Origin of the sequence: Amycolatopsis acididurans (assembly GCF_012328925.1) — a bacterium.
Lineage (GTDB): Bacteria > Actinomycetota > Actinomycetes > Mycobacteriales > Pseudonocardiaceae > Amycolatopsis_E > Amycolatopsis_E acididurans.
Genome location: NZ_JAAXLS010000009.1, coordinates 1 through 57671 on the forward strand (window position 1 = coordinate 1; position 57671 = coordinate 57671).

Below are 57671 nucleotides of genomic sequence, written 5' to 3' on the forward strand. Positions count from 1 at the left end.
GGAAACGCTGGACGATGCGGTGGAAACCCGCGCTGAACGCGTTCGAGATCGCCTTCGACGGCCGTCTGGCCGCCGGACGCAAGTAGTTCCCCTTCAACCCGAGTTACACCGCTCGTTTGACAGACCCCGAGCGTGAGCCCGAACTGGGCTTTCAGGGCGTCTGTCGCCTACCTCCGGGTGGGGGCGATCCGCAACTGCTCGTGGACCGGACGATGTTCACCGCCCCCCAACGGGCTTTGCTTTTCCCCGGACGAGGACCGGCCCTACGTCAACGACACCGACCAGGCGAATATCCGGGTCTTCGACGTTCGTCTGGGTGACGGGCCCCGGCGGTGTGTGGGTTTTCGCGCAGCACGGACTGCTCATCGGAAAAGTCCGGATACCGTGTTCGGCGGCATTCGGGCTGAGGATGTCGGGGCAGTGCTGCGGCGTTGAGGGTGAGCACGTGTTCGTGTTCGGCGGGGTGGGGTTGCCGGTGATCGTGTTCGGCGGCACCGTGAGCAGGTCGGAAACAGGCCACGGCCCTCCCGTCGTCTCTTGCCGGAGCGCCGCGGGAGGGCCGTGAAGGTGGTGCGGAGGCACCGGTTGATCACGGTAGAGGCGAACGCGGCCGCCGTCGAGCGGAAGCTCGTGTTGGGCCGGTTGCGCTGCCCGGGCTGCGCTGCGGTGCTGTCGGGCTGGGGACATGGCCGGGACCGGCTGGTGCGGGGACCGGCTGGGCTGGTGCGGTTTCGGCCGCGCCGGTCCCGATGCGCTGGTTGCGGCGTGACACACGTGTTGCTGCCGGTGGCGGCGTTGGCGCGGCGGGCGGATCTGGCCGCGGTGATCGGGGCGGCGCTGGCGGCGAAGGCCGCGGGCGCGGGGCATCGGCGGATCGCGCTGGCGTTGGGGCGGCCGGCGGAGACAGTGCGGGGCTGGCTGCGCCGGTTCGCCGGCCGGTTGGAGGCGGTCCGGGGCGTGTTCACGGTGTGGTTGCGGGCGCTGGACCCGGATCCGGTGATGCCCGACCCCGGCGCTGATGCGTGGGCCGACGCAGTGATCGCGATCACGGCCGCGACCGCGGCGGCAGCACGCCGGTTCGTGCTCGAGGTGTCGCCCTGGGAGGTGGCCGCTGCGGTCTCGGGTGGACGGTTGCTGGCTCCGGGCTGGCCTGGCTAGTGGATCAACACGAGCTCACCCTGCCCAGATGGTGATCATGCGGTGAGTCTTGCTCGGTCCATTGTGGATCCGAGCAGGAGGAGGTTCGCGGCGTGAGCGCCGAGGACGAGCAGAAAACGAGGGCCGAACGCGCCCGGGCGATCGGGTTGTTCCGCTACCAGCTGATCCGCGAGGCCGCGGATCAGCGGCATTCGACGAAGGAACGCGGCCGGATGATCCGCGCGATCGCCGACGCTGAGCACACCGATCCGTTTGGGCGGCGGGTGCGGGTTTCGCGCCAGACTCTGGACCGCTGGATCCGGGACTGGCGGGCCGGCGGGTTCGACGCGCTGGTGCCCAGCCCGCGGCAGCCGAGCATGCGGACGCCGGTGGAGGTGATGGAGCTGGCGGTGGCGTTGCGGCGGGAGAACCCGGACCGGACCGCGGCCGGGATCCGGCGGATCCTGCGCGCGCAGCTGGGCTGGTCCCCGGACGAGCGGACCCTGCAGCGGCACTTCACCCGACTCGGTTTGACCCGCGCGGACACGACCACGGCCACGGTGTTCGGCCGGTTCGAGGCCGACCGGCCGAACGAGCTCTGGACCGGCGACGCCCTGCACGGACCGCACGTCGGCGGCCGCAAAACTTACTTGTTCGCGTTCATTGACGACCACAGCCGGGCGCTGGTCGGCTACCGGTTCGGCTATGCGGAGGACACCGTCCGGCTTGCCGCCGCGCTGCGCCCGGCGCTGGCCTCGCGCGGGGTCCCGGCCGGAATCTATGTCGACAACGGGTCGGCGTTCGTGGATGCCTGGCTGCTGCGGGCCTGCGCGAAACTGGGGATCAAGCTCACTCACTCTACCCCGGGCCGCCCGCAAGGCAGAGGCAAAATCGAGAGAGTATTCCGCACGGTCCGGGACCAGTTCCTCGTCGAGATCACCGGCGAACCCGGCCACCCCGGCCGGCATCAGGTGAGCGATCTGCTGGAGCTGAACCGGTTGTTCGCCGCCTGGGCCGAAACCTCCTATCACCGGACGGTGCACTCCGAGACCGGGCAGCCACCGTTAGCGCGCTGGTCGGCGGGCGGGCCGTTCCCGCTGCCGGCTCCGGCCGCGCTGACCGAGGCGTTTCTCTGGGAGGAACGCCGGACCGTCACCAAGACGGCCACGGTTTCCTTGCACAGCAACACTTATCAGGTCGATCCGGGGCTGGTCGGGCGCAAGGTCGAGCTGCTGTTCGACCCGTTCGACCTCACCACCGTCGAAGTCCGTCTCGACGGTGTTCCCCACGGGACCGCGGTCCCGCACCACCTCGGCCGGCACGCTCACCCCAAGGCCCGTCCGGAAACCCCGCCGGCACCGCCGGTCTCGACCGGGATCAACTACGCCCGCCTCCTCGACACCGCCCACCAGGCCGAGCTCGCCCAGCGCGTCAACTACGCCGCCCTCGCCGGCAACAACGGCAGAAACGGCGGCGACGGCGAGATTCCCGGGCAACTCGACCTGCTCACCGGCGAAGAGACCACGCAGGAGACCGCGCGATGATCGAGAAAATGCAGCACTTCTACGGCTTCACCAGCACCCCCTTCGGCCGCAACCTCGCCCCCGGGATGCTGCACCGCCACACCTCCCACGGCGAAGCCGTCGCCCGGATCGGCTGGTGCGTCGCCGAACGCCGCATCGGCGTGATCACCGGCGAAGTCGGCGCCGGCAAAACCGTCGCGGTCCGCGCCGCCCTGTCCACCTTGGACAACTCCCGATACACAATCATCTATCTGCCCAACCCGACCGTTGGGGTCCGCGGCATCCACCACCAGATCGTCGCCGCCCTCGGCGGGCAACCCCTGGTCCACCACGCCACCCTCGTCCCCCAGACCGCCGACGCGCTGGCCACCGAACAGGACGAACGCGGCCGCACCCCCGTCCTCGTCCTGGACGAGGCCCACCTGCTCGATCAGGCCCAGCTGGAGTCGATCCGCATGCTCACCAACCACGACATGGACTCCACCAGCCCGTTCGCCTGCCTGCTCGTCGGCCAGCCCACCCTGCGGCGACGGATGAAAATGGGCGCGCTGGCCGCGCTCGACCAGCGCATCGGGCTGCGCTACGCCATGCCACCCATGACATCCGAGGAAACCGGCAGCTACCTGCGTCACCACCTCGGCCTCGCCGGACGATCAGACACCCTGTTCTCCGACGACGCCGCCGCGCTGATCCACCAGACCAGCCGCGGCTATCCCCGCGCGGTCAACAACCTCGCACTCCAAGCGCTCGTCGCCGCCTTCGCTGACGACAAGACCATCGTCGACGAATCCTCCGCCCGCATCGCCGTCACCGAAGTCACGGCAGAGTGAGCACCACACCGACACCCTGAACACCACGACCCCGCCCAGCACCAGCCAGGCGGGGTCGATTCATCCCCGGACATGCTCACCGCGAACGCCGCCAACATGCTCATCCCCAATGCCGGACAACAATACCGGAGAAAGTCGCCAACCTGCATTGGGGAGGCCCGGACTGGCGGACTCTCTTCCTGACCGCCTCCACCTCGCTCTACGCCATCGACACCAGAACCGGTCCGCGGACGGAGCCTTTCATGCGGAGGGGCGGCGGATGAGAACGAACCGTCCCGTGACTCCTGGTAGGAGTCCGGGGCGGTTCGGCCGTTCAGGATCTCGGCGATGTCCGGTTGCGCAGGTACACCGCCACCGCCGCCATGTCGTGGTCGCCGAGGCCGTCGTCGATCGCACGCACCGCGGTGTCGAGATTGACCATGGCCTGCGGCATCGGCGCACCGACCTCGTCGGCCAGCGCGGTGATCAGCTTCAGGTCCTTGGCCGCGAGGGTCAGGGCGAGTTGCGTGATCGAGGTGCCGGGGTTGGTGTAGTTGTCCTGGCGGTACTTGACCATCGGCGCGGCGATCGCACTGTCGCAGAACACCTCGTAGGCCTCCGCCCGATCGATGCCGGAGCATTCGGCCAGCACCAGCGATTCGGACACCGCCTGCCCGAGCGCGTAGATCACATTGTTCACAGCGAGTTTCATGATCGCACCGGCACCGGACTCCCCGAGGTGGTAGATGGTGGCGCTCATCGATTCCAGCAGCGGGCGCAGGTCCTCGACGACGTCGGCCGCGCCCCCGACCATGAGGGTGAGCCCGGCTGTCTCCGCGGCTTTCACCGCTCCTGACACCGGGGAGTCGATGGCGGTTCCTCCGGCATTCCCGACGGCCCGGGCCAGCCAGGCGGTGCCCGCGGGCCCTGTGGTGCCCATGTCGAGCGCCACCTTGTGCGGCGACCAGCCGGCCAGCGCACCTTGTGGACCTTCGTAGACGGCGCGCAGGGCCGGCTCGTCGGCGAGCATGGTGACGACGACGTCGGCGCCCGCGGCCGCTTCACGCGGGCTGTCGGCGACCTTGACTCCATCGGTCGCGGCGGCGAAGTCCTCGGCGGTGCTACGGGTGCGGTTGTAGACGACGACGGGGAACCCGGCGTTGGCGATGTTCGCCGCCATCGGGCGGCCCATGCGGCCCAGGCCCAGGAACGCGACCGTCTTCGGGTTGCTCATGATGCCACCGTCTTCCGGGACTCGGCCGCCCACGGATCGACCAGTGTCTTGATCCGGGTGCTGCGCCGCTCGGCCAGCGGCCGGAGGCCCTCCTCGACCAATTTGTCGAGCGAGAGCGCCACCGGTGCGACATCGGTCCATCCGCCCTCGCGAGAGGCCAGCAGTCGCAACGCTTCGGGCAGATCGAGTCCGCAGACGTGGGCGTTGGTGCCGATCAACTCGACCTCGCGAAGCGAAACATCGCGGACATCGATGTCCCGGGAGCCGTGCTGCAAGCCGACCATGACCAGCCGCGCGCCGCGCGGAGCCAGGCTCAACGCCTGTTCGAATCCCGTCGCGCTGCCGGAGACTTCGTAGATGACCGACGGGATGATGTCGTTGGCTGCCAGCACATCCTCGACGCTCCTCCCGCTCCCGGCGTGCACGGTGTGGGCGGCGCCCAGAGCACTTGCGATCCGCAGTCGCCCGGCGTCGAGGTCGGAGACCACGACACTGTCGCAACGGTCGGCAGCCGCATAGGTCAGGAACGCACCGATACCACCGGCGCCGAGGATGACCGCCGATTCGCCGGGCCCCAGGCGACCACGCCGCATGGCGTGCACGGCGATCGACATCGGCTGTGCCAGCGCGGCGGTGTCGGCGGTGATGCCGAGACCGGACGCGTCGACGCACGTCGACGCGGGCACCGCGACGTACTGGGCCAGCGCCCCGTTCCGGTTCAGGCCCAGCGTCGAGTACTGCCGGCACAGATTGGTCATCGCACGTTCACACCAGAAGCATTTGCCGCAGGAGACGCCGGCACCGGACACCACGAGGGCCCCCGGTTCGAATCCTCCGACGCCTGCGCCCCTGTCCTCGACGACGCCGGCCAGTTCGTGACCGGGGATCATCGGGCCGATGTGCCCGGTGACCGCATGGGCTTGCTCGATCGGGAACATGTGCGGGCCCGAGTCGAACTCGTGGGCGTCGGTTCCGCAGATGCCGACCCCGGCCACCTTCAACAGCAGCTCCCCGGGGCCTGCTTTGGCATCCGGTACCTCCTCCACACGGACGTCTCCGCGACCGTAGAACACCGCTGCACGCACGATTGCCTACCTCTCACCACTCGACTGCGATGTACTTGGTTTCCAGGAATTCGTGGATACCCTCGCTGCCGCCCTCGCGGCCGAGCCCACTGTGCTTGACACCGCCGAACGGTGCGGCCGGGTCGGAGATCAGGCCACGGTTGACGCCGACCATGCCGGTGTCCAGCGCTTCGGAGACGCGGAGGGCGCGGGCCAGATCGGCGGTGAACACGTAGGAGGCCAGCCCGAACGGGGTCGCGTTGGCCAGCGCGATGGCTTGCTGTTCGGTCTCGAACTCGACCAACGGTGCGATGGGTCCGAAGATCTCGTGTTCGAGGATCGGGTTGTCCTCGACGATGCCGGTCAGCACGGTCGGCGGGTAAAAGGCGCCCACCCCGCCGCTCGCCTTGCCGCCGGTCATCACGCGAGCGCCCGCTTCCACGCTGCGTGCCACCAGGTCTTCCATCTCGCCGACGGCGCCGTCGTTGATCATCGCGCCGACCTGCACCGACCGGTCCAGACCACAGCCCATGGACAGGCCCGCCATCGCCGAGGACAGCCGCTCGGCGAACTCGTCGTAGACGCCGGCCTGGACGAACAGACGGTTGGCGGCGATACAGGACTGTCCGCCGTTACGCATCTTGGCCACCAACGTGCCCTCGATGGCGGTGTCCAGGTCGGCGTCGTCGAAGACCAGCAGAGGTGCGTTGCCCCCCAGTTCCATCGAGACACTGAGCACGTTCTCCGCCGCGCCGCGCAACAACGTCCGGCCCACCTCGGTGGATCCGGTGAACGACAGCTTGCGGGTGGCGGGATGGTTGAGCATGGCGGCCACCACGGCGCCGGACCGTCGTGCCGGCACGACGTTGACCACGCCGTCGGGCACCCCCGCCTCGGCGAGCAGTCCGGCTATCGCCAGCGCGGTCAGCGGAGTGTCGGATGCGGGTTTGAGCACCACCGGGCAGCCCGCGGCCAGGGCGGGCGCGATCTTGCGCGTGGCCATGGCCGCAGGGAAATTCCACGGCGTGACCAGCACGGCCGTGCCGATCGGCTGATGGACCACCAGAATCCGCTTGTCGCCGTTGGGTGCGGTCCGCACGTGCCCGTCGACGCGCGGAGTTTCCTCGGCATACCAACGGAAGAACTCCGCGGCATAGGCCACCTCGCTCACGGCATCCGCCCAGGACTTGCCGTTCTCCCGGACGATCAGCCCAGCCAGCTCGTCACTACGTTCCATCATCGCCTCGAACGCACGCAACAGGACGGACGCGCGGAGGCGGGGGGGCAGTGGCCGCCCAGGCCGGGCCTGCGGCCGCCGCCGCATCGACAGCGGCGGCGGCGTCGTCCGGCGATCCGCTGGCCACAGTGGCGATCACCGCACCGTCGGAGGGATCGAGGACCTCGAACACGCTGCCGTCGCTGGCGTCACGCCAGGCGCCGGCGATGAACAGCTGATCGGCAAGGTCGGTGCGGACAGAGGGATGGGGCATGCGGATTCCGTTCGGTCGAACTGGAGGCACCCACGGCCTCCCTGCGCTGTCGGGGACCGGGGATCGGAAAATTGCAATCGATTGCTCCCAGCTTATGGCGATCTCCGGAACCCCGTCAAGGAGCATCCGGGGCGCAGCCACACCGGATGCCCTACCTTCTGCGCAAACAGTTGCAGGCCGCGTAGAGTGGCCGGAGGCCACGCGACAAGGTGGCCCACCGTGCCGAGGGGAGGCGCATGTCGGACGTCACACTCAAGGACGTCGCCGTTCGGGCCGGCGTTCACGTCGCCACCGCGTCGAGGGCCCTCGACCCCCAACGCCGCCATCTGGTGAATAGCGAGACCCGCCAACGGGTGGAGACCGCGGCCGGCGAACTGGGCTACCGGATCAACGTTCTCGCGCGCAGCTTGCGCAAGGGAAGCACAGGCATGATCGGGGCGGTCGTGGCCGATCTCGGCAACCCGTTCCTGCCGCCGATGCTGCGCGGCCTGGAGGAAGTACTCGGCCCGCGCGGCTACATGACGGCCGTATCCGAGACACACGAGGATCCCGAGACGTTCCGCCGGGTCTGTGAGCAACTCATCGCACGCCGAGTCGACGGCATCGTCGTCAGCGCCGCTCATGTCGGCGACAGCGATTTCATATCCACTTTGGAAAAGTCATTGCCGGTGGTCCTGGCCGTGCGGAGGGTCAGCGGCGGCGGCCATCACACGGTCACTCACGACGACGTCCTTGGTGCGCGGCTGGTCACGGAATATCTCGCAGGCCTGGGCCATCGGCGGCTGGCACAGCTCCGCGGCCCCGAGGACGTGTCGTCGTTCGCGGGACGCGCACGCGGTTTCCAGGAAGTGGTCGCGGAACACGACTGCACCGAGATCGTCGCCCACGACCGGGCAGGCGCACCGACCACCGATGAGGGCAAGCGACTGGCAGCGGCACTGCTGACAGCCGACGTGGGCCGGCCGACCGCGATCTTCGCGCACAACGACCTCATGGCCATCGGGGCGCTGGAAGCACTCGGCGAAGCCGGCCTGCGCTGCCCCGAGGACGTGTCAATCGTCGGCTACAACGACGCACCCCTGACCGCGCATGTGACGCCACCGCTGACCACTGTGCGCCTTCCCAGCAACGCGCTGGGAAGGCGGGTCGCGGCAATGATGCTCGGTCAGCTCGACCAGCACAAGGAACCGCCCACCACCGTTGCGCTGGAACCGGAACTGGTGATCCGCGCATCGGCCGCCGCCCCCGCCCGCGACAGGGCCGCCGGATAAGCACCCGAGCCGTCCTCCCACGAACCCGAGGCGTCACGCACGTTCGAGTCTCATTGCAATCGTTTGCATGCTTTTGCTAGCGTCTACTCGTCCCGCTCTGACGTCACTGGAGAGACAGCTGCCCATGGTCCAACAACTTCCCGCTCCCGGCCGGATGGGCGTCGATTACGAGACGCGCGTCGACTTCGCGCGATTGCGCGACTACCGGCTCAAGCGTGCGCGGGCCGCACTGGAATCGAGCGAGTGCGGCGCGTTCCTGCTCTTCGACTTCTACAACATCCGTTACACGACTCAGTCCTGGGTCGGCGGCGCGCTCGGCGACAAGATGATCCGCTATGCGTTGCTCACCCGCGATGGAGAGCCACATTTATGGGACTTCGGCTCGGCGGTGAAGCACCATCAGCTGTACGCGCCCTGGCTGCGGCAGGAGAACAACCATCCCGGCTTCCTTGGCTTCCGCGGCGCCGTCTCCCCTCGTGCCGGTCTCATGGCCGACGCCGTGAGGCAGATCAAGGGCATTCTCGTGGACCTCGGCCTGCAGAACTCACCTGTCGGCGTCGACATCGTCGAACCGCCGTTCCTGTTCGAGATGCGCCGGCAAGGTCTCGATGTCGTCGACGCACAGCAACACATGCTCGACGCGCGCGAGATCAAGAGCATCGACGAGATCATGCTGCTCAACCAGGCAGCGGCCATGGTGGACGGTGTCTATCAGGACATCGTGGAAGCGTTGAAGCCCGGGGTCCGGGAGAACGAGATCGTCGCACTGGCGGCCAAGAAGCTCTACGGCTACGGATCCGATCAGGTCGAAGCGGTCAATGCGATCTCGGGTGAGCGCTGCAATCCTCATCCGCACAACTTCACCGACCGCATCATCCGGCCGGGCGATCAGGCATTCTTCGACATCATCCATTCCTTCAACGGATATCGCACCTGCTACTACCGCACCTTCAGCGTCGGCCAGGCCACCGATCCGCAGCGTACCGCCTATGGGCGGGCGCGCGAGTGGATGGACAACGCGATCGCCGCGATCCGGCCGGGGGTGGGCTCCGACGAGATCGCCTCGCTGTTCCCGACCGCCGAGTCGCTAGGTTTCGACGACGAGCTCTCCGCCTTCGGACTGCAATTCTGTCACGGCCTCGGCCTCGGCCTGCATGAACGGCCGATCATCTCGCGCCTCAACAGCTATCGCGATCCCGTCGAGATCAAGACCGGCATGGTCTTCGCAGTCGAGACGTACTGCCCCGCGACCGACGGGTACTCCGCCGCGCGCATCGAAGAAGAGGTGGTCGTCACCGACGAGGGCCCGGTGGTGATCACCAAGTATCCCGCCGAGGATCTCGTTGTCGCCAATCCCTACTGACGCCACCACCCGTCCGGCGCGGCGTCACCGCGTCGGACGGGTGGGCGTGGCCCGGGAAGGGCGTCACTTCGGGAGTTCCGCTCCGGCGGTCTCGCGCATGCCGAGCAACAGCGTCGCGGCGCCGACCACGCCACAGATGGCCGGCCACAGGGCGATCGGGGTGATGCTCCCGAGGTGGCTCACCAGGTCGGCGGCGACGGTGGGTCCGAAACCAACGGCGATCAGGCCGAGGTTGATGCCCAGCGCCGCGCCAGTGTAACGGACGGCTCGGGGCATCAGTTCGACCGTCACGAGGAAGGCAGCGGCGATGGTGGTGCCGTTGACGAGGTAGTACACGAGGAAGACGAGGCCGATCACGACCAGGCTCCGCGCGTTCTCGAACGACCAGAACAAGGGATACGCCAGCACCACCAGACCGCAGTACCCGGCCAGCATCACTCGTTTGCGGCCGAACCGGTCGGAGAGCGAGCCGATGAAGGGAAACAGCAACAACGCCAGAAAAATCACCACGGCCATCATCCAGTAGAACGAGTTCGCGTTGATGCCACGAGTTTTGATGAAGAAGGTCGGGAAATAGGTGAGCACCAGGGTCGAGGTGCCGAACGTCGCGAAGGTCAGCAACGCCGCCTGCAGGACCCGCACCGGATGCTGGGACACGACCTGCTTGAGCGGGCTCTTCGCGACCTGCCGCGACGCCATTTCGAGGAATTCGGGGGAATCTTCGAGCTTCAACCGGAAGAAGGCGCACACGAGCGTGATCGGCGCCACCACCAGGAATGGAATCCGCCAACCCCACGACTGCATCTGCGCCGACGACAGGGTCATCGTGACGACGCCGACGACGATCGCGGCAACCGCGTAACCACCCGTCGTTCCCATGGGAGTGAGGGACGTATAGAGGCCTCGCCTGCCCGGCGGCGCGGACTCCGCAGCGTACGACGCGGCACCGGCCGCCTCACCACCGGCACAAAACCCCTGTACGATACGCAACGCGAGTAACGCGATCGGTGCAAGGATTCCGATAGTGGCATAGCTGGGCAAAAGCCCGATGGCGGTGGTGCAGACCCCCATGGCGACAACCGTCACGACGAGCGCCTTGCTCCGTCCGCGCCGGTCTCCCATCCGTCCGAAGAACCAGCCCCCGATCGGGCGGACGACGTAGCCGATCGTGAACGCACCCATCGTGGCCAGCACCCCGACCGCCGGCCGGTCATTGGGGAAGAAATGCCCAGCGATGTAGACCGCCACGAAGCCGTAGATGGCGAAGTCGAAGTACTCGATGAGCGAACCGAGCCCACCGGCGACCGCTGCGCGCAGAGGATTGACCGACGGTGTGCGCGCGGTCGTGGGGGTGACCGCTTCGCTGCGGCCGGTTCTGAGGTTCATCGTCGGGTCCTTTCGGCGATGCTTGTCGTTGTCGGAAACCGGGTGATGGTGTCGACGAGCAGGCGTCATTCGCATCGGCGGCGCACGGTCGGCGCCGATGCCCGTGGATTTCGCAGCTGGACGTCGTTGTGGTGCAGATCGCTGTCTAGCACTGTAGCTAGTGAAACAATCGTTTGCAATGATGGATGAGCAGCTAATTTTCGCGATAAGCAGGGCGTTCGCGGGCGACCCTGCCGGACTCTATTTGCAGTGGTTTGCAGTCGAACGCGCTCGCAGCGCGGATCCACTCGCGGACCGGCTCAGAGGTTGATCATGTGGCCGGACAAGCCCTGAATTGCCTCCTGCAGCGCCTCCGACAGTGTCGGATGGGTGTGCACGTTGCCGGCGAGTTCGTGCACGGTGAGGTCCCATTTGTGAGCCAGCGTCAGCTCGGGCAGCAATTCGGCGGCGTCGGGGCCGATGAGGTGCCCGCCGAGCAGTTCCCCATACGTGGTGTCACAGAGGAGCTTGACGAAGCCGGTGGGCTCCCCCAGTCCGTGTGCCTTGCCGTTGGCTGTGAAGGGGAAAGTCGCGACCTTCACCGCGTAGCCCTCGTCGCGGGCCTGCTGCTCGGTCAGGCCGAAGCTGGCGACCTGCGGCTGGCAGAAGGTGGCGCGCGGCATGAACCGGTAGTCCCGGATGGGGGTGGGGCCGGCTCCGGCGATGGCTTCAGCGGCCACGAGACCTTGAGCCTCGGCGACGTGGGCCAGTTGAAGTTTTGCGGTAACGTCGCCGATGGCATAGATGTGGTCCACAGTGGTCTGCATGGTGGCCGAGATCGCGATGGCGCCTCGGTCGGTGAGCGCGACGCCGGTGTTCTCCAGGCCGTAACCGCGCACGCGCGGGGCGAATCCGACGGCCTGCAGCACCCTGTCGACGGTGACCGTCGCGGTCGCGCCGGTGGTGGTGTCCTCAATCGACACCGCGACCTCGGCACCGTTGTCGTCGATGGACCGCACGAGGGTGGAGGGCCGGATGGTGACACCGAGCTTGTTGTAGGCCCTGGTGATTTCCTTGGAGACCTCGAAGTCCTCGTTGGGTAACACGCGGTCGAGAGCCTCCACGATGTGCACGTCGACGCCATAGTTGGCCATGACGTAGCCGAACTCCACGCCGATAGGGCCGGCACCGACGATGAGCACCGATCCCGGCAGGTCGCGGCTCATGATCTGTTCCTCGTAAGTGACGACGTTGGCCGAACGCGAGGTCCCGGACAGCAGTTTGGTCTCGGCGCCGGTGGCGATGATCGCGTGGTCGAAGGTGACGGTCCGCGTGCCGCCGCCGGGGCCTGCCACCGACAGGGTGTGCGCATCGATGAACGTGCCCCGGCCGTCGATTTCGGTGACCGCGTTCTTCCTCATCAGGTAGTGCACGCCTTTGACGCGTCCGTCGGCGACGTCGCGGCTGCGGTCGAATGCCGCGCCGTAATCGAAGCCGGGTTGGCCGGTGATACCGAACAGCTGGGCCTTCGTGGTCACGGTGTGGGCGAGTTCGGCGTTGCGCAGCAACGCTTTCGAAGGGATGCATCCGACATTGAGGCACACGCCGCCCCAGTACTTCTGCTCGGTGATCGCCGTGCGGAGTCCGAGCTGGGCGCAGCGGATCGCAGCCACGTAGCCGCCGGGCCCGGCACCGAGAACGACGACATCGAAGTTGTCAGCCATGACCTGGTTACGACCTCACATCAGGATCTGCAGCGGGGCGTGCAGAACGTCGAGGAATGCCTTCATCCATTCGGCGGCGACGGCTCCGTCGATGGGGCGGTGATCCACCGACAGGGTCACCCGAAGCATCGAGCCCACCGCCAGCTCCCCGTCGATCACCACCGGTTCGGACCGGGCCGCACCGACAGCCAGGATCGCCGACTGCGGTGGGTTGATGATCGCGGAGAATTCCTCGGTGTCGTACATGCCGAGATTGGAGATGCTCAGCGAGCCGCCCTCGAGCTCCTCCTGGTTGAGCTTGCCGTGGCGGGCACGTTCGGCCAGATCCCGCGTGTCGGCGGCGATCGCGGCTATTCCGCGACGGTCGACGTCACGCACCACCGGGGTCATCAGACCGCGACTGGACGCGACCGCGACCGCGATGTCGACGTCGTCGAAGGAGCGGACCGCGTCGTCGAGCCAGATCACGTTCATCGCGGGCACCAGCGTGTGCGCTCGCGCAGCGGCCTTGACGATCAGATCGTTGACCGAGATCTTGACCTCGCCCGCTTCGTTCAGTTGCGTGCGCAGCGCCAGCAGTGCGTCGACGCGGGCGCTGCCTCGCACGTAGAAGTGAGGAGCGGTCTGCTTGCTGGAGGTCAGCCGGGAGGCGATGGCCCTGCGCATCCGCGAGTGCGGGGTGTCGGTGGCCCCGGCCGGCGGGGTCAACATCGGAGCCGTGGCGGGTGGGGGTGCGGCCGGCGCCGCGTCCGGCGGTGTTCCGGCGGCCAGTCTCTCGGCGATGTCGCGTCTGACGATGCGGCCGTTGGGTCCGGTTCCGGCGATCCCGTTCAGATCGAGATCGGCCTCCCGGGCGAGGCGGCGCACCAGCGGAGTGGCGAACAGACGCCGGCCGTCGGCGCCGCGATCGTGTTGTTTCCCGGCTGGTTCCGCGGCACCGACACCGAGATCGCGCAGTGCCTGGTCGAGGTTGGCCACCGTTTCGCCGGGACGACCGGTCAGTGCAATCGGTGCGCCCACCTCCACGGTGGTGCCCGGGGCGACGAGGTACTTGAGGATGACGCCGGCGGCTTCGGCTTCGATGTCGACGTTCGCCTTGTCGGTCTCGACGGTGGCGATGGCCTCGGCCGCGGCGAACTCGGCGTTCTCCGCGACCTGCCAGCCGGCCAGGATCGCGTCGGTGCTGTCGGCCGCGACACCGGGCATTCTCAGTAGTGCGGGCATCGGTCAGGCCTCCGTGACTTCGGCGAGTTTGGCGGCGATCTCGTCGGTCTGCGCGATGGCGGCGCGTTCGAGGACCTTGCTGATGCTGGGTGCGGCTTCCCCACCCGTGACCCTCTCGACGGGGTGATCGAGCCAGTCGAACAGGCGACGCTGGATTTCGTCGGCCAGCCAGCCGCCGTAGGAGGTGCCCGCGGCGCCTTGTTCGGCGATGACGACGCGGTTGGTTTTGCGCACACTGGTCTCGATGGTGTCCCAGTCCAGCGACGCGCGGTCCAGCCAGCGCAGGTCGATCAGGTCGGCATCGTAGCCACCCTCGGTGATCGCCTCCAGACAGAAGCCCGTCATCGCCAGATACGAGATCACCGTGACCGCCGCGCCGCTGTGCCGCAGCGCGGCCTTGCCGACCGGCAGGTGATAGTCGAAATCCTCGGCGGGGGCTTCGCTCTTGCGGTTGTACAGATCGACGTGCTCGAGGACCACGACGGGGTCTTTACAGGTCAGTGCCGTGTTCATCAGGCCGACGTAGTCGAAGGACGTCGACGGTGCCACGATGCGCCAGCCCGGTTGGGTGGCGAACACCCCGGCAGGATCCATCGAGTGCTGGGAGCCGTACCCGGTGCCCATGGCGACCTTGGTGCGCAGCACCAACGGCACGTCGTTGTCGCCGCCGAACATGTGCCGGGCCTTGCCGACCTGATTGAAGAGCTGGTCGGCGGCCACCCACATGAAGTCGGCGTACATGAACTCGACGATCGGCTTGTAGCGGCCGTCCAGAGCCATCCCGCCGCCCAGACCGGTGAAGGCGTTCTCACTGATCGGTGTGCCCAGAGTACGGCCGGGAAAGCGTTCGGACAGTCCACGGGTGGCGCCATTGGTGCCGCCGTTGAGCCGGTGGATGTCCTCGCCCATGACGACGACCGACGGGTCGGTCTCCATGCGCCGGTTCAGCACGGCCGCGATCGATTCGACGAACTTGGACTCCGTCGTCGCGCCGGTGAAGGTGTCCCGGTCGACGAAGGCGAGGTCGCCGAACTCCGAGAGGTCTCCGCGCACGCCGACGTCGGCGAAGTCCGGGTCGGGCCATTCCCCGGGTTTGATCCGCCGCTTGCCTGGTTTGCCACCGGGTACCGGTTCGAGGAGCATGTCCCCCAGCTCGGCCATCGTCGTCTTGACCCGGCCGATGGCCTTCTCGACGACGCCTGCGTCGAGGATCTTGCGGCGTTCCAGATGGCCGGACAGCTGCCCGATCGGATCGCGGTCGCGGTAGGCCTTTTCCTCGTCTTTGCCGCGGTAGCCGAAGGCGCTCCCGGGAAACGCACCGTTCTGGTGGAAGTAGCGGTAGACGTCGGCTTCGACGATGGCCGGGCCGTTACCCGCGCGCATGTACGCACAGGCTTCCCGCATCGCCAGATGGGTGGCCAGCACGTCCATCCCGTCGACCTTCCAGCTGGCGATGTTGAAACCGAGGCCCCGCGCGGACAGCCGTGGTTCGCCGGTGGACTCCTCGACATTGGTCGACACCGCGTACCGGTTGTTCTCGATGAAGAAGCACAGCGGCAGCTTCCACGCCGACGCCAGGTTCATCGTCTCCAGCGTGGAGCCGATGTTGATCGCCCCGTCCCCGAAGTAGGTGACCGCCACCGCGTCGCTGCCGCTGTGGCGGTTCGCCCACGCATACCCCGCGGCCAACGGCACTCCACCGCCGACGATCGCGTTGGTGCCGATCGCACCGGCCTCACGCCACTGCAGGTGCATCGATCCGCCGCGGCCGCGGCAGAACCCGCGGGACAGCCCGCAGATCTCGGCCAGGCTGCGCAGAAGGACCGTGCGGATCTCGCCGGAGAACTCCTCGCCGGGGTCGATACCCGTGGGCGCGACGTGGTGCAGCGCCTTGGCCAGGAACTGGTGGTGGCCACGATGGGATCCATTGACCGAGTCGGCGCTGCGCAGCGCGAGCACCGAACCGACCGCGCCGCCCTCCTGGCCGATCGACGAGTGCGCCGGCCCGTGAATGAGTCCCTGCCCGGCCAACTCGAGGACGTATTCCTCGAACCCCCGGATCAGGATCAACTGGCTGAGCATGTTCTTCAGCAGCTCGGGATCGGCGGCGTCCCAGTCCTCAGGCGTCGAGGCGACCTCCACCCATGGGGAGGCCGGCTGCAGCGGTCTGTGCGTACTCACGTGTGTTTCTCCCAAGCTTCCGGCTGAGGCAGCGGTGGCACCATAACCCGCTTAATGGATCCATTTCAAGACTGTTTCCGGTCACTTACAGGAACTATCGTCTCTTTTGAGACATAAATGGCGCCATTTTGCTAGGAGCAACCATGGTTAGTCCGACATCCCCGACGACGCGTGGCCTGCCGGGACTCCGCCGTTTCGACCACGTCGGCATCACTGTGCCCGACCTCGCCGAAGCGACCACGTTCCTCGTCGACGTGCTGGGCTGCGAGTACCTGTACGCGCTGGGCCCGCTGCAGGACGACGAAGGCACCTGGATGAGCGAGCACCTCAACGTCCACCCTCGCGCCGTCGTCCCTGCACTGCACTTCTTCCGCTGCGGTGACGCCGCCGTGCTCGAGGTCTTCGAGTACCAATCGCCCGACCAGAACAGCACTCCGCCCCGCAACAGCGACATCGGTGGCCACCACATCGCGCTGTATGTCGACGACCTCGACGCGGCCGTCGAGCATCTGCGCGCCCACCAGGTCACCGTCCTGGGCGAGCCCACGGCGAGCACAGGCCCGCACGAGGGCCAGCGGTGGGTGTACTTCCTTGCGCCCTGGGGTATGCAGTTCGAGTTGGTGTCGTACCCCCAGGGCAGGGCCTTCTTTCGGCCATACTGAGGGCCATGAGCTCAGCCTCCGCCAACTCGCACGCAGCCCCGGCCGGCGCGGCAAGTGAGCGTGTCGCCGACTACCTGCGCGGCGCCATCCTCTCCGGCGCGATCGGTCCTGGGGAGCGGATCCGTCAGGAAGAGATCGCTGATCGATTCGGGATCAGCAGGCTGCCGGTACGCGAGGCGCTGCGGATGCTCGACGCCGAAGGCCTGACCGAAACCGAAACCAACAAAGGCTCCAGGGTGCCGTTTCTCGACGCCCGCGAAGTCGACGTGGTCTACCGGATGCGCGAATCGCTGGAAGCCCTGGCGCTGGCCGAGAGCGTCCCCGCGCTCGACGCCGACGCGGTGGCGCGGCTCGCGGGCATCCAGGCGCAGATCGAGGACAACGCCGGCGCCGACGGAGATATCCAACGCTTCCTCGAACTCGACCGCGATTTCCACCTCGGCAGCTACACCGCATGCACCGTCGAACCGCTGGCATCGATGGTGGTGCGGCTGTGGAACACCTCGCAGCACTATCGGCGCGCCTTCGTCGAACTGTCCGGGGCCGAACGCATGTGGATCGTCAACGCCGAACACCGCCTGATCCTGGACGCCATCGAACGCCGCGACACCGACGGCGCGGTCAACACGTTGCGCGGCCACATCCGCCGTACACGCATCGACCTGGCCACCCACCCCGACATCTTCCGGCCCGCGCGCTGAGCACGCTATGACGCGCAGCCGGGTTCGCCGCCGGCCCGGCCTGCCGCGCCGGAAACGCCGATCTTGGACGATTTCTGCTCAGTAACGGAATACCGCGGCAACGGGCCCGCGGCCCGGGACATCGGCGGAGGGGACCGCGTAGACGGTTCCGTCGGCGCGGAGCGTGTGGATCGCGGCCGATTCGAGTCCTTCGAAGTCGTGTGCGGGTGGCTTGTCCGGCAGGAACAGGGCTTCGACGCGGCCGGTTTCGGCTGCCGCGATGACGTCGGGGACGTCCGCGGATGCCACGCCGGTACCGGCCAGCTGCCTGTACCGGGCGGCGGCGTCGGTCCTGCCGCCGACCGCTGCCGGCTCGGCCAGTGTCCAGGCGCGCGCGTGCAACTGTGCCGGCGACACCCGGTCCGGGCTACCGGTGATCCCCGTGTCCAGGACGTGCGGGTACCGGGTGATCTCGCGGAAGGCCGCACGGATCTGGTCGACCCCGGCCAGCACAAGCGGGCAACCCTGCTGTGCCAGGATCCGGTCGACGGCGTGACTGACCGCGTGCAGATACCGCTCGAGGCGCTCCTTCTGCAGTTCGCGGCCGATTCCTTGCCCGTGCACGACCGCGCCTGTCCTGGCCCCGACCTTGGTGCCGAGGTGCTGGCCTCGCGGCTCGAGCGTTTCGTCGTATCGGAGCGCGTCCGCGACCCCGTGCGGCAGGTCGGGCACGGGCACCGCATGCATGCCGGACCGGCTGCCCCGGTAGAGCTGTGCTTCGTTCTCGCTGAGCGCGAGCACGAAGAAGCTGGCGTCCCCACTCAGCAGCGGCAGCAGCGGATACACGTGGAAACGGTCGGAGACCGTGATCAGTTCGTCGAAGGACAACGGCAGCCGGAACGCACGCCACCAGCCGGCACGGAGAAACAGTGCCAGGCCCTCACCGCGATCCCGCCAGAAGCGCTCGTCCTGGACGAGAGCATGCGCCGGCCGCAGGATGTCTCGTGCCGCCGGCCGCCGCAGCCCGTCGCGCATCAGGTCGGCCTCAGCGCGGTGGATCGCGTTGGTCAGCTCGAGAGAGTCCTGCTGCGTCTCCGGATCCGCCGGATGCGTCGGCAGGTACAGCGACACAGACGGTGAGCGCGGCTGCCGGAGCAGCCCGTCGAGGTCCTGGTGGGAGAACGAGTCCACGACGGCTCCCTTCGCGGGCGTGGTAATGCGGACTCCTGAACCGTCCGCGCGATCCCGATGGTGCGAACAGAGGCGAAAGTCCCGCTTCACACACCGGAGTAGGCGGCTGGGATCACCTTGCGCCAAGGACCTTCTCCTCTCGGACGGACCGCGTGAGGAGGTGAAACTGGGACAGGTCCTGACAAGGAGGCGAATCATGCAGGTGGCCGACATCATGAGCACCCCAGTCATCGCGTTGCCCGCGACGGCGACCATCGCCGCCGCGGCCACCGTCATGGTGTCGCGCGGCTACACGACACTGCCGGTCGTGGCCGACGACGGCAGGCTGGTCGGCATCGTGACCGAAGCGCACCTCGGACGCGCGCGGTTCGGGCAACACACCCGGCCCGAGGACGCCAACATCGTCACGGTCATGAGTGATCCGCACACCACGATTCCGGTGGACGGCGATGTCACCGCGGTGGCCACGGCACTGGCCGAAACGGGCGAACGATGCCTGCCGGTCACCCGGAACGCTCATGTCGTGGGAATGATCAGCTGGCGGGATCTGTTCCGCGCCGACCTCCACGGCGAGCAGGCGGGCTGGTCGCGATGAGCCGACAGTCATGGTGAAATCGGGGACTTTCGACTCGTGACAGTGTGGACGGTGAGGCGCCATCCTGAAACAGCCGGGGAAACCCGGTGACCCGTCCGGGGTGCTGGACTCATGATCGAGGCTTGCGAGCCTGGATTGACCCACCGTCACAAGACGGGGTATCCGCCCTCGGACGGGTCTTTTCGTGTCAGCCCGCGGCACAAGACAGGAGAGAACACATGGCGCTCGCACGAGACATCATGCACACCGGCGCAACCTGCATCGCCGAGCACGACACGCTGTACGCCGCCGCGCAGCGGATGCGCGAACTCGGCGTCGGCGCACTCCCGATCTGCGGCGACGACGACCGCCTGCACGGCATCATCACCGACCGCGACATCGTGATCAAATGCATCGCGGCCGACGGTGACCCGCACACGATGACCGCGGGCCAGCTGGCCCAGGGCGTTCCGTACCTCGTGCACACCGACGCGCCGATCGAGGACGTCCTCGACGTCATGGAGCGGCACCAGGTCCGGCGCGTGCCGGTGCTCGAGGGCCACCGCCTTGTCGGCATGATCAGCGAGGCCGACCTCGCCCGCCACCTGCCCGAAAACACCGTGGGCCGGTTCGTCGAAGCCATCTGCGCCGGGACAGCCCGGAAGTAGCCGGCGGGAACACGGCCCCCATCGACGGTGAGATCACACCGCCCCTGGAAAGCGCCGCGTCAGCGAGCTGAGATGCCGGACGAACCAGTCGCGGGCAAGTGCGGCGACCTCGTCCAGCGCTCCCGGTTCCGGAAACAGATGGGTAGCGCCAGGCACGACCGCCAGCTCGCAGTCGCAATGCATCGCGGCTTGGGCGCGCTGGTTGAGGTCGAGCACGATCTCGTCCTGACCACCCACGATCAGCAGGGTCGGTGCGGTCACGTACGGAAGGCGTCGCGCCGCCAGATCGGGCCTGCCGCCGCGTGACACGACGGCGTGGATGTCGACCGCGGGATCGGCCGCGGCCCACAGCGCCGCCCCGGCTCCGGTGCTGGCCCCGAAGTATCCGACCGTGAGCGACGCCGCGTCCGGCTGGGTTTTCAGCCACCGCGTGACCTCGACGAGCCGGTCGGCGAGCAACTCGATGTCGAAGACACGGGCGCGGACGAGTTCTTCGCGCGGGGTGAGCAGATCGAACAGCAACGTGCCGAGCCGGGCCTTGTTGAGGGCCGCGGCGACATGCCGGTTGCGGGGGCTGTGCCGGCTGCTGCCGCTGCCGTGGGCGAACACGACCATGCCGAGCGGGTTTTCGGGAATGGTGAGGTGCCCCGCCAGCCGTACCCGTCCGGCCATCACCGCGACCTCGCCGTCCCGGATCGGCGGATCCGCGGCCGCCGCGACCGCCGCCGCCGGGATCCGCCGCGCCGCGCGGCGAAGCAGGTCGGCGACCTCGGTGTCGGAAGTCTGCCGGAAATCGCGATACCACTGGCCGACGGCCATGAACCAGGCCGGCGTTTCCAGGCAGACCACCTCGTCGGCGTCATGGCGCAGCGACCTGATCGCGTCGAGGGCGCCCACGGGCACGGCCAGGATCACGCGCTTCGCGCCCTGCGCTCGCGCGACCTGGCAGGCGGCGCGCGCGGTGGATCCGGTGGCCACCCCGTCGTCGACGATGAGCACCGTCCGGCCGCTCAGCGAAACCCTCTCCCGGCCGGCGCGAAATTTCTCCACCCGCCGGCGTAACTCACCGCGCTCGGCGCTTTCGACGGCGGCCAGTTCCCCGTCACTCACGTGCGCCCGCCGCATCACTTCCTCGTTGACGACGCGGACGTGGCCTTCGCCGATGGCGCCCAGCGCCAGCTCTGGCTGGTGGGGCACGCCGAGCTTGCGCACGACGATCACGTCGAGCCGGGCGTCCAGCGCCCGCGCCACCTGGAACGCCACCGGAACACCACCCCGGGGCAGCCCCAGCACCACCACGTCCTCGTCCCGGAATGCCCGGAGCCGCTCCCCCAGCTGACGTCCCGCATCGGTGCGATCGGCGAACGGCATCGTCAGCCTCCCATCCACGCCCGGCCCCTCGGCGGGAGCCGGCAGTGCCGAGCCTGCGGTTCCAGCACGACCGTTTCACAGAGGCGACCGTCGTGGTTTCGAGGACTTTGGTCGCTAGTTCCGGGGCGGCTGGGGCGGCGAGAGTGAATGAGGAGCTTCACCAGCGCAAGCGCCGCAGGGTGGTGGTGCGTTGTTCACCGTGGAGCCGGGTGGTGCGCGAACAGTCCGATGTCGACTGTCCATTGCGGACCTCACGCCTCCCGCGGGATCGAACCCGACATCAAGGGAAGGAGCCGAGGATGAAGGCCAAGGTTGGTGACTGGCTGGTGATCAAGGGGGCGACGGTCGAGCAGCCGGATCAGCGCGGGCTGATCACCGAGGTGCACTCGGTTGATGGTTCGCCACCGTATGTGGTGCGATGGCTGACCAGCGGGCACGTGGCGACGGTGTTCCCCGGCGCGGACGCGGTCGTGGTCACTCCCGCGGAGCAGAAAGCGGCCGACGAGCGAGATCGTGCCCGGTTCGCGTCGGTGCAGACAGCGATCACGCACCACATGAAAAGCGAGTGAATGCCGCGTCTGGTGCTGCTCGGTGCCGGGGCGATGAATTCGCCGCGCTACCGTCCCGCCGGCCTGCTGGTCTCGTGGAACGGGCACCGGGTGGCGCTGGACGGCGGGGGCGCCGCGATCCGGGCCCGCCGCTGGATGCGTGGCTGGTCAGCGACGGCCGTGCGGAACTCATGCCGGAGATCCGCAGGCGAGCCGGCGGCCTCGGCGTCGAGCCCACCGTCGGCTCCTTCGAGGCGGACGGAGTCGAAGTGCGGTCACGGCCCGTCCGCCACACCTCACACCCGACAGTGGGCTACCTGATCGACACCGGCCGTCAGCGCGCCGCCTGGGCGCCGGAGTTCTGGGTGTTTCCGGAGTGGGTGCGTGGTGTGGATCTGATGTTCGCCGACGCCGCGGGGTGGCGCCGGCCGATCGGTTTCGCCGGCGGGGTCGGTGGGCACGCCTGCGTGCGGGACGTTTCCGCCGCCGCATGCCGCGTGGGCGTGCGGCGGCTGGTCTTCGCGCACATCGGCAGGCCCAGTATCCGCGCGATCGATCGCGGCGAGCGCCCAGCGTTCGGCGAGTGGGGCGAAGACGGCGCGGTGTTCCGGCTGCGCTGCAAACAGCTCATGCGATACGCACGCTGAGCGTGCCGTCCGGCTCCCGGCCGACCCGGGTTCCGAACCGCAGGCTGATGTGTTCCAGCGACGACCGCAGCCATTCCGCGTCGTCGCACGATACGTGCCGCAGCCGCAGCTTCTTCGTTTCCATCGCCACCATGCGCAGGGCGGCGAGAGTGCCCTCGCCCCGGTCGAATGTGGCGAAGTACAGCAGCCGCAACTCACCGCGATAGGCCTGAAAACCTCTGATGCCTTCGTAGTCGTTGATCAGGTCTCCGCAGCCGTAGAGGATCAGTTTCCCGCGGTATACCTCGATCGGGCGTGGATGGTGAGAAGAGTGGCCGTGCACCAGGTCGACGCCGGCGTCGACCAGCCGGCGCGCGAACCGCACCTGATCGGAGGCGACGGTGTAACCCCAGTTGGAGCCCCAATGCAGGGACACCACCGCGAGATCACCCTTTCGTTTCCGCACCAACGCCCGTTCCGCCAGGGCATCGGCACTGCGGTGCGAGAGGTCGGGGACCAAGGCCACACCCGGCCGGTTCGCCGTCGCGGCCCAGTCACGCGGAATTCCGCTGGAGGCCATCCCGCCCGCGGCGATCAGCACGCGCCCGCCGGACGGGAGGGGCAGGACCACCGGGCGATGAGCCTGTTCGACATCCCGTCCCACACCCACAGCGGCGATCCCGGCCGCGGCCACCGTGTCGAGCGTGTCGGCAAGGCCCCGCGGACCGAAGTCCAGGACGTGGTTGTTGGCAAGAACGCACACGTCCGGCCGCACCAGGGTGAGGCACGGCAGGTTGCCGGGGTGCATCCGGTAGTGCACGGCCTTGCCGTGTGCGAACCGGCCGCCGGCGGTGATCGCGGTCTCGAGGTTGAACAACCGGATGTCGGGCGCGTAGTCGTCCAGCACCGCCAGCGCGTCACCCCACGGCCAGCCGAAGCCGACCGGTCGCCGGAAGGAACCACCGGCCAGATCGGCGAGGTTCACATAGGTACGCGCGTCGGTCACGCTCGGTTCGCGCAGGGCCGGGTCACCGGGATGCGGGAGTATCTGATCGATCCCGCGACCGGTCATGACGTCCCCACCCAGAAAGACGGTCTGCGTACTCACGTGGCTCCCGATCCGCACGGTGATGCCGAGTGCAGATTACCGGGAACGTGGGTATGTCCAACCCAGCAGGAAGCGATTCCCGGGAGGTAACGGTGGCCGTGTCAACGAGCAGCAGCGGGATCGAGGTCCGCCTCGGCGAGCCGGGCAAGGTGCTGGCCGTGGAGGTGGGCAGGCTGAAGATCGACGTGCCCCGCTCCGTGGGGTACTTCGGTGGCCTGGCTGTCGCGGTCGGGGTCGGCTTGATCGAGCCACCGCTGGCCGCTTTCATCGCCGCCGTCCCGGCGTTCAAGGCGCTCACCGACACCGCGCTACCCAAGGCGGCGCGGGCGCTGGGCGAGATACTGGAAGGCGCGGCCAAACCGGTGGGCAGCGACGCCGAGGGCGTGATCTCCCTGGAGGACCAGCAGCGCACCGCCACCGTCGTGGACCTCGACCACCAGCGGCGAGCCGACTGACAGCTCAGCCGAGGACAAGTAGTCCGGCGAGCGTGGCGGAACCGAATACGAGCCAGGCGGTGTAGTCGCCCAGATGCCCGGAGTGCAGCCGGTGCAGCGCGGCGACGACGGCCGAGGTCGGGCGAGGTGCGCGCCGCGACTGCGACGGGAGCCCGTAGATCGCGAGCAGCGCCGCGCCGACAGCCAGTCCGGTGGAGACGAGATCGAGGACGACGCCGGACAGCGTCCAGCCTGCGTCCGGAATCTCGCCTGTGCCCGCGACCGCAGTGCCGAATGCTTGCGCCACATACGCGTGCCCGTCGGCGAAGGTGACGGCGGCCCGTGCCGCCGCTCGCGCGAGCGCGGGCATGCTTCCGAGCACGAGACCGCCGAGGAGAAGCAGAACGATCGCGGCGATGACGGGGATCGGAGTGTGCTTGGTCGGCGGTCGTTCGTCAGGCTCCTCGCGGCGCCCGCTGACCGTCTCGCCGGATGCCGCCGGCTCGGGCGCGGGTCCGAGGCCGAAGTACACCCGCAGCGCGACGCGCAGCACCGCGCCGCCGGTCGCGGCGGACACCGCCACCACCACCGCGGTGAGCCACTCGTGACCACCGGCCTCCTCGACCAGCGCCTTGCCCAGACCGGTACCGAACGGCGGCAGCCCGGCCAGCGCGAGCGCGCCGACGACGAACAGCGAGCCGTTGAGCCGCCGGTCGCCGCCCCGGCCGTGCAGGCTCACCTCGTCGATACTGCGGAACCGGTTGAGCAGCGTGCCCGCGAGCAGGAACAGAGCGCCCTTCACCGCGGCGTGCCCGCCGAGGTAGAGCCCGGCACCGGCCAGCCCGATCGGGCTCAGCGCGGCAAGCCCGAGGAGGAACAGTCCACTGTGGGCAATCGTCGAATACGCGAGCAACCGCTTGACGTGCCGCTGCGTCAGACACATCACCGCGCCGACGACGGCGGTCGCCACCCCCAGCACCAACAGCATCCGGTGCATCGCGGCCGCCGGCAGCAGGTCGTGAAACACCGTCCAGTACAGCCGGGCCAGCCCGTACACCCCGAGTGGCGCCATCACCCCGGAGAACAGCACGCACACCGGTGACGGTGCGACCGCGTGCGCGTCGGCGAGCCAGAAATGAAACGGTACGGCCGCGGCCTTGACCAGCCAGCCGGTCGCGATCAGGACGAACGCGGCGAGCACGAGTGCATCGCTGCGGTGACCGGTCAGCGCCACCGCGAGTTGCGGGAGTCCCAGTTGGCCGGTCCTGGAATAGAGCAACCCGATGCCGGTCAAGCCGAGATAGCCGCCGAGCGAGTTGATGACGGCGAAGTTCAGCCCGCCCTGCACCGACTCCGGCTCCTCGATCTTGAACGCCGCGAGCGCGTAGGCACTCGCGCCCATGAGCTCGAAGAACACGAACATGTCGAACAGGTCGCCGGTGAGCGCGAACCCCGTCATCCCGGAGACGAACAGCAGCAACAGGGCGTGATAGTGGGCGTGGACGTCGTCGAAGTAGCGCCAGCCGAACAGCAGTGCGGCGGCGGCGAGTGCCCCGATCAACACGGCGAGGGAGGCTGACGCGCGGTCCGCCTCGAGCACGATCCCCACGGTCAGGCCCGGCCGCGGCCGCCAGCCCCCCGACCAGGTCACCACCCGGCCGTCGCCGGTCGCGCGAACCAGCATCACCCCCGAAGCGACGTTGCCCAGCGCGAACAGCAAGGCGATCGTGTCGATCGCGACGCGCGGCAGCCACCGGTTGCCGGCGAGCAGGAGGCAGGCGCCGCCGACCGGCGCGGCGATGAGCACCGGCGACAGCGCCGCGGCCGGGATCATCGGTCAGCCCCGCAACTGGTGGAGCTCGTCGGGCACGACCGTGCCGTGCCGTTTGGCGACCTGCACCACCAAGGCCAGCAGCAGTGCCGTCACGGTGGCCGACACCACGATGTCGGTGAGCGTCATCGCCTGCACCACCGGGTCGACGACCGGGGAGCCCGCAGGTGTGCTCTGCCCGAACACCGGGGCCGAGGCACCGTTCTGGTAGCCGATCGCCAGCAGCAGCACGTAGGTGCCCGACTGCGCCACCGCGACGCACACGACCGTGTGCACCAGGTTCCGGCTGCGCACCACGCCGACGATGCCGATGAGAACGAGCCACACGGCGACCACGTACGGGTAGTAGCTCACGATGCGCGCTCCCGCCGGCTCCGCGTGGCCAGGTCCTGCTCGAGGAACTGTGCGAGCAACACGACCACGCCGGAAGCGACCGTCACCCCGATCGCGACGCTGAAGATCGGCACCGTGCCGGCCGACAGCAGCTCCCCGAACCGGCCGGTCGGTAGCACGTTGCCCAGGAAACCGGCGCCCAGCGCCAGCCCGGCCAGGCCGAGCACGGTCACCGTGCTCATGCCCAGTGCCTCCCCCGACTCGTACCACCGCACCGGCCGCACCCGGCGCAACGCCGGGTAGCTGCCCGCCACGTAGACCAGGTGCAGTCCGGTGGCCAGTACGACGCCGCCCTGGAAGCCGCCGCCCGGGGTGAGGTGCCCATGAACGACGACGTCCGCGCCGACCAGCAGCGTGACGGGCAGGAGAACGTAACCGGCGGCCCTGGTGGCCTGCAGGGTCCGGCCCGCGCCCGGTGGACGCCGCCGGCGTTCGTCCTCGGCCGGACGGAGCAAGGCGGCCGCGCCGAGCACGGAGGCCAGCAGAATCGCCTCCTCGCCGAAGGTGTCGAGCCCCCGCAGGTCGAAGTTCACCGAGGACACGACGTTGGGCGTGTTGCGGGCCAGCGCCGCATTCACCACCGCGTCCCGGTACAGGTGCGTCATGCCGCCGAAGGCGGGCATCCGCGCCAGCGCGCATCCGGTCAGCAGGACCAGCGCGACGGCGCCGATACCGAAGATCAACCAGCGTGCCCGGCCGCTCATCGCCGACGGCCCGCCACGACACGCAGCGAGAGCAACACCATCAACGGCACGACCGCACTCCCCACCGCCAGCTGCGACAACGCCACGTCCGGGGCCTGCAGCACGAAGAAGAGCACCGTCAGCAGCAAGCCGTACACGGACAAGGTGACCGCTTGGCGCCGGGGATCGCCGGTCAGCGCCACGACCGTGCCGCCGACCGCGACCAGCGTCAGCACGACCAGCAGCAGCGCCGTCATTCCGGCGACGCCCCCGTCGCGATGCCGTCGTGCTGGGCGTTCACCCGCGCCACGGCCATCCCCAGCACCGGCCCGGTCCCTGCCAGCAGCAGCACGATGACCAGCACCAGCGCAGTGGTCAGCCCGGGGCCCTCGGCCACGGCCGCGCCGATGCCGATCAGCGGGGCCGCGGCGGAGGTCACCACGACCTGGTAGTGCAGCCGCCGGTAGACCGAACCGGGCAGCGCGGCCGCGATCGCCGCCAGCACCGCGAGGAGGGTGCCGGCGGCGACGAGGACGGCGGCGATCGTGCCGCCCACACCCTCACCCATCCTGGTCCCGCACACCCGAGGCGAAGAGCCGCGTGAACACCAGCGTCCCGGCGAAGGACAGCAACACCGCGACCAGCGGCACGATCAAATAGGACGACTGGCCCTCCCCCAGGCTCACCAGCACCAGCAGCAACACCGTGACCGCCCCGGCGAGCTGGAGCCCGACCAGACGCCGCACCGCATTGCCGCGAAAAGCGAGAAACATCGCCGGTATCAGACCGCCGGCCGCCAAGGCGATCGCGCACGCCAGCCACAGGTTCACCGCCGGACGCTCCGTTCCAGGCGCTTGCCCCCGTCCAGCCGGTGCATCAGGAGCGTGTCGTGGTCCTGGTTCGCGTCGAGCACCACGACGCCCGGCGTCGCCGACAGCACGGCCGAGGCGAAGGCTTCACGTGTCGCCTGGCCGTGCTTGCTGTGCTCGGCGGGAAGCCGGACGTGGTCCAGTCGACCGTCCTCGCCGTGCGCGAGGGCCACGAAGACCTTCACCGTGTCGTGTGCGATCGCCCCCGGCAGTGCGCGAAGGGCGCCGACCCACCCCAGTCGTGGCCGCCATCGGTCACCGGCGATCCGCCTCGCCCCACCGGCGGCGACCGCACACGGCAGCGCGAGCACCACGGCCGCGACGACCTCCTGCCAGTTCGGCGTGCTCACCGTGACCAGCCACACCAGGACGAGCGCGACCCACCAGAACACCGTCTCCAGCCAGCCGCGCACGACACCCTCCCTCCGCGATACCGGCAGGCGTACCCGATCGCCGACAAGGTAAACAAGCGGAGACGAGTTCACGCTTCGCCGGGCCGGGCTGGTTACCGGCGAGACGGCCGGAACCGTCCGGCCTGTGGCGGGAGAGCCGCGATACCGGCCCAAGTGGCCGCTATCGCGGCGTCGCTCAGCGCCACCCGCCGCCAGCGACTGCTCAGCGATCCGGCCAGCAGCGCCGTCCCCGCATGGCCGGCGTCGGCCAGCCATCCCCAGCGGGCCGCCGCCGACTGCGGATACCCCAGGGTGAGCATGGACTGGACGACATGCCGGGCCGCAAGCACGGCGGCTACGGTCCGCGTCGTGGGAGTTGCCCTGGCCGCGGACACGCCGGCACCCAGCGCCACCCCCCACGCGAGTCTCGCGAAGGCAACGTTTCGCTGTGTCAGCGCACGGTGTTTCATCAGTGTCCTTTCCGGCCATACGAAACCAAGCCCTGGGCAATCATTGCTCGAGGCAAGAAGCGCGGGCAGCAGTCCAGACGGGGTTCAGCTCCGGGGCGAGCGGGGGCACCTGCCAGGCGGCACCGGCACGCTCGATGAGCCCATAATCCAGCCCGGGCTGCTTGCCCGCGGGGCGGCCTTGCAGGAACGCGACGATCCGCTGCTGGACATCGTCGTCGCCGAGCAGGGCCGCGTGGACCGCGGGGAGTTTGACCACCGGGATGCCGCCGCGAAAGTCCGGCGAGACCACGGCCGCGCCCGCGAAGGGCAGGAACGCGATCTCGCGTACACCCGGTACCGGCTCCAGCATCTGACCCCGGTAGCAGGGAGCCTTGTCGAGCATGGAGCGAACGAACGGCTCGTCGGGTCGGACGGTCGAACCGCTCGTCGCGCGGATCGTGGCGAACATGCCGCGCAGCAGCCAGCCGGTGGCGACGCCGAACCCGGAGCGGTCCGGGGGCGGGAAGTAGACACGCCCCGGCTGGACAAGCGGGCTCAACAGCACGGCCGCGTCGACGGCCGGATGCGCGAACCTCGTCAGATACGCGTGGACCACCAACGTACCCTCGCTCTGCGCCACCAGCGCGACGCTTCGCCCGGTGCGCTGGTGTACGGCGTCGACCTGCCTGCCCAGCCGGCTGGCACTGTCCATAAGGGACTGGTGAGTCGCGTTCTTGTCGTAGGGAAGCGGTTTTCCATCCGGTGCCGTTCCACGGTAGGAGAACCGGTAGACGGGCGAGGCGGCAGGGGTGCTCGCGACCGAGTCGTACCCGGCGACGAACACGATCTGCTGCGCCACTCCCCTGCTGGTCAGCCGGTCCACGCGTGGCGGCGGGCGCCGGGCCACCGCGCCACCGATGGTGGAGAACTGCCCCATGCCCAGCAGCGCGCCCGCACTGAGCAGGATCGCGATCGGCGCCGCGGGGACGAACCGCAGCCCGCGCCGGACGCGAGAAGCCGCGACGACCAGCCGGCGCCACAGCCACGCGTTGACCGCCGCCACCACGGCGGCCGCCACCACTCGCCACCATCCGGGCACCGTGGTCACCACGACGCAACCCAGCGTCAGCACGACGAAGGTGACGAACGCCCATCCGGCCTCCGGCAACGACGGCATGCGCCGCCACCAGTCGCCGACGATCCCGCCGCGCTGCAACACCAGCGAGAGGAACACCAGCGGGACGACCTCGCCGAGCACGAACCAGAACAGCGACGTCCCCGAAGCCGTCACCCCGATCGCGGCCCACGGTGCGAGCACGACGAAGACCAGCAGGTTGAACAGCAGGTTCAAGCGAAGCACCGGCCACCAGCCGCCGGGCAGACCATCGGCGCGAGCCAGCGCCAGGATTCCGGTGTTGAGCAGGCTGCGGGCGACGATCGCGAGCGCGGATTGCCAGCCGAAGGACCACCAGGAATCGTGATAGACCAGCACCCACCGCAGATCATGGAAGACCCCGAACGGGGAGGGAGCGCTCAGCTGCGGTGCCAGTCCCACGGACCCGCCGAGCCCGGCTCCTTCGAGGACGGCCGCTTCCACGGTCGCGGGCAACGCCACCAAGAGGACGAGCGCGAACACGCGGGACTTGGGCACATTCCGAGGCTTCCCGAGATTGCCCTGATCACACCCGTGTCGGTCGCCGAGTTCGGGGTAGCCCGAAGTGTCTTCGCGGCTGTTGTGGACGGAGGTGCGGCATGGCGCTGGCGGTAATGTTCGCGGTGCTGGCCGCGGCGGCGAACGCGACGGCATCGGTCCTGCAACGCAAGGCAGCCCGGCGCGAACCGGATCGGGGCGGGCTGTCCCTGCGCATGCTGCTCGATCTCGCCCGCCAGCCCGCCTGGATCGGCGGAATCATCACCATCCTGCTCGGATTCGCGTTACAAGCCGCGGCACTCGCGGCCGGGCCGATCCTGCTGGTCCAGCCGATCCTCATCCTGGAGGTCGGGTTCACACTGCTGTTGTCCACGCTCGTGTTCCGGTCGCGACTGCACGTTCGTGAATGGGTCGCCGTGCTGGGGATGAGCGCGGGTGTCGCGCTGCTGCTGGTGGCGTTCGCGCCCCGCGGCGGTGACACCCGCAACGCCCCGACCGCGGCGTGGATACTCGGCAGTGTCGTCACGGTTATGGTGGCCGGGCTGCTGACCCTGTTCGGCCACCGCAGCCGCGACGCTCGCCGCGCCGCATTCCTCGGCGTGGCCGCGGGAATCTGGTTCGGCTTCACCGCCGCACTCGTCGCCGGAGTGATGGCGGCCCTGGCAGGCGGCATCGGCGCGCTCGCCGGAACCTGGCAGCTCTACGCGCTCGTCGTCGCCGGTCCACTGGGCTTCTTCCAGCTGCAGAACGCGCTGCGCGCCGGCCGCCTCGTCGCCTCACAGCCCGGACTGACACTGGCCAACCCGGTCGCGTCGGTCGGCTGGGGCATCGCCGTGTTCGGCGACCAGGTGCGCGGCGGCGCGTGGATCATCGCCGAGGTCGCCGGCGCCGCGGCAGTCGCCGTCTGCACCGTGCTGCTGGCGCGATCCCCACTGTTGCAGGGTGAACAAGGACGCAGCGAACAGGACGCCTCCCCCGGTCAAGAACGGGCGGCGCGGTGAGCGCACTGCTGAAGCCGGCCGAACGGCTGGCGGGGGGACGGGACAATCTGCGCCGCATCACGGTGCTGGCGGCGGCGCTGGGCCTGGCCGGCGCCGACACCGCGACGGTGTCGGCGGTGGCCTCCGATCTCAAGCACGTGCTCGGCATCACCAACACCGGCATCGGGCTGCTGGTGTCGACGGCCTCGGTCGCGGCCGCGGTGGCGACGCTGCCGGTCGGGGTGCTGACCGACCGGGTGCGGCGCACCCGCCTGCTCGCCGGCAGCGTCGGCCTGTGGGGCGGCGCGATGGTGATGGCCGGGGCGGCGCAGACGTTCTGGCAGATGCTCATCGCGCGGATGCTGCTGGGCGCGGTGACCGCGACCACCGGCCCGACCGTCGCGTCGCTGATCGGCGACTACTTCCCGGCCGCGACCCGCGCCCGCGTCTACGGCCTGGTCCTGGGCGGCGAACTGGTCGGCACCGGCATCGGGTTCGTCGTGTCCGGCCAGATCACGGCGTTCCTGTCCTGGCGGTTCGCGTTCTGGTGGCTCGTGCCGCCCATCATCCCGCTGATCATCGCCTCCTGGAGGCTGCCCGAACCGCGGCGCGGCGGCCAGAGCGGGCTGGACACCGAGAGCCGGGACCGGGCTGAGAAGATGGTCACCCGACGCGACATCGAACCCGATCCGCGTGCCGTCCTGCGGGAGGATCCGGCGCGGAAAAGGCTGTGGTGGGTCGTGCGCTACGTGCTCCGCGTGCGCAGCAACGTCGTGATCATGGTGGCCTCCGCGCTCGGCTACTTCTACTTCACCGGGTTTCGTTCCTTCATCGTCGTCTTCGCCGGACAGCACTACGGCATCTCCGAGTCGGTGACCAGCGCGCTGACGCTGGTGGTCGGCGTCGGCGCGCTGGCGGGGGTGTTCGCCGGTGGCCGCATCGCCGATCGCTTACTCGGCCGGGGACGCTTGACCGCCCGCCTGCTGGTGCCGGCGGTGTGTCTGGCGCTCGTGCCCGCGGCACTCGGGCCGGGAATCGCCGTGGCATCCGCCTGGGTGGCGGTCCCGCTGCTGACCGCCGGTGCGGGTCTGCTGGGCGCGGCGAATCCACCGATGGACGCCGCGCGGCTGGACGTGCTGCACCCCGCGGTGTGGGGTCGCGGCGAGGCGGTGCGCACCACGGTCCGTACGCTGGCCGAGGCGGCCGCGCCGACGCTGTTCGGATTCCTCGCCGACAGCGTGTTCGGGCCCGACGGTCTCATGTGGACATTCCTGGTCTGCCTGGTCGCGGTCCTCGCCGCAGCACTCGGCGCGCGGCTCGCGGCACGCTCCTACCCACGCGATGTCGCCGCCGTCGCCGCGTCGAAGTGAGGGTCGCGCGTAGCTCCCGGAACCGGTGCGCTACTTCAGACTTGCGAGCCAGGCATCCACACCGGGCCCGAGTACCTCGGCCTCCGGCGGGGCGACCAGTGCGCCTTTCGACAGCGCTTCGAGCGGCGGGGCGATGGTCTGGACCGTCCTGCCGTCGCCGAGTGCCGCCTGCCTCCGGGCGGTCAGCTCGGGAAGGCGGATCCGCTCGGGTCCGGTGATCACCACGGTGCTTCCGCCCGACGGTTGCATCGCCTCATGGACGAGCACGTCGGCCACGGTGTCGGCGGCGATGGGCTGCACCAGCCAGTCCTGCACCTCGATCCGGTCGTCGTGGAAGGTCACGGCCGCGGGGTTGGCCGAGAACTCGAACCACTGTGTGCTCTTGACGATCGTCGCGTCGAGACCACTGTCCCGGACGATCTTCTCCTGCTCGCGTTTGGCCACGTAGTAAGGGAAATCGTCGAAAGCAGGATTCTCCACCCCACTGATCGAGAGGAACACGAGCCGGTTCACGTGCTGCACGGCACACGCCTTCGTCACGTTGCGGGTCGCCGCCGTCAGTGCCTCGCCCCAGTCCATCGAATCGCCGGACGGGAACGCGTTCGACGCGTCGATCACCGCATCGGCGCCCTTCACTGCGGCCGCGAGGCCGTCGCCGCTGACCAGGTCGACGCCGTTCGACCGGGACACCTCGACGATGTCGGCGCCCTTCGCCTTGAGACGCCGCACGACTTTCGAGCCGGCGGTGCCGGTGGCACCCATGACTGCGACTTTCATTGGTGGCTCCCTTCGGGACGGCCGCCGACAGCAGACGCCGAATTCGGTGGGCCCGCGAACTCTTCCACGCAACCTCGACCGTACCCATCCTGAATCGCCCGGGCCGGCCGCGGCGCCCGGCGAGCTGGGAGCCGGCACCGTTCGCTTTGGGTTCTTTCGTCCGGAATCCACCGGGTTGACTTCGTGTTTCCTCGCGATTTCTTATTGTGTTCACGTTGGAGAGCTGTGTGAGGCCTTGGCTTCACGGTAGGAAGGCCGTCATGTCAACTTCTCGCAGGACGTTTCTCGCCGGTGCCGCGAGCGTGACGGTGGCGCCGTCACTGGCCGGCCGGGCGTGGGGCGCACCGGCGTCGGCGTTGCCCTCACCCGCGCAGTCCGGCATCGATCACGTCGTGGTCGTGATGATGGAGAACCGGTCGTTCGACCATTTCCTGGGTTGGCTGCCCGGCGCCGACGGCCGCCAGGCGGGGCTGGTGTACCAGGATCGCTATGGCGTGTCGCACCCGACGTATCACCTCACCGACTACCAGGGCTGCGCGCATCCGGACCCCGATCACTCCTTCGACGGGGCGCGGATCGAGTACAACGACGGCGCCTGCGACGGCTGGCTGCGGGCCGGCTCGAACGACGAGTTCGCGATCGGTTACTACACCGCGGACGATCTCGCGTTCTACGGGCACGCGGCGCCTTACTGGACTACCTGCGACCGCTACTTCTCGGCGTTTCTGGGCCCGACCTACCCCAACCGCTTCTACCAGCACTGCGCGCAAACCGACCGGATCGACGACACCACGACGATCTCGACGCTGCCGACGATCTGGGACCGGCTCGCCGACGCCGGCCTGCGCGGCCGGTACTACTACAACGACACGCCCTTCACCGCGCTGTGGGGCAGCAAGTACCTGTCCATCAGCGCACCCTTCAGCGCGTTCCTGACCGACTGCGCCACCGGCAACCTGCCCGAACTCTCCTTTGTGGACCCGAAGTTCCTCGACGAGGACACCGGCACCTCCGCCGATGACCATCCGCACGCCGATATCCGCGCCGGGCAGTCGTTTCTGAACCAGGTCTACGAAGCCGTCACCTCCGGTCCCGCCTGGGGCCGCACGCTGCTGGTGATCAACTATGACGAGTGGGGCGGCTTCTTCGACCACGTCGCCCCGCAGACCGCGCCCGATGTGAACCCGGACTGGACGTTGCGCGGGTTCCGCACTCCGTGCCTGGTCGTCTCGCCACGCGCACGACGCGGGAAGGTGGCCCACGGCGTCTACGACCACACCTCGATCCTCAAGGCGGTGGAGTGGCGCTGGAACCTGCCACCGCTGACTCCCCGCGACAGCGCGGCGAACAACATCGCCGAAGTCCTGGACTTCAGCAGCCCCGCCGACCTCACGGCCCCACGCTGGAACGTGCCGCAGATCGTAGGATCCCCGTGCGCGGCCGGCGCCACCGCCGACTACGAAAAGTGGTACGCCCTTCGCGACCTCGCCCTGCAGGAAGGATGGACGCTCCCATGACCCGCACCTCCTATCGCCGGCTCGGCGCCGCCGTCGCGGCCGCGACCACGGCGGCGCTCGTCCCTCTCGTCACCTCAGCCACGCCCGAACGCGCCGAGGCAGCGTCGAACTACCTGCCGCCGGTCGGTCATGTCTTCGTGATCAACCTGGAGAACAAGGGCTACGACGAGACGTGGGGTGCGGCCTCGCAGGCCCCCTACCTGAGCCAGACCCTGCGGTCGGAGGGTGCCCTGCTCACCCAGTACTACGGCACCGCGCACAACAGCCTGGGCAACTACATCGCGCAGATCTCGGGTCAGGGCCCCAACGTCACGACCCAGGGTGACTGCCAGACCTACAGCGACTTCCAGCAGGCCGGCACCGCCGCGCCCGGGCAGGCCGTCGGCCAGGGCTGTGTGTACCCCGCCGCCCTGCCCACGCTGCCCGGGCAGCTGGCGGGATCCGGGCACACCTGGCGCGGATACATGGAGGACATGGGAAACGATCCGGCACGCGAGGCGGCCGTGTGCGGCCATCCGCCCGTCGGCGCGGTGGACAACACGCAGAAAGCCGAAGTGGGCGACCAGTACGCCACCCGGCACGATCCCTTCGTCTACTTCCACTCCGTCATCGACGGTCCCGCCTGTGACAACGTGGGCGCCCTGCCACGATTGCAGCAGGACCTCACCTCGGCGGCCACCACACCGGCGCTGTCCTACATCACGCCCGACCTCTGCCACGACGGCCACGACGCGCCCTGCGTCGACGGCCAACCGGGCGGACTGACCTCCGCCGACGCCTGGCTGCGGCAGTGGGTTCCGATCATCACGTCCTCACCGGCGTTCACCAAGGACGGAATGCTGGTGATCACATTCGACGAATCCGACGGCCCGCAACAGGACTCCAGCGCCTGCTGCGGCGAAGGCCCGGGACCGAACACACCGGCACCCGGAATCACCGGCCTCGGTGGCGGTCGGGTCGGCGCCCTCGTGCTGTCCCCCTTCACCAAGCCCGGCACCGTCAGCACCACGCCCTACAACCACTACTCGCTGCTCGCCAGCGTCGAAGACCTCTTCCGGCTGCCCTACCTCGGCTACGCCGGGCAACCGGGACTCACCCGCTTCGGCACCGACATCTACACCGCCAGGACGTAGCACCGGCCGGCAGACGGCAAAACCTCGAGAAACAGGCCGAGCAGAGCCGGAATGATCAGCCGAAGCGGCCGGAGATGTAGTCCTCGGTGGCCTTCTCGCCGGGGTTGGAGAAGATCTTCTCCGTGTCGTTGAGTTCGACGAGGCGGCCGGGCTGGCCGACTCCGGCGAGGTTGAAGAACGCCGTCTGGTCCGAGACCCGCGCCGCCTGCTGCATGTTGTGGGTCACGATGACGATCGTGTAGTCCTTCTTCAGCTCACCGATCAGGTCCTCGATGGCCAGGGTCGAGATCGGGTCCAGCGCCGAGCACGGCTCGTCCATCAGCAGCACGTCCGGCCGCACCGCGATCGCCCGCGCGATGCACAGCCGCTGCTGCTGACCACCGGAGAGGCCACCGCCGGGCTTGCCGAGCCGGTCCTTGACCTCGTTCCACAGGTTCGCGCCCCGCAGCGCGCGCTCGGCGATGTCGTCGAGCTCCCGCTTGCTGCCGCCGCCCGCCAGCTTCAGCCCGGCCACCACGTTGTCGCGGATGGACATCGTGGGAAACGGGTTGGGCCGCTGGAACACCATGCCGATGGTCCGCCGCACCTGCACCGGGTCCACATTGGACCCGTAAATGTTCTCGCCGTCCAGCAGCACTTCGCCGTCCACCCGCGCGCCGGGGATGACCTCGTGCATCCGGTTCAGGGTGCGCAGCACGGTGGACTTGCCGCATCCGGAGGGGCCGATGAACGCGGTGACGTTGCGCGGCGGCACCGACAAGGTCACGCTGTCGACAGCGTGGAACTTGCCGTAGTAGATGTCCAGATCCTTGACGTCGATTCGCTTAGCCATGACGCAGAGTGCTCACTTCTTCATTCGGGGTGCCGGGCGGCGACTGCTACCAAGTAAGAGTAGCGACTCATCGTGAGCGCCGGACTCCCCCTTGAATCTGAACAAAATGTGAACAACCAAAAAAGGCAGCCCGGGAGATAATGGACACCATTTCTCCGCGCTGTGATGAATCGTGAATCGGTAAAGGTAGCTGCTGTTACATAGCCAACACGGGCTACATTACCGTCTTTTTAACCATTAAGGAGACCATATTTACCCCTTTTCCTGTTTCACCTTTTGTTCACCTTCACTACGTCTTCCGTGCACTATTGTTGCTTAGCTTTTGGACGCGCGGCGGATCTGTCGCGAAGATTCAATCGTCCAGTTGGAGGATTTCCCCGTGAAGATCAAGCGGCACGGTGCCGCATTCGGCGTCGTGGCTGTAGGCGCACTGCTGCTCGCCGCGTGTGGTACCGACAACAACTCGGGTTCGTCCGGATCCGCGAACTCGAGCCAGCCGGCCAGCAGCATCAACTGCGCCGGCGGCACGCTGACCGCGGCGGGATCGACCGCGCAGTCGAACGCGATGTCCCAGTGGGTCAAGACTTACGAGAACAAGTGCAACGGCGCGACGGTCAACTACCAGGGCGGCGGCTCCGGTAAGGGTGTCCAGCAGTTCCAGCAGGGCACGATCGACTTCGCGGGCTCGGACTTCCCGCTGTCGTCTTCCGACCAGCCTGCCGCCGACTCCCGGTGCAAGACCGGTCCCGCCATCGACCTGCCGATGGTGCCCGGCCCGATCGCCGTGGGTTACAACGTCCCGAACGTGACGCAGCCGCTGAACCTTTCGGCGAGCACCCTGGCCAAGATCTTCAGCGGCAAGATCACCAACTGGAACGACCCGGCGATCGCCAAGGACAACCCGGGCGTCACGCTGCCCAACCTCGGCATCCAGACCTTCCACCGGTCCGACGGTTCGGGCACCAGCTACAACTTCAGCAACTACCTCGCCAACGAGGCCAAGGCCGACTTCCCCTTCCCCGCCAACAAGAACTGGCCGGCGCCGGGTGGTCAGGGCTCGAACGGCACCCAGGGCATCGCCCAGGGCGTGAAGAGCACCCCGGGCGGTATCGGCTACATGGAGCTGTCGTTCGCGACGCAGAGCCAGATCCCGTACGCCAAGGTGGGCAACGCGGCGGGCAAGTTCGTCGAACTCACCACCGACAACGTGAAGAACTTCCTTGCCAAGGCCAAGGTGACCGGGTCCGGGCACGACCTGAAGCTCGACTTCGACTACACCAACGGTGACGCCGACGCCTACCCCAACCTGCTCGTGACCTACGAGATCGTGTGTGCCTCCGGCAACGACAGCGCGAAGCTGCCGCTGCTGAAGAGCTTCCTGTCCTACCTGGCCAGCCCGGACGGGCAGAGTCCGCTGGCCGGTCAGGGCTACGTCCCGCTGCCGACCGAGCTCGCGACCAAGATCACCGACTCGGTCAACTCGCTGAGCTGACCGGCGCCTGTTGCGGGCCCGGCGCGCCAGGCACGGGCCCGCAACAGATTCCTCCCTTTCCGCGACCGAGGAGTTCATCATCACCACCGCGCGCGCCGGAGCAGGCGTCACGAAATCGCTCACCCATGGGCCGTCGCACCGGGGCGACCAGATCTTCCGCTGGGTGGTCCGCGCCGCGGGCCTGGTCATTCTGGTGCTCCTCGCCGCGATCGCGGTGTTCCTCTTCGTCGAGGCGATCCCCGCACTGACCTCGGACAAGGCGAACTTCTTCACGACGAAAGCCTGGGATCCCGATCAGAGCCAGGTATTCGGTATCGCGGCGCTGGCCTTCGGCAGCGTCGTCAGCTCCATCATCGCGCTCGTCATCGGCGTTCCGATCGCGGTGGCGGTCGCCCTCTACATCGCCCAGTACGCCTCCAAAGCCATCGCCCGGCCGCTCGGGTACGTCATCGACCTGCTCGCCGCGGTGCCCAGTGTGGTCTTCGGCCTGTGGGGCCTGCTCTGGCTCGTGCCGGACCTGATCCCGGTCGGCCAGTTCCTCAACACCTACCTCGGCTGGATCCCGATCTTCGCCTCGACCAACCAGACCTACGGCAAGTCGATGTTCGCGGCCGGGGTCGTGCTCGCGGTCATGATCCTGCCGATCGTGGCCGCCATTTCGCGTGAGGTGTTCGTCCAGACGCCCACCGAACACATCGAGGCCGCCTACGCGCTCGGAGCCACCCGGTGGGAGATGGTGCGGATGGCCGTGCTGCCCCACGGCCGCTCCGGCGTCATCAGCGCCATCGTGCTCGGCTTCGGGCGCGCCGTCGGCGAGACCATCGCCATCGCGCTCGTGCTCTCCGCCAGCAACGTGATCAGCATCCACATCCTCGACCCCGCCGGCGCGACGATCGCCGCCAACATCGCCAACAAGTTCGGCGACGCGGGAGGAATCGGCCGCAGCGCGCTGATCGCCTCCGGTCTCGTGCTCTTCGCGATCACGCTGATCGTCAACTTCGGCGCCCGCGCCGTCGTTCGCCGTTCCAGCAGGGAGAAGAAAGCGTGACCTCGGCATTGAACACTCCGCTGACCACGCCGGCACTGCAGCGGCCGCGGCTGCCCCGGTACGCCCCCGGGCTCACCGCCGTCGGCGCCATCGGGCTGACGAGCCTGCTGTTCTCGCTGACCGCGCTCCACGGCTACGCCGGGTTCGTCATCGTCGCCGCCGTCGTGTACGTCGCCGCCCTCACCGCGCTGTCCGCCGCGGTGGAAGGCAAGCGGCGCGCCAAAGACCGGCTGATGACCAACATCCTGCTCGGCGCCGTCCTGTTCGCCCTCCTCGCGCTCGTCGGTGTCCTCGGCTACACCATCTACCGGGGCCTGCACCGGTTCGACCCGGTCTTCTTCGGCCATTCCATGCGTGCGGTGGCCGAACAGGATCCCGACGGCGGCGCCTATCACGCGATCATCGGCACGCTGGAGCAGGTCGGGATCGCCGCCGTCATCGCCACCCCGCTGGGCATCCTGGTCGCGATCTACCTCGTCGAGTACAGCACCGGCCGACTCGGCCGCGTCGTCAGCTTCCTGGTCGATGTGATGACCGGTCTGCCCTCCATCGTGGCCGGCCTGTTCATCCTGGCGCTCTGGGTGCTTCTGCTCGGCCAGGGATATTCCGGCTTCGCCGGCTCACTCGCCCTCGTCGTGCTCATGCTGCCCACCGTGATCCGCTCCACGGAGGAAATGCTCAAGCTGGTACCGGACAGCCTGCGTGAATCGTCCTACGCCCTCGGGGTGACGAAATGGATCACCGTGGTACGGATCGTGCTGCCGACGGCCACCGCGGGCATCGTGACCGGTGTGATGCTGGCGATTTCGCGTGTCGTCGGCGAAACGGCACCGGTGCTGCTCACGGTATTCGGGAGCCAGTCCATCAACTTCAACCCGTTCAACGGCGCCCAGGCGTCGCTGCCGCTGTTCGTGTTCACCGAAGCGGGACTGCCCAACGACACCGCGATCGACCGCGCCTGGACCGGTGCGCTCACCCTGATTCTTGTCGTCCTGGTGCTCAACCTCGTCGCCCGTACGGTTGCCCGATTCGCCAGAGTTCGCAACTGATCGTCGCGAAAATCAATTTGTGCCAATATCGGACCAACGGTATCAAGCACATTTTCTCGGGTTGACCTGATAGCTGCGCTGAGCTGTACTCGGGACAGTTCACATGCTGATTCCGTGCAACTCAGAGGAATTCGCTCCGATGACCCGAATCCTTTTTGGACACAGCCGGAGGCTGCTGTGATCCCGGCCGGACGAGCAGTGCTCTCACTGGCGGAGCTCACGGCGGTCACCGGGCGTCTGCGCAGTCTGAACGCGCCGAACGAAGGTGGCCCCGGTAGTCCGCTCTACGATGTCGAGCAGGTGATCGCCACGCTTGAGGACCGGCACGTGTACAGCCTCCGCCGAATACGCAAAAGCGCATTCGATCTGTATGCCCGGCGGCGCGCGATCGAATACCTGGCACTCGACGCGGGCCCGAACGCCTTCGAATACGCGGTACGGAAGATCGGCAAGGCCAGTGGAGACACGCGACTGGAAGGGCTCACCCTCTGGTACCGGTCCACTCTCGATTCGCTCGCACGAAAACTCCGTGACCGCAGGGCCCCCGCACCACGCTACGGGCGCCGCAGGACCGTCTACCCCACGATCCGCGCCGGCCGCACGGTCATCAGCCGCGCGGGCATACTCGCCATCGGCAAAACCCTGACTCCGCTGAACGACCCGTGCGAGGGCCGGCCCCCGCTCTTCGACCGTCAACAGGTCGTCGCGGCACTGCGTGGCGAACCGTTGCCGCCCTCGGATACCGGCGGCCCGCAGCCCGGCGATCTCCTGACCGTCGACGAGATCGCGGCCGAAGCCGGCGTCACGCCCGAGGCGGTGCGCCGCCGGCTTCGCCGGCTCTCCGATCCACGCGCCGAGCCGGTCGTCGTCACCGGCATCGAACACCTGCGGCGCAGTGTGCTGGACCTGGTCACGCCGCAGGCGATCGGCTAGCCGCACGAAGGACCAACGCCCCTAGGGCCGCTGCCCTGCCTGGCCGACGATCAGGCCGTGACCGTTGGGGCAGGCATGGGATTGTCGTCGGCTCGGGCCGGCGCCTTGCTGGCCGAGCTGGGGCCGAACACGGTGCCGCAGGAGCGGCAGAACCTGGTGGCACGCCTGGCCGGCACGGTGTGGGCGCCGGTGCCCTGGATGCTGGAAGGCACGATCGTGCTCGAGCTGGTGCTCGGCAAGTGGCTGGACGCGGCGATCGTGGCGGCTGTCCTGATCTTCAACGCCGCACTCGGGTTCGTGCAGCAGGGCCGGGCCGCGGCGGCGCTGGAGTTGCTGCGCGCCCGGCTGGCCGTCTTCGCCCGCGTCTGCCGCGACGGGGTCTGGCAGCAGCTGCCCGCCGCCGAACTGGTGGACGGCGATCTGGTGCATGTCCGGGTCGGCGACCTCGCGCCCGCCGACCTGCGCATCGACTCGGGCACCGTCCTGGTCGACCAGTCGAGCCTGACCGGGGAATCCGTGCCCGTCGAGTGCGGGACCGGCGAGCGCGTCTACGCCGGGGCGACGATCACCCGCGGCGAGGCGACGGGGTCGGTCACCGCGACCGGAACCCGCACCTATTTCGGCCGGACGGCGGAGCTGGTCCGCACCGCCGGTACCAGCGACCATGCCAGCCATGTCGTGCTGCGCATGGTCCGCGTGTTCATCGTCATCGACCTCCTGCTGGCCGGGGCGGCCACGACCTACCTCGCACTGGGCGGTGCCGCGGCCGAGGAGATCGTGTCGTTCGCCGTGGTGCTGCTACTGGCGTCGGTGCCGGTCGCGCTGCCGGCGGCGTTCGCGCTGGCAGGAGCACTCGGTGCGCAGCATCTGGCCCGGCGAGGCATTCTCACCGCACGCCTGCCCAGCGTGACCGACGCCGCGGAGATGGATGTGTTGTGCGTGGACAAGACCGGCACGATCACCCGCAACCGGCTCACCGTCTCGGCGATCGCGGCAGCGGGCGGCACTGGCGAGGACGACGTGCTGCGCCTCGCGGCCGCAGCCTGCGACGAGGCGACGCAGGACCCGATCGACCTCGCCATCCTTCATGCCGGCGCCGACCGAGGCGTCCACATCGGACAACGGGAGACGTTCGTTCCGTTCGACCCCACCACGAAACGCTCCGAGGCAACCCTGGTCACGGGAACTCGCGTAGCCAAAGGCGCGCCCCAGGTCATCGCGGCGCTCGCCGGTCAAGTCCCCGGCGCCGAGGTCGACCGGCTGGCCGCAGGTGGAGCCCGTGTCCTGGCCGTGGCCGTCGCCGAGCCCGGTGGTGACTGGCGGCAGGCCGGACTGATCGCGCTCGCCGATCCGCCGCGCCCCGAGGCCGCCGGACTGATCGACGAGCTCGGCCGGCTCGGTGTGCGCGTCGTGATGATCACCGGGGACAACGCCGCCACCGCGGCCGCCGTCGCGACCGAGGTCGGCATCACCGGTCCGGTCGTGCGTGCCGGCGCACTCGCCGGCACCGGCGGCACACCGGCCGGCGCAGGGGTCGTCGCCGAGGTCCTGCCTGCCGACAAGCACCGTGTGGTCCGGCGGCTCCAGGAAGCCGGCCACACCGTCGGGATGACGGGAGACGGGGTCAACGACGCCCCTGCCCTGCGTCAGGCCGATGTCGGCATCGCCGTCGCCGGCGCCGGCGACGTCGCCAAGTCCGCGGCGGGAATCGTGCTCACCCGCGAGGGGCTCGGCGACATCGTCGAGCTGGTCCGGGAAAGCCGCCGCATCCACCAGCGTTCGCTGACCTACGCGCTCAACGTCAGCGTGAAGAAGCTCGAGGTGCCGATCCTGCTCACGCTCGGTGTGTTCGCCTGGCGGCAGTTCGTGTTCACCCCGCTGCTGATGGCGCTGCTGTTGCTGGGCAACGACGTCGTCAGCATGGCCATCACCACCGACCGCACCGACTACGCCCGCCGTCCCGACCGGTGGGCGGTGCGCAACGTCATCGCCGGCGCCGGCGTCGTCGCCGCCCCCTTGCTCGCGGCCTCGGCCGGTCTGCTGTGGTTCACCCGCGACGTGTGGCCCCATCTCGATCCCGGACAGCTGCGCACGCTCGCCTACCTCACACTGCTGACGAGCAGCCAGATCACCATCTACCTCGTCCGCACCCGGCGGCATGCCTGGACCAGCAGACCGAGTACCCCGCTGTGGCTGGCCACCGCGGCCAACCTCACCGTCGCACTCGTCCTCGCGCTCACCGGAACCCTCATGGCTCCCCTCCCGCCCGGCATCGCGCTGCTCGTGCTCGCGATCCTGCTCGCCGGCGCGAGCGTGGCCGACCTCGTCAAGATCCCCGCGTTCCAGGCACTGGCCCTGCACCGCTTATGGCGCACACCACCGCCCCGCTAACGACGCCGTGTCAGTAGGTGTGGCTGGAGCCGTTGGGTTGTTCCGGCCCAGGACCAGGTGACTGCCAGCCCCATTCCGTTTCGTGTCCTTCGATCACGTGCGGAGCGGTGCCGTCGGTATAGGGCTGGATCTGCATCAGCTGGCCCCACGACTGGCCCGGGTCGCCCTGCAGGTAGCTCGGCACCTCGGGTTCGGCGGCCACTTCGGGCAGCCAGCCGTTGGGCCCGCCGCCGATGTCGTCGGCCACGTCGGCCTCGTCGGCCAGGTGCCCCGCGGTGATGCGATAGGCCGGTACCTGGGCGATGCCGTCGTGCGAGACCATCGGCTGCAGGCAGGGGTAGGCGAACGCGGCCGGCCAGTCCATGTACACCGGCGCGGCGCCGACCCGCTGGGTGAGGGTGGTGAACGTCGGCACCCGTGGCGCGCTGACCGCGACCCAGCCGTCGTCGGTGACGTCGTCGTCCGTGGCCACCACGCGCACCACGGTCGCCTCCGCGGGCAGATCGTCGATCGGGAGGCGTTCGTCGGTCCAGGCACCGTTCTTCGGGTCGGCCGCCGACCCGCTGTTCGTGCCGACACCGCTGGCCAGCACGGTGGAACTCTTCACCACGCGCACCCCCTGCGGGGTCTGCGTACCGAATTCCAGTGCCACGCTGGTCGCCTTACCCGGGGGCGCGGCGACGGCCACCGCCACCTGGGCGCCGGAACGCTGCGTGGGCAGGGCGAACCAGTCGGTGCGCAGCCGGCCGGTGGACACACCGGAACTCGCGTAGCTGCTCCACATCGGCACGGCCGGCGAGGTGAACCCGTGCGGCGGATCGCTCAGCGGGTCCCGGCTGCCGTCCGGACTGGCGTGGAAACCGGTCTGCGTCTTCCCGTTGTCCTCGGGCGGCGGGGGTAACACGCTGTTCGCCGGCAGTGGTCGTGCCACGGGCACGGTCGGCGCGTCGACCGGTTTGAGCACGCTGGCCACCGGGTCCTGCTCCACCATGACGTGATCGGCGAGGTTGCAGGTGTCGTGGCCGAACAGGGTCGCGACGTTCGCGGCGCCCAGGCTGTAGCTGCCCCGTTGCTTCTGGATCGCCTTGACCATGCTGCCCATCTCGCTGAGCACGACCGCACCGCACACCACGACCAGCGACACCGCCCCCAGCTTGAGCGCACGCCCGCGCCGCTCGTCGACCAGCGGCGGCGGCCCGGGTCGCCCGGCACGCACGTTCTCCACGAACGCGAACACCGCCGCGATCGCCGCCGCGGCCAGCAACACGGTGGACAGCTGGAATCCGTGGAACGAGGGCGCCTTGTCGAACCAGGGCACGCCGAGGCCGGAGACGAACCAGTAGGCGTTCGGGCCGGTCGCGGCCAGCGCGGCGACCACGAGCAGGCCCGCGGTGAACGTGGCCCGGTTTCGTTTCGACCGCAGGACCGTGGAACTGACCGCCAGTGCGGTGAGCGCGGCCATCGCCGACCCCACCGCGGCGAAGGCACCGAAGTGGTGCGTCCACTTGGTCGGGGTCAGCGCGAGCAGCAGGAAGAACAGGGCGGTGGTGCCGATCAGCCGGCGTGCGGGGCCGAGTGCGGCACCCGGGATCCGGCTCCGGCGCAGCAGCACCACGAGGCAGGTGCCGGTGCACAGGATGAGCAGCAGCACCGGGAACCGGCGCGCCAGCGACCCGTCCGCGCTGTCGGTGAACAACGCCTGGTAGCGCGTGAGTTCGTCGTACCAGGGTTTGTTGGGCCCGACCGCGGTGCGCAGGCGAGTCGCTTCGAGGATCGAGGCCATCGTCTGGTCGGCGAAGACGACCACCAGGATGAGGAAGCCGGCCGCCGCGATCGGCGCGAGGACCGGCAACCATCCGCCGTCGCGGGCACGGTCACGCAGCAGACGGAACAGGGGCCGGGCGGCGACCAGGAACGGCGCGACCGCGATGAGCCCGGTCGGTGTCGCGCCCAGCGCGAACGCGGCCGCGAGCAGGCCGAGGCACAGCGGCAGCAGCCGGCGGGTGACCAGCGCCCGTTCCACCGCGCACAACGCCAGCAGCGAGCCCAGCGCCGCCCACGGCTCCGGCCGGACACCGTTGTTGTAAGGCAGCCACCACACCAGGAACACCAACGCCGCCACCCAGCTCGCCGCCGGGCTCGCGCGGACCTGCGTACCCAGCCGCGGCATCACCTCCCGGCTGATCAGCAGCCAGCTGATCGCGCCGAGCAGGAACGCGGGCAGCCGGATCCACGGCGGCACGGTGCTGACGTGGCTCATCAGCGCGTAGATGTAGTCGTTCCAGCCGAACGGCGCCTCCGCGACGCCGAACCAGCGGTGATAATTGGTCAGGTAACCGACTTTCCCGGCAACTCTGGCCATGGTCAGGATGTAGCCGTCGTCGGAGGTCACCGGGCCGATGAACACCCAGGCACCGAGCACCCCGAACACGGTGAGATCGCGCCCGGTGAGCTTCCACCACCCGACCGGCGCCCACCGCGGGGCCCGTCGCGCGCGGCTGGCGTCGAGCCGGTTCACCGCGACCAGGCAGCCGATCAAGGCCAGCACCCCGGCCACACCGATCCCGGCCTTCCAGCCGGTCGGCGACGACTGATAACGGGTGTCCGGGGTGATCCGCACACTCAACCCGGCGGTGGGGTCCTTCGCCGCGGCGATGTCGGTGTAGATGCCCAGAACCCGGGGGCGGACGTCTCCGCCGGCGTTGTAGACGGCGGTGCCGGCGACCGTGATCGTGGTGCGCGCCGGGTCGGAGGCCACCTGGACGTCACAGCCTGCCGCGGGAAGTTGCTGGCGAGCCACCTGCTGGCCCCGGCTCAGCGCCGTCAGCATCCCGTTCTGGACCCGAAGCTGCATCCCGACCCCGTCGGCACCGCGAGCTTGCGGGACCGTCGAGAACAGCAGCGCACCGCCCGGCTCCCGCGCCTCGGCCGACCGGATCGTGGCGCACGGCAGGTTGACCCGCATGTCCTGCGCCCAGTAGCCGACCAGCGGGGCGTTGACCGGCCTGGTGTCACCGCCGGACGGCCAGACGATCGTCGCGGTGTCCTGCACCACCGGCAGGAACGGGTACGCCAGCGCGCACGCCGTCGCGAACAGCCCGAGCACGATCGCGAGCCACCGCCACCGCGAAGTCCACCGTCTCGTGGCTGTCGTGGTCTCCGGGCCCGACACGTCCGGATTGGTCACCTCGCCCGAAGTGACCGTAGTTGTGCCACCGACCATCCACATTGCACGAACGCTAGCGCCTTGCCGTGTCACGGTTTTCCCGGGTTCCACCCCGGCGAACTATGTACCGTTGCTCCCGCGATGACGCATCGGCGCCTCGCCGAGCTGAAGGCCATGCCGGCCGACGGCCGCGAGGCCCGATCCCGGTGGCCATCGAGACCCCGCGCGGGCTGCTGGTCGCCGCGCTGCGGGAGATCCCGCAAGAAGTCCGACCACGCCGACGCGATCGTCCCGGCCAGCATCCTGCGGACCGACGTCCACACCGATCGGCCTCTGCCCGCCGACAGCGAACTCGCTCGTGCGGTCGCGGGCCGGTGACCAGGGCCTCCGGGCGCAGCATCCCATCACCCGCAGCCTGGTCAAGAACGACCGTCTCAACGCGGTCGGCTTTCTCCGGGCCTTCGCCGCCATCCCTCGTCCGGGCCCGGCCAGGGACCACTACGACCGGCGCCGCGCACGCGGCAACCGCCACGCCGCCGCGTTGCGGCACCTGTTCAACCGCATGCTCGGCATCGGGGCACGCGCCCGGGACCGCTTGACAAGTTCCATCGGAACGCCCCGGTTCGGTGCAGGCCCTGCGGCCGTTTCGTGCCCCGGGGAGCTCACCCGCCGCTCTCGACACCTTCGGATATGACCTGTGCTACCAGGACTCCCTCGAGGAATTCCGCTAGCTCGCCGGGCGCGTCCAGCGGCAGCACGTGTGCCACGTACTGGTCCGGCCGCACCACGACGACGCAGCCCTGAGCCCGGTCGACGCCACGCAGGTCGAAGACGTCCGCGGCCGGGTCGGGGCAGAACACCTTCTCGTAGTCGGTCAGCCCGAACGTGCCCTTGTGCGGGAGCAGCGCGGGCGGCAGGTCGGCGACGGTCACCGAGCGGTGGCCTTGCTGGAGGATCGCGCGGAAGTCGAGCACGGAATCGGGGTCCGCGCCCGCCGGGGTGAACCGTGCGGCGAGCACGTCCACGCTCCTGGCAAAGGCCCGCAGCCGCGAGTTCGCCGCGGCGGGGTGGGCAGGGTCGGCGAAGGCGTAGAGCCGCCAGGCGCCGTCGGCGCGAGCCGCGTGGCCCAGGTGCATCGGCTTGGCGTCGGCGAGCCGGACGACCGGCGCCGAGTGGAACCGCATCCCGAGCGGGAACCCTGTGGCGAGTTCCTGGCGCGACGACGAAGCCGTGAGCGAGGAAGGTCCATACTGGACGGACACGCCTGCCGTGAACCGGCCCTGCTCACGGAAGTACTGCGGGAACCGTTCGGATTCCTCGTCGCGGCCGCTGAACAGCGTGGTGAACTCGCGGTCGAAGTCGATCAGGCGCTGGGCGACGGCCTGGCGTTCGGTGGAATAGGTGCGCAGGATCTCGGGGCGAGACGTGCCGCGCAGCACGGTGGCGAGCTTCCAGCCGAGGTTCCAGGCGTCGGCGATCGAGACGTTCATGCCTTGGCCCGCCTTGGCGCTGTGGGTGTGGCAGGCGTCGCCCGCGATGAACACCCGCGGGTTGTCGGGGTTGTCGTCGAAGCGGTCGCACAGGCGCTGCCCGATCTCGTACACGGTCCACCAGCCGACGTGCTTCACGTCGATCGTGTACGGGTGCAGGATCCGGTTGGCGACGGCCGTGAGCTTCTCCGGTGTGACCGTGCGGTCGCGCAGCATTTCGCCGTCGCGGTCGTTGTCCAGCTCGATGTAGAGGCGAACCAGGTAGCCGCCCTCACGCGGGATGATCAGGATGCTGCCGTGCTCGGAGTGGATGGCCGACTTCAGGCGGATGTCGGGGAAATCGGTCGTCGCGAGCACGTCGAGCACGCCCCACGACTGGTCGGCGGCCTCGCCGCGCAGTTCCAGACCCATGGACTGGCGCGTGGCGCTGCGCGAGCCGTCGCAGCCGACGACGTAGCGGGCGCGGATCGTCGAGGTCTCCCCCGTCGGTTCGAAGTCCTTCATGTGCTGCAACGTCACGGTCACCGGGTATTCGGCGGCCGGGTCGGGGTCCACCTCGACGTCGGTGACATGTTTGCCGTAGCACGGTTCGGCGCGGGTGGCCGACCGTCGCATGTGGTCGCGCAGGTAGCTGAGCATGCGGGCCTGGTTCACGATCACGTGGGGCATCTCGGACAGCCCCTCCTCGACGTCGTCGATGCGCCCGGTCCGCACGATGCCGTCGTCGCCGGAGCGCCAGAACGTGACCTCGTTGACGCGGTATCCCTCGTGCACGAGGCGGTTGGCGAGCCCGAGCGTCTCGAACACCTCGACCGTGCGGCACGCGACGCCGTCGGCCTGCCCGACCGCGAGCGGCCCGTCGCGGCGATCGACGACAACCGTACGCAGCTCCGGGAACTGCGCGAGCTGCGCGGCCAGCAGGAGACCGGCGGGACCGGAGCCGACGACGAGCACGTCGGTCGTCTCGGGCAGCTCCGCCGTGCGGCCGGCGACGGACGGGTGCGGCTGCTGCACGAACGGGTCTCCGGGCCGGTAGCCGTCGAGGTAGAACTGCACTGGGGGCTCCTCTGCGTGGGGGACTCCACCATCTTCGGCACACCAGACTCGAGCAGAACAGGAAGTTCTGTGTTCCAGAACGGGCATGGCCCGAGGTCGAGGCTGTGAGACGCTGGTCTGTGACGGAAACATCGGTCTGTTGGGTCAGGAGGAGATTCCGCTGTGAAGAACTCACCGAGCTACTCCGTGACGAGCGTGGACCACGCGCTCCAGCTCGCCGTGATCCTGCAGGTGGAAGGGCCGCTGCGGGTGAGCGAGGCGGCCGCGCGGCTCGGCGTCGCGCGCTCGACGGCGCACCGGCTGCTATCGATGCTGGTGTTCCGAGATTTCGCCGTGCAGGACGCGAACCGGTGTTACGCCGCCGGGCCGGTGCTGTCGCTGGCCGCCCGGTCGCATTCGCGGATCTCCTCGCTGCGGCTGGTCGCGATGCCGTTCCTCGACGCCCTCGCGGCGCGGCTGGACGAGAGCGCGAACCTGATGGTGCTCTTTGGCGACCACATGCGGTTCATCGGCACGGTGGAGGGCAAACGGGTGCTGCGCGTCGGCAGCCGGGAGGGTTCCGTGATGCCTGCGCACCTCGTCTCCGGCGGCAAGGCGATCCTGGCCGAACTGCCGGCCGGCGAACTCGAAGCCCTGTACGCCCCGGAAGCGTGGGCGGGGCGGGAGCAGGAACGCCCTTCTCTCGATACCTTGCGCGACCAACTCCACGGCATTCCGGCCGCCGGCGTTGCTCTCAACGTCGAGGGCACCGAAGCCGGCGTGACGGCAGTGGGCCGCGTCGTCCGCACGAACGACGACGGCCTCCGCGCGGCCGTCAGCGTATCGATGCCGTCGACGCGCTTCACGACCGAAGGACTCGGCTCGATCGTACGCGCGCTGACCGTCGCGACGGCCGGCATCGAGCGGGAGTTCGCGCGGAAGGTCACCACCGGCGAGAACTAGGGCCGCACAAGGATCCGGCCTCGCACGGAGCCTGATTCCATTGCGGCGTGGGCCTTCGCGGCATCGGCCAGCGCATAGGTCGCGCCAACGCGACCGCGCAGCCGCCCGGAGGCGAGGCCGGCGTTGATGACCTTCGCGGCGGCCGCGAGGTCGGAGACCGACGCGTTGCTGATGGCGAAACCCAGCAGGCTCAGGTCCCGCATGTACAGCGCGCCGACCGGCAGCACCGGCGCGGCGCCCAGCCCGGCCATCACGACGACCCGGCCGCCCGCTCGCATCAGCGGCAGGGTCGCCTCGAAGTCGTGGCGGCCGCTGTTGTCCCACCACACGTCGTAGCCGTCGGGGGCGGCCGCGCGCACCTGCTCATCGAAGCCTTCGGCGTCGTACGGGATCACGGCGGCGGCACCGGATTCGGTACACCACGCGACGTCGTGGCGCGACGAGGTCGCCACGACCCGCGCGCCCCCGGCCGCGGCAAGCTGCACCACGGCGCTGCCCACCGCGCCGCCGGCTCCGCCGACCAAGACCGTCTCGCCGGGCGCGAGGCGCGCTTCGCGGAACAGTCCGATGTGGGCAGTCGCGGCAGCGTGCAACACGGGCGCGGCCGCGTCGGCGGACACGCCCGCGGGCAGGGGGTACACGCGGTCGGCGGCCGCGACGGCGTACTCGGCGAACGCGCCCTGGCGGCCGCCGTGCCCCAGGCTGTTGCACCACACGCGATCCCCCGGCGCGAACTCCGTCACGCCCGGGCCGGTGGCGGCCACCGTGCCGACGAGGTCGCGGCCGAGGACGAACGGGAACGGCGTGTGCGTGCGGTACGCGCCGGACCGGACGAACAGGTCCACGTGGTTGACGTCGCTCAACCCCATCCGCACCAGCACGTCGGTGGGGCCGGGCACCGGCGTCGGCAAGCGCCCGACCTCGATCTGCTCGACGCCACCGGTGGCGCGGATGTAGGCCGCCAGCATGGTTTGCGGAACAGTCACGCCGGGTCCCCGAGTTTGCGCGCGGCGATCGTGGTCCGGTAGCGCTGCTCCCACGATTCGGTCAGTGCGTCCTGCTCGGCGCCGCCCCAGGTGTAGGCGGGTGAGAGGACCGGCAGCACGCGTTCCACCTCGACGACAACGACCTCGTTCGCCGGGTAGCCCGGGCCGTTGACCTCCAGTAGCCACGAGTTGAGCCATTCGTACTCGGGCGTGCCGGGCGGGGCGAAACGCGTGTGGCCCTTGAAGCGGTAACCACGGCGGCTGAAGAAATCCACGGCTGTGATTTCGATACGCGGGTCGCGCCGCAGGTTCGCGATCGTGGTGGGCGAGGCGATGTCCATGAACGCGAGGTGTTCGTCGTCGTACACGCGCACCGAGCCTTTTGGCGAGAGGTTCGGCGAACCGTCCTCGCAGACGGTTGCGGCGAACGCGAGCATCGCCCGCTCGATGATGTCGCGCATGTCCTGGTCGATGACCGTCACGGCGTGTCTCCTTTCTTCTGCTGCACTTCGAGTGTCTCGCCTGTGGGTTCCGCGCCGAGGTCGACATGTCTGGTCTCCGGGCCGGCCGCCGCTCCGGCCACGATGAGGATGCCGCCGATGCAGAGCAGGACGAGCGGGGTCAGGTCGTAGGGCAGCACCCGGGCGAGCCCTGCCTGGTAGAAGGCGTAGAACGAGGGAATGATCACCGCGCTCGTGTAGCCCAGACCGTACGCGCTGGATCGGACGCCGACGTGGAAGCGCTCGGCGATATAGGTGCTCACCACCGAGTAGGTCGTGACCACGACCAGAACGAGCAGCACCACGGCCACGCCCACCGGCACCACGCCGTGCAGGTGCCCGCTCGCGATCAGCAGGAACAGCGGCGGCGCCGCGACGGCCGTCAGCACGCCTTGCGCGATGAGGAACGGCTTGCGGCCGATGCACTGGCTGAGCGCGCCGGCGCCGACGTAGGCCACGGCGAGGACGGCGTAGGCGACCACGAGCACGAGCGTGGACTGCACACTGCTCAGCCCGGCGTCCGTGCGCAGCACGCCGGGCAGCACCGCGCCGACCATGTTGAACGCGAGCCAGATCCCGGACATGAGGACGAACACCTGCAGGAACCCGCGCAGATTCCGGCCACGCAGCAGCTCCGCGAGAGGCGAGCGGCTCGATTCGGTCTTGCGTTCGCGCCAGGCGTCGGATTCCTGGACGTTGCGCGCGTACCACCACGCCCACAAGAGGGCGAGCACCGAACCGACGACGAACGGGATGCGCCAGCCCCACTGCACATAAGGCGACGCGGTCCCGCCGGCCGGGATCACGAGCAGGAGCCCAGTGGTGAGCAGCGCGATGGCGCAGTACGCGAGTGGGAAGCCGGTCATGATCACGGAGCCGGTGACACCGCGGCGCTCCCTGGGGCTCTGTTCCAGCGCGAGCGGGGTCGCAGCCGTGTACTGGCCGCCGAGGAACACCCCGTCGAGGAACCGCAGGGCCACCAGCAGCACCACGGCGGACACGCCGATCGTCGCGTAGCCGGGCAGCACACCGATCACCAACGTGCACAGCCCGAAGCCGGCGAGCGAGACGATCGTGGTGCGCCGGCGCCCATGCCGGTCGCTGAGGTGCCCGAACACGAGCGCGCCCAGCGGGCGGCCGAGCAGAGTCGCGACGAAAATCGCGGCGGTGAGGATCTTGGCCGTGCCGTCGGGCAGCCCGGCCGGCGTGAAGTACGCCTGGGCCGGCCCGAGCACGATCACGGGCAGGTACACGTCGAACATGTCGATGAACAACCCGACCTGCGCACCGAAACGGGCCTTGCGGCCGCGACGGACGACGGTGTCCGGGTCGAGCGAAGCGACGTGCGGCGGGGACTCGGTCATCGAGGTTTCTCCCGGGGTCGCAGGGTGGGGGTCCGCGGTGTTTCGCGGCTGGCCTGTCCAGTAAAACTGGGTGAACCCGCTTGCTCCCAGTCAATTCCTCAGGACAGAACCGCACTGGCTGAACAGTCCGAATCGGACAGTCACGCACCCACCCGCGAGCGTGCCCAGCGATCCAGCCGAAGAAGACGGCGCGACGCTCGGCGATCACTCCACCGGTGCCGTGAAGTGGAAAGCCGTGATGTCCAGCCGGTGACAGAAGTAGAAGCGGTGCGCGGCGGTGTTGGAGACCCCGGAGTCGAGCTCCACACGAACGCACCCAGCTAGACGGCCCAGAGTCTTCAGTTCACGCACCATGCGGGCGCCGACCCCCTGCGACCGCGCAGCGTCTTCGGTGACCAAATCGTCGACGAACAGGATGCGTCCCCGACTCGTGACCAGCGTACGGTACCCGGCGGCGGCAAGCGGCTGCCCGCCCAGCGAATAGGCGACCAGGAAACGCAAGCCCTGGTCGTGTCCGTCCGTCAGCATCTCGGTGAACAGCTCCTCGGTCAACCCCGGCCGGAGGCGACACAGCAGCCGCCACAAGTCAGCCGTCGACTGCGGATCGTCGCAACACCCCACCTCCCGGATGACCAGATCGAGTTCGTGCATGCCCCACCGCCCCTTTCTGTCGAGTGCACTCGGTGCTCGAATCGGCTGTCGGTGCGTCCAGGGCCACCGACGGCGCGAACGCTGTGACACGGTCGAGGCGCTGGGAGTTCCGTCGGGACGGGCGGTCGCAACGAACATCAGTTTCGCGTCTTCGAGTGGCATCGGCCGTTTCTTGGCTGGTTGTGGGCACGCAACACACCTCATCACGCTTCTGTGAACCTGCACGACACTAACCACGTGTCTGCGCGGGTGGAGCTGAGATTCTTCTGAGCAGAACAGTCGATGGCCCGGCCAGCAGAAACGCCGCAAGCTGTCAACGACGCGTGAAAACTTCGCGCGTCGTTGACATAGACGGAGAAGCCGACCCACACGTGTTGCGGCACTGCTGCGCCGGCACCGCTCCACCTCGCCCAGCGAAGGACACAGGGAACGCTCCGGTCTCCGCCGACCGGTCTTCGCTCGCGAACTCTTCGCCGCCTGACGGTTGGATGGGTTTTGCGCGGTCCACGAGAGCCCACTCACCGTCGTTGACTTCCGTTGGTCGATTCAGTGCAGCTCCTGAGCTCGCGCGCTGGCGTCAGGAACGCAGGCCGCGCAGGCCGGCGCGGATCTCGCTGACCAGGATCTCGGGCTGTTCCAAGGCTGCGAAGTGCCCGCCCTTGTCGGCCTCGCCGTAGTGGATCAGATTGCTGTAGGTGTCTTCGATCCAGCTTCGTGGCAGGCGAGGGATGTCTTTCGGGAAGACGGTCACCGCGACCGGAAGCGTCAGCTTCGGGCCGGCGAACGTGAGCGATTTGTTCTCCCAGTAGATGCGGCCGGACGACGCTGCGCTGTTGGTGAACCAGCAGAGGGATATCGCGTCGAGCATGTCGTCGATGCCCAGGACGTCCTCGGCGAGCCCGTGGTTGTCGGTCTTGGACTGGAACTTCTCGTAGATCCAGGCTGCCTGACCAGCGGGAGAGTCCGCCAGTGCGAACCCGACAGTCTCCGGCTTCGTACCCTGGAGGTGGTTCGAACCACCGAGATCGCCGGTGTAGAGGGCGAGCGTCTCCACGGCGTAGCGCTGTTCGGGCGACAAGGTGCCGGGTATCCGCGCGGGAAAGGCGTACTGGGTGTTCAGATGAATTCCGAGAAGCCCCTCAGGTCGCATGGCCCCGAGGGCGGTGGTGACGACGGCGCCCCAATCGCCGCCTTGTGCGGCCCACCTCGTGTAGCCGAGACGCTTCATCAGCTCCACCCACGCACCGGCGATGCGCGATACAGTCCACCCGGTTTCCGTGGGCTTCTGGGAGAACCCGAACCCGGGCAGCGACGGGACGACGACGTCGAACGAATCGGCGGCGTCGCCGCCGAACGAAACCGGATCGGTCAGCGGGCCGATCAGCTTCAGGAACTCGACGATCGACCCCGGCCATCCGTGCGTGAGTATCAGCGGCATCGCGTGGGGATTCTTGGACCTGACGTGGATGAAGTGGATGTCCAGCCCATCGATCTCGGTCAGGAATTGGGGGAAGCGATTGAGCCCGGACTCGAAGCGCCGCCAGTCGTAGCCACGCTCCCAGTAGTCGACCAGAGCTCTCGCGTTCTCCACGCGAACCCCTTGCGACCAGTCGCCCACCGTTTCCGGATCCGGCCATCGAGTTCGGGCCAGTCGCTGCTTCACGTCGTCGATCTCCGAATCCGGGATCGAGACGGTGAACGGGCGGACGAGGGCCGGGTTCGGTGCGCTCATTGCCTTCTTCTCCTGAGCTTCAGTGCGACTCTTCGTTGCACACTGGTGTGCAATCTACGCCATTGCACACTGATGTGCAACAATGGTGGCGTGCCCACAGAGTCCTCCCGTGCGCGCTCGACGAACGAGACACGCGATCGCATCCTCGACGTCGCCCTCGACGTGCTGGGCGAGAACCCCGACGCCGGAATGGGCGACATCGCCTCCGCTGCCGGCGTCGTCCGCCGCACCGTCTATGGCCATTTCCCCTCGCGCCTCGACCTGGTTCGGACACTCACGGAACGGGCTGTCGCCGAGATGACAGCCGTGCTCACCGAAGTCACCGCCGCCGACACGGAAGCGGACGCGACGTGGGTCGAATTCGTCGCCCGCGTCTGGCCGGTGGCCCACCGGTACCGAGTGCTGTTGGCGCTGCGCCGCGGCGAGTACGGCGAGGCGATCCACAGCCTGCTCGGGCCAGTCGATGAGCTCCTCGCCGACCTCGTGGAACGGGGCCAGGACAGCGACGTGTTCGCACGGCACCTGCCGGCCGGCATTCTGAGCCAGCTTGCCTACGGCGCCGTATTCGCCATCGCCGACAGCGACCTGCCGAACGGGACCCTCGGCGCCCGAGCAGCGACGATCACGAGCCTGCTGATGCTGGGAGTTCCCGAGACACGCGCGATCGCGCTTCTGGGCGACCAGCCCTGACCGGCAGCACCTTCTCGGCGAGTGTCCGTCCCTCTCGGCCGCGTCGCTCGACGGGGAACCGGCTGACCGAGCCGCCTGACCAAGGGCTACGCCGAGCCGCGTCCCCGCCCTGACGTGCTCGGCGTTCCAAGCCGCAGCGGCGTTCGCGGCAAGTACAACGACACCACCCGTTCGCGCTCCTGCATCGGCATCGAGCTCAACCCGAAGTTCCCCGACATCGCTCTCACCGCTGACGCGCAACCCGCCGTCGCGGAACTACCGGACGAGTCCGGTCATCGATTGTCAACCTTTCACTCAACTATCGGCGCGATTACTCGCTGGTCCCTTCAGGTATGCGCGGCGACGATGGTGGTGGACGAGCACCGTCGAGGAGAGGAGTCAGGATGGTCTCGGAGAGAACCACCACCGAACGCTGGGGAGCCGGGGTCATCCCCTACGCCGAGATGGGGTACTGGCAACCGGACTACGAGCCGAAGCCGACCGATGTGCTGGCGGCGTTCCGGATCACCCCGCAGGACGGGGTGCCACCGGAAGAAGCGGGCGCCGCGGTCGCCGGTGAGTCCTCGACCGCGACCTGGACGGTGGTGTGGACCGACCGCCTCACCGCCTACGAGCATTATCAGGCCAAGTGCTACCGGGTCGACGCGGTACCGGGCCGGCCGGGCGAGTACATCGCCTACATCGCCTACGACCTCGACCTGTTCGAGGAAGGATCCATCGCCAACCTGACCTCGTCGATCATCGGGAACGTCTTCGGGTTCAAGGCCCTCAAGGCGTTGCGGCTGGAGGATATGCGGATCCCGCCGCACTACACGAAGACGTTCCAGGGCCCGGCGCACGGCGTGGTGATGGAACGCGAGTACCTCAACAAGTACGGCCGCCCGCTACTGGGTGCCACCGTCAAGCCGAAGCTCGGCCTGTCCGCGCGCAACTACGGGCGGGTCGTGTTCGAGGCGCTGCGCGGTGGGCTCGATTTCACCAAGGACGACGAGAACATCAACTCGCAGCCGTTCATGCGCTGGCGCGACCGGTTCCTGTTCTGCATGGAGGCGGTCAA

General features: G+C 68.8%; 52 protein-coding genes and 2 pseudogenes (1 of these 54 running past the window's edge). 26 read left to right on the plus strand and 28 right to left on the minus strand.

The features are described from left to right. The first annotated feature begins 177 nt into the window (after nt 1-177). The 4 genes from HFP15_RS44145 to HFP15_RS15525 all read left to right on the plus strand — a co-directional run bounded on the left by HFP15_RS44145 (nt 178) and on the right by HFP15_RS15525 (nt 3490). On the plus strand, nt 178-435 hold the full coding sequence (locus HFP15_RS44145) for an SMP-30/gluconolactonase/LRE family protein (protein WP_376768874.1): 258 nt from the start codon (nt 178-180) through the stop codon (nt 433-435). Between the two features lie 330 nt (nt 436-765). Continuing rightward, nucleotides 766-1158, plus strand: coding sequence for a hypothetical protein (locus tag HFP15_RS15515; RefSeq protein ID WP_210717321.1), 393 nt, complete (start codon nt 766-768; stop codon nt 1156-1158). A 92-nt stretch (nt 1159-1250) separates the two neighbouring features. Continuing rightward, nucleotides 1251-2681 (plus strand): DDE-type integrase/transposase/recombinase, encoded by a 1431-nt coding sequence (locus HFP15_RS15520; RefSeq protein ID WP_168516081.1) that lies wholly within the window; start codon nt 1251-1253, stop codon nt 2679-2681. Beyond that, the gene (locus tag HFP15_RS15525) at nt 2678-3490 is read left to right on the plus strand and encodes an ExeA family protein (protein ID WP_168516083.1); all 813 of its coding nucleotides are present in this window, start codon (nt 2678-2680) and stop codon (nt 3488-3490) included. Before HFP15_RS15520 ends, HFP15_RS15525 begins: the two co-directional genes overlap by 4 nt. Nucleotides 3491-3803: 313 nt before the next feature. Here the strand turns inward: HFP15_RS15525 and HFP15_RS15530 are convergent, their stop codons facing one another. From HFP15_RS15530 to HFP15_RS15540, 3 genes and pseudogenes are all read right to left on the minus strand, one after another. Further along, on the minus strand, nt 3804-4703 hold the full coding sequence (locus HFP15_RS15530) for an NAD(P)-dependent oxidoreductase (RefSeq protein ID WP_168516084.1): 900 nt from the start codon (nt 4701-4703) through the stop codon (nt 3804-3806). Then, a complete protein-coding gene (locus tag HFP15_RS15535; protein ID WP_168516086.1) occupies nt 4700-5788 on the minus strand; it encodes a zinc-dependent alcohol dehydrogenase in 1089 nt (362 codons plus the stop codon). The genes HFP15_RS15530 and HFP15_RS15535 overlap by 4 nt, the downstream gene beginning before the upstream one ends. Before the next feature lie 13 nt (nt 5789-5801). Continuing rightward, nucleotides 5802-7257, minus strand: a pseudogene (locus tag HFP15_RS15540) (NAD-dependent succinate-semialdehyde dehydrogenase). Nucleotides 7258-7466: 209 nt separating this feature from the next. On the opposite strand from HFP15_RS15540, the gene HFP15_RS15545 reads away from it, so the two are divergent. After that, a complete protein-coding gene (locus tag HFP15_RS15545) occupies nt 7467-8528 on the plus strand; it encodes a LacI family DNA-binding transcriptional regulator (RefSeq protein WP_168516088.1) in 1062 nt (353 codons plus the stop codon). Between the two features lie 124 nt (nt 8529-8652). Next, nucleotides 8653-9891: a M24 family metallopeptidase gene (locus HFP15_RS15550; RefSeq protein WP_168516090.1), complete on the plus strand. Its 1239-nt coding sequence runs from the start codon at nt 8653-8655 to the stop codon at nt 9889-9891. Between the two features lie 63 nt (nt 9892-9954). On the opposite strand, the gene HFP15_RS15555 is transcribed toward HFP15_RS15550, so the two are convergent. The 4 genes from HFP15_RS15555 to HFP15_RS15570 all read right to left on the minus strand — a co-directional run bounded on the left by HFP15_RS15555 (nt 9955) and on the right by HFP15_RS15570 (nt 16385). Then, complete coding sequence (locus tag HFP15_RS15555; protein WP_168516092.1) at nt 9955-11277, minus strand: MFS transporter; 1323 nt, start codon at nt 11275-11277, stop codon at nt 9955-9957. Between the two features lie 299 nt (nt 11278-11576). Beyond that, on the minus strand, nt 11577-12980 hold the full coding sequence (gene lpdA, locus HFP15_RS15560) for a dihydrolipoyl dehydrogenase (protein ID WP_168516094.1): 1404 nt from the start codon (nt 12978-12980) through the stop codon (nt 11577-11579). A gap of 15 nt (nt 12981-12995) precedes the next feature. Continuing rightward, nucleotides 12996-14204, minus strand: coding sequence for a 2-oxo acid dehydrogenase subunit E2 (locus HFP15_RS15565; RefSeq protein WP_168516096.1), 1209 nt, complete (start codon nt 14202-14204; stop codon nt 12996-12998). Between the two features lie 3 nt (nt 14205-14207). Continuing rightward, nucleotides 14208-16385, minus strand: a complete 2178-nt coding sequence (locus HFP15_RS15570) for an alpha-ketoacid dehydrogenase subunit alpha/beta (RefSeq protein ID WP_168516098.1) — start codon at nt 16383-16385, stop codon at nt 14208-14210. A 143-nt stretch (nt 16386-16528) separates the two neighbouring features. Between HFP15_RS15570 and HFP15_RS15575 the strand changes: the two genes are divergently transcribed. Continuing rightward, a complete protein-coding gene (locus HFP15_RS15575; RefSeq protein ID WP_168516100.1) occupies nt 16529-17047 on the plus strand; it encodes a VOC family protein in 519 nt (172 codons plus the stop codon). A gap of 5 nt (nt 17048-17052) precedes the next feature. After that, the gene (locus HFP15_RS15580; RefSeq protein ID WP_168516102.1) at nt 17053-17748 is read left to right on the plus strand and encodes a GntR family transcriptional regulator; all 696 of its coding nucleotides are present in this window, start codon (nt 17053-17055) and stop codon (nt 17746-17748) included. A gap of 78 nt (nt 17749-17826) precedes the next feature. Here HFP15_RS15580 and HFP15_RS15585 read toward each other — a convergent pair whose 3' ends face one another. Next, nucleotides 17827-18918, minus strand: a complete 1092-nt coding sequence (locus HFP15_RS15585; RefSeq protein WP_168516104.1) for a baeRF3 domain-containing protein — start codon at nt 18916-18918, stop codon at nt 17827-17829. A 196-nt stretch (nt 18919-19114) separates the two neighbouring features. Between HFP15_RS15585 and HFP15_RS15590 the strand changes: the two genes are divergently transcribed. Beyond that, nucleotides 19115-19513 (plus strand): CBS domain-containing protein, encoded by a 399-nt coding sequence (locus tag HFP15_RS15590; RefSeq protein ID WP_168516106.1) that lies wholly within the window; start codon nt 19115-19117, stop codon nt 19511-19513. 218 nt (nt 19514-19731) lie between these two features. Continuing rightward, complete coding sequence (locus HFP15_RS15595) at nt 19732-20160, plus strand: CBS domain-containing protein (RefSeq protein ID WP_168516108.1); 429 nt, start codon at nt 19732-19734, stop codon at nt 20158-20160. A gap of 33 nt (nt 20161-20193) precedes the next feature. Here HFP15_RS15595 and HFP15_RS15600 read toward each other — a convergent pair whose 3' ends face one another. After that, nucleotides 20194-21531 carry a phosphoribosyltransferase family protein gene (locus tag HFP15_RS15600; protein ID WP_168516110.1) on the minus strand — a complete coding sequence of 446 codons (1338 nt, stop codon included), beginning with the start codon at nt 21529-21531 and terminating at the stop codon, nt 20194-20196. A 299-nt stretch (nt 21532-21830) separates the two neighbouring features. Between HFP15_RS15600 and HFP15_RS15605 the strand changes: the two genes are divergently transcribed. Beyond that, the gene (locus HFP15_RS15605) at nt 21831-22100 is read left to right on the plus strand and encodes a DUF1918 domain-containing protein (RefSeq protein WP_168516112.1); all 270 of its coding nucleotides are present in this window, start codon (nt 21831-21833) and stop codon (nt 22098-22100) included. Between the two features lie 74 nt (nt 22101-22174). Beyond that, nucleotides 22175-22726, plus strand: a complete 552-nt coding sequence (locus tag HFP15_RS15610; RefSeq protein ID WP_210717322.1) for an MBL fold metallo-hydrolase — start codon at nt 22175-22177, stop codon at nt 22724-22726. Here HFP15_RS15610 and HFP15_RS15615 read toward each other — a convergent pair. Further along, nucleotides 22707-23813: a CapA family protein gene (locus HFP15_RS15615; protein WP_312871604.1), complete on the minus strand. Its 1107-nt coding sequence runs from the start codon at nt 23811-23813 to the stop codon at nt 22707-22709. The two genes, HFP15_RS15610 and HFP15_RS15615, sit on opposite strands and share 20 nt — an antisense overlap. 92 nt (nt 23814-23905) lie before the next feature. Between HFP15_RS15615 and HFP15_RS15620 the strand changes: the two genes are divergently transcribed. Next, nucleotides 23906-24268 (plus strand): hypothetical protein, encoded by a 363-nt coding sequence (locus HFP15_RS15620; RefSeq protein WP_168516113.1) that lies wholly within the window; start codon nt 23906-23908, stop codon nt 24266-24268. A 4-nt stretch (nt 24269-24272) separates the two neighbouring features. On the opposite strand, the gene HFP15_RS15625 is transcribed toward HFP15_RS15620, so the two are convergent. From HFP15_RS15625 to HFP15_RS15665, 9 genes are all read right to left on the minus strand, one after another. Beyond that, nucleotides 24273-26081 carry a complex I subunit 5 family protein gene (locus tag HFP15_RS15625; protein WP_168516115.1) on the minus strand — a complete coding sequence of 603 codons (1809 nt, stop codon included), beginning with the start codon at nt 26079-26081 and terminating at the stop codon, nt 24273-24275. Nucleotides 26082-26084: 3 nt separating this feature from the next. Continuing rightward, complete coding sequence (locus HFP15_RS15630) at nt 26085-26432, minus strand: sodium:proton antiporter (RefSeq protein ID WP_168516117.1); 348 nt, start codon at nt 26430-26432, stop codon at nt 26085-26087. Next, nucleotides 26429-27175 (minus strand): MnhB domain-containing protein, encoded by a 747-nt coding sequence (locus tag HFP15_RS15635; protein WP_168516119.1) that lies wholly within the window; start codon nt 27173-27175, stop codon nt 26429-26431. The genes HFP15_RS15630 and HFP15_RS15635 overlap by 4 nt, the downstream gene beginning before the upstream one ends. Further along, the gene (locus HFP15_RS15640) at nt 27172-27411 is read right to left on the minus strand and encodes a DUF4040 domain-containing protein (RefSeq protein ID WP_168516121.1); all 240 of its coding nucleotides are present in this window, start codon (nt 27409-27411) and stop codon (nt 27172-27174) included. The genes HFP15_RS15635 and HFP15_RS15640 overlap by 4 nt, the downstream gene beginning before the upstream one ends. After that, nucleotides 27408-27722, minus strand: coding sequence for a monovalent cation/H(+) antiporter subunit G (locus HFP15_RS15645; protein WP_168516123.1), 315 nt, complete (start codon nt 27720-27722; stop codon nt 27408-27410). The genes HFP15_RS15640 and HFP15_RS15645 overlap by 4 nt, the downstream gene beginning before the upstream one ends. Then, nucleotides 27715-27984, minus strand: a complete 270-nt coding sequence (locus tag HFP15_RS15650; protein ID WP_312871605.1) for a monovalent cation/H+ antiporter complex subunit F — start codon at nt 27982-27984, stop codon at nt 27715-27717. Before HFP15_RS15650 ends, HFP15_RS15645 begins: the two co-directional genes overlap by 8 nt. Next, complete coding sequence (locus HFP15_RS15655; protein WP_168516125.1) at nt 27981-28436, minus strand: Na+/H+ antiporter subunit E; 456 nt, start codon at nt 28434-28436, stop codon at nt 27981-27983. Before HFP15_RS15655 ends, HFP15_RS15650 begins: the two co-directional genes overlap by 4 nt. Before the next feature lie 92 nt (nt 28437-28528). Beyond that, complete coding sequence (locus HFP15_RS15660; protein WP_168516127.1) at nt 28529-28735, minus strand: hypothetical protein; 207 nt, start codon at nt 28733-28735, stop codon at nt 28529-28531. A gap of 190 nt (nt 28736-28925) precedes the next feature. After that, nucleotides 28926-30515: a hypothetical protein gene (locus HFP15_RS15665; RefSeq protein ID WP_168516129.1), complete on the minus strand. Its 1590-nt coding sequence runs from the start codon at nt 30513-30515 to the stop codon at nt 28926-28928. Nucleotides 30516-30616: 101 nt separating this feature from the next. Here HFP15_RS15665 and HFP15_RS15670 point away from each other — a divergent pair, with 101 nt between their 5' ends. Both HFP15_RS15670 and HFP15_RS15675 read left to right on the plus strand, forming a co-directional pair. Next, entirely contained in the window at nt 30617-31516 is a 900-nt protein-coding gene (locus HFP15_RS15670; RefSeq protein ID WP_168516131.1) for a DMT family transporter, read from the plus strand. After that, on the plus strand, nt 31513-32865 hold the full coding sequence (locus HFP15_RS15675) for an MFS transporter (protein ID WP_168516133.1): 1353 nt from the start codon (nt 31513-31515) through the stop codon (nt 32863-32865). The genes HFP15_RS15670 and HFP15_RS15675 overlap by 4 nt, the downstream gene beginning before the upstream one ends. A 30-nt stretch (nt 32866-32895) precedes the next feature. On the opposite strand, the gene HFP15_RS15680 is transcribed toward HFP15_RS15675, so the two are convergent. Beyond that, the gene (locus tag HFP15_RS15680) at nt 32896-33642 is read right to left on the minus strand and encodes an SDR family oxidoreductase (protein ID WP_168516135.1); all 747 of its coding nucleotides are present in this window, start codon (nt 33640-33642) and stop codon (nt 32896-32898) included. A gap of 260 nt (nt 33643-33902) precedes the next feature. Here HFP15_RS15680 and HFP15_RS15685 point away from each other — a divergent pair, with 260 nt between their 5' ends. Both HFP15_RS15685 and HFP15_RS15690 read left to right on the plus strand, forming a co-directional pair. Further along, nucleotides 33903-35159, plus strand: coding sequence for an alkaline phosphatase family protein (locus HFP15_RS15685; RefSeq protein ID WP_168516137.1), 1257 nt, complete (start codon nt 33903-33905; stop codon nt 35157-35159). After that, complete coding sequence (locus tag HFP15_RS15690) at nt 35156-36292, plus strand: alkaline phosphatase family protein (RefSeq protein WP_168516139.1); 1137 nt, start codon at nt 35156-35158, stop codon at nt 36290-36292. The genes HFP15_RS15685 and HFP15_RS15690 overlap by 4 nt, the downstream gene beginning before the upstream one ends. A 55-nt stretch (nt 36293-36347) precedes the next feature. On the opposite strand, the gene pstB is transcribed toward HFP15_RS15690, so the two are convergent. Beyond that, nucleotides 36348-37124: a phosphate ABC transporter ATP-binding protein PstB gene (pstB, locus tag HFP15_RS15695; protein ID WP_168516141.1), complete on the minus strand. Its 777-nt coding sequence runs from the start codon at nt 37122-37124 to the stop codon at nt 36348-36350. 379 nt (nt 37125-37503) lie between these two features. Between pstB and pstS the strand changes: the two genes are divergently transcribed. The 5 genes from pstS to HFP15_RS15720 all read left to right on the plus strand — a co-directional run bounded on the left by pstS (nt 37504) and on the right by HFP15_RS15720 (nt 44037). After that, nucleotides 37504-38616 (plus strand): phosphate ABC transporter substrate-binding protein PstS, encoded by a 1113-nt coding sequence (pstS, locus tag HFP15_RS15700; protein WP_168516143.1) that lies wholly within the window; start codon nt 37504-37506, stop codon nt 38614-38616. 10 nt (nt 38617-38626) lie between these two features. Further along, nucleotides 38627-39664 (plus strand): phosphate ABC transporter permease subunit PstC, encoded by a 1038-nt coding sequence (gene pstC / locus HFP15_RS15705; RefSeq protein WP_210717324.1) that lies wholly within the window; start codon nt 38627-38629, stop codon nt 39662-39664. After that, complete coding sequence (gene pstA, locus HFP15_RS15710) at nt 39661-40713, plus strand: phosphate ABC transporter permease PstA (RefSeq protein WP_168516145.1); 1053 nt, start codon at nt 39661-39663, stop codon at nt 40711-40713. Before pstC ends, pstA begins: the two co-directional genes overlap by 4 nt. A 300-nt stretch (nt 40714-41013) precedes the next feature. Further along, the gene (locus tag HFP15_RS15715) at nt 41014-41646 is read left to right on the plus strand and encodes a hypothetical protein (RefSeq protein ID WP_168516147.1); all 633 of its coding nucleotides are present in this window, start codon (nt 41014-41016) and stop codon (nt 41644-41646) included. 57 nt (nt 41647-41703) lie between these two features. Beyond that, on the plus strand, nt 41704-44037 hold the full coding sequence (locus tag HFP15_RS15720; RefSeq protein WP_210717325.1) for an HAD-IC family P-type ATPase: 2334 nt from the start codon (nt 41704-41706) through the stop codon (nt 44035-44037). A gap of 10 nt (nt 44038-44047) precedes the next feature. Here the strand turns inward: HFP15_RS15720 and HFP15_RS15725 are convergent, their stop codons facing one another. Then, a complete protein-coding gene (locus tag HFP15_RS15725) occupies nt 44048-47266 on the minus strand; it encodes an arabinosyltransferase domain-containing protein (RefSeq protein ID WP_246271732.1) in 3219 nt (1072 codons plus the stop codon). 134 nt (nt 47267-47400) lie between these two features. On the opposite strand from HFP15_RS15725, the pseudogene HFP15_RS15730 reads away from it, so the two are divergent. Continuing rightward, nucleotides 47401-47569: pseudogene (locus HFP15_RS15730) on the plus strand (IS110 family transposase); the annotation flags it as partial. Nucleotides 47570-47865: 296 nt separating this feature from the next. Here HFP15_RS15730 and HFP15_RS15735 read toward each other — a convergent pair. Beyond that, nucleotides 47866-49749, minus strand: a complete 1884-nt coding sequence (locus HFP15_RS15735) for an FAD-dependent monooxygenase (protein WP_168516149.1) — start codon at nt 49747-49749, stop codon at nt 47866-47868. Between the two features lie 186 nt (nt 49750-49935). On the opposite strand from HFP15_RS15735, the gene HFP15_RS15740 reads away from it, so the two are divergent. Further along, nucleotides 49936-50691 (plus strand): IclR family transcriptional regulator, encoded by a 756-nt coding sequence (locus tag HFP15_RS15740; RefSeq protein WP_312871606.1) that lies wholly within the window; start codon nt 49936-49938, stop codon nt 50689-50691. Here the strand turns inward: HFP15_RS15740 and HFP15_RS15745 are convergent. The 5 genes from HFP15_RS15745 to HFP15_RS15765 form a co-directional block, all read right to left on the minus strand. Then, nucleotides 50688-51677 (minus strand): zinc-binding dehydrogenase, encoded by a 990-nt coding sequence (locus HFP15_RS15745; protein ID WP_312871607.1) that lies wholly within the window; start codon nt 51675-51677, stop codon nt 50688-50690. The two genes, HFP15_RS15740 and HFP15_RS15745, sit on opposite strands and share 4 nt — an antisense overlap. Next, nucleotides 51674-52159 carry a pyridoxamine 5'-phosphate oxidase family protein gene (locus HFP15_RS15750; RefSeq protein ID WP_168516153.1) on the minus strand — a complete coding sequence of 162 codons (486 nt, stop codon included), beginning with the start codon at nt 52157-52159 and terminating at the stop codon, nt 51674-51676. Before HFP15_RS15750 ends, HFP15_RS15745 begins: the two co-directional genes overlap by 4 nt. Then, nucleotides 52156-53541 (minus strand): MFS transporter, encoded by a 1386-nt coding sequence (locus HFP15_RS15755; protein WP_168516155.1) that lies wholly within the window; start codon nt 53539-53541, stop codon nt 52156-52158. The genes HFP15_RS15750 and HFP15_RS15755 overlap by 4 nt, the downstream gene beginning before the upstream one ends. A 204-nt stretch (nt 53542-53745) precedes the next feature. Continuing rightward, nucleotides 53746-54192 carry a GNAT family N-acetyltransferase gene (locus HFP15_RS15760; RefSeq protein ID WP_168516157.1) on the minus strand — a complete coding sequence of 149 codons (447 nt, stop codon included), beginning with the start codon at nt 54190-54192 and terminating at the stop codon, nt 53746-53748. A 577-nt stretch (nt 54193-54769) separates the two neighbouring features. Then, a complete protein-coding gene (locus HFP15_RS15765) occupies nt 54770-55924 on the minus strand; it encodes an epoxide hydrolase family protein (protein WP_168516159.1) in 1155 nt (384 codons plus the stop codon). 90 nt (nt 55925-56014) lie between these two features. Here HFP15_RS15765 and HFP15_RS15770 point away from each other — a divergent pair, with 90 nt between their 5' ends. Continuing rightward, a complete protein-coding gene (locus tag HFP15_RS15770; RefSeq protein ID WP_168516161.1) occupies nt 56015-56614 on the plus strand; it encodes a TetR/AcrR family transcriptional regulator in 600 nt (199 codons plus the stop codon). Between the two features lie 383 nt (nt 56615-56997). Continuing rightward, a protein-coding gene (locus HFP15_RS15775) for a form I ribulose bisphosphate carboxylase large subunit (RefSeq protein ID WP_168516163.1) crosses the window boundary here: on the plus strand, nt 56998-57671 show its beginning. The gene runs 775 nt beyond the window's last position; 674 of the gene's 1449 nt are visible here — the first part of the coding sequence; it begins with the start codon at nt 56998-57000; its stop codon lies off the right edge, out of view.

Excerpts from the sequence above, each read along its gene's own strand:
- HFP15_RS15525 (WP_168516083.1), top strand. The coding sequence starts at position 2,678 with ATGATCGAGAAAATGCAGCACTTCTACGGCTTCACCAGCACCCCCTTC.
- HFP15_RS15530 (WP_168516084.1), bottom strand. The coding sequence starts at position 4,703 with ATGAGCAACCCGAAGACGGTCGCGTTCCTGGGCCTGGGCCGCATGGGC.
- HFP15_RS15550 (WP_168516090.1), top strand. The coding sequence starts at position 8,653 with ATGGTCCAACAACTTCCCGCTCCCGGCCGGATGGGCGTCGATTACGAG.
- HFP15_RS15555 (WP_168516092.1), bottom strand. The coding sequence starts at position 11,277 with ATGAACCTCAGAACCGGCCGCAGCGAAGCGGTCACCCCCACGACCGCG.
- lpdA (WP_168516094.1), bottom strand. The coding sequence starts at position 12,980 with ATGGCTGACAACTTCGATGTCGTCGTTCTCGGTGCCGGGCCCGGCGGC.
- HFP15_RS15565 (WP_168516096.1), bottom strand. The coding sequence starts at position 14,204 with ATGCCCGCACTACTGAGAATGCCCGGTGTCGCGGCCGACAGCACCGAC.
- HFP15_RS15575 (WP_168516100.1), top strand. The coding sequence starts at position 16,529 with ATGGTTAGTCCGACATCCCCGACGACGCGTGGCCTGCCGGGACTCCGC.
- HFP15_RS15580 (WP_168516102.1), top strand. The coding sequence starts at position 17,053 with ATGAGCTCAGCCTCCGCCAACTCGCACGCAGCCCCGGCCGGCGCGGCA.
- HFP15_RS15590 (WP_168516106.1), top strand. The coding sequence starts at position 19,115 with ATGCAGGTGGCCGACATCATGAGCACCCCAGTCATCGCGTTGCCCGCG.
- HFP15_RS15595 (WP_168516108.1), top strand. The coding sequence starts at position 19,732 with ATGGCGCTCGCACGAGACATCATGCACACCGGCGCAACCTGCATCGCC.
- HFP15_RS15600 (WP_168516110.1), bottom strand. The coding sequence starts at position 21,531 with ATGCCGTTCGCCGATCGCACCGATGCGGGACGTCAGCTGGGGGAGCGG.
- HFP15_RS15605 (WP_168516112.1), top strand. The coding sequence starts at position 21,831 with ATGAAGGCCAAGGTTGGTGACTGGCTGGTGATCAAGGGGGCGACGGTC.
- HFP15_RS15625 (WP_168516115.1), bottom strand. The coding sequence starts at position 26,081 with ATGATCCCGGCCGCGGCGCTGTCGCCGGTGCTCATCGCCGCGCCGGTC.
- HFP15_RS15635 (WP_168516119.1), bottom strand. The coding sequence starts at position 27,175 with ATGAGCGGCCGGGCACGCTGGTTGATCTTCGGTATCGGCGCCGTCGCG.
- HFP15_RS15640 (WP_168516121.1), bottom strand. The coding sequence starts at position 27,411 with ATGACGGCGCTGCTGCTGGTCGTGCTGACGCTGGTCGCGGTCGGCGGC.
- HFP15_RS15645 (WP_168516123.1), bottom strand. The coding sequence starts at position 27,722 with ATGGGTGAGGGTGTGGGCGGCACGATCGCCGCCGTCCTCGTCGCCGCC.
- HFP15_RS15660 (WP_168516127.1), bottom strand. The coding sequence starts at position 28,735 with ATGCTCACCCTGGGGTATCCGCAGTCGGCGGCGGCCCGCTGGGGATGG.
- HFP15_RS15670 (WP_168516131.1), top strand. The coding sequence starts at position 30,617 with ATGGCGCTGGCGGTAATGTTCGCGGTGCTGGCCGCGGCGGCGAACGCG.
- HFP15_RS15680 (WP_168516135.1), bottom strand. The coding sequence starts at position 33,642 with ATGAAAGTCGCAGTCATGGGTGCCACCGGCACCGCCGGCTCGAAAGTC.
- HFP15_RS15685 (WP_168516137.1), top strand. The coding sequence starts at position 33,903 with ATGTCAACTTCTCGCAGGACGTTTCTCGCCGGTGCCGCGAGCGTGACG.
- HFP15_RS15690 (WP_168516139.1), top strand. The coding sequence starts at position 35,156 with ATGACCCGCACCTCCTATCGCCGGCTCGGCGCCGCCGTCGCGGCCGCG.
- pstB (WP_168516141.1), bottom strand. The coding sequence starts at position 37,124 with ATGGCTAAGCGAATCGACGTCAAGGATCTGGACATCTACTACGGCAAG.
- HFP15_RS15725 (WP_246271732.1), bottom strand. The coding sequence starts at position 47,266 with ATGTGGATGGTCGGTGGCACAACTACGGTCACTTCGGGCGAGGTGACC.
- HFP15_RS15755 (WP_168516155.1), bottom strand. The coding sequence starts at position 53,541 with ATGACCGAGTCCCCGCCGCACGTCGCTTCGCTCGACCCGGACACCGTC.
- HFP15_RS15760 (WP_168516157.1), bottom strand. The coding sequence starts at position 54,192 with ATGCACGAACTCGATCTGGTCATCCGGGAGGTGGGGTGTTGCGACGAT.
- HFP15_RS15765 (WP_168516159.1), bottom strand. The coding sequence starts at position 55,924 with ATGAGCGCACCGAACCCGGCCCTCGTCCGCCCGTTCACCGTCTCGATC.